Origin of the sequence: Syntrophomonas sp. UBA1041, assembly GCF_002316705.1 — a bacterium.
Classification (GTDB): Bacteria; Bacillota; Syntrophomonadia; order Syntrophomonadales; family Syntrophomonadaceae; genus DTU019.
On the sequence record NZ_DCEA01000017.1, the window covers coordinates 46033 to 103703 of the forward strand.

Genomic DNA, 57671 nt, shown 5'->3' on the forward strand with positions numbered 1-57671 from the left:
CGGCAGGCGGATTTACCACCGTGTGCTGTATGCCCAACACCAGTCCGGTGATTGACAACATGGCGGTAGCACGCTTTGTCAGAGAGCGGGCTCAGCGCAGTGGTGTGGTAAATGTCTTGCCGATCGGCAGCATTACCAAGAAGCAAGCCGGAGATGAATTGAGCGAGTATGCCGATTTACTAGCAGCGGGCTGTGTGGCCTTTTCAGATGACGGCAGACCGGTCAGCAAAGCCGGCGTGATGCGGAATGCCCTGGAATATACCAAGATGTTCGGAGTGCCCGTATTGTCCCATAGCGAAGACCTGAATCTGACCGCTGACGGACAGATGCACGAAGGCTACTACTCGACCTATTATGGATTGAAAGGCATACCGGCGGCAGCCGAAGAAGTGATGGTAGCCCGGGATATAGTTCTGGCCCGTCTCACCGGAGGGCAGTTACATATTTGTCATGCTTCTACAGCCGGTGCGATGGAGCTGATCCGCCAGGCTAAAGCGGAGGGCTTGAATGTTACCTGTGAGGTAACCCCGCATCACCTCACCTTAAGTGATGAGATAGTGGGCACTTACGATACCGATACCAAGGTAATGCCGCCATTGCGATCACAAGAACATATTGCGGCCTTGAGGGCCGCACTGTTAGAAGGCACCATAGACTGCATCGCCACTGACCATGCTCCCCATCATCTGGAGAGCAAGGATTGTGAATACAACCTGGCTGCAGTGGGGATTTCCGGACTGGAAACCGCCGTGGCGGTAATCATGGACCAGCTGGTCAGCCAGAATCTGCTCCCCCTGCCAGAAATGGTCAGGCTGTTTACTACCGGCCCGGCCAACGTCATGGGGCTGGCCAAAGGCCGGCTCAATGCCGGGGATACCGCGAATATTACCATCATTGATCCTGATTTGACCAAAACCGTTACTCCGCAGCAATTTTATTCCAAAGGAAAGAATACCCCATTTAAGGGCATGCAGCTTACCGGATGGCCCTGGGCCACCATTGTAGCCGGCAAGCTGGTTTATATCAACGGCAGGATAATAGAGGAGTGAAGATAAGGTGAAAGGCTACCTGGTGCTTGAAAACGGCAGGGTGTTTACCGGCAAACTGTTGAACGATTGCATGATGGCCGGGGGTGAAGTGGTATTCACCACCGCCATGATCAGTTATCAGGATATTATTACCGATCCGTCCTATTACGGTCAGATCGTAATTATGACCTATCCCCTGGTGGGCAACGTGGGCCTGGTTCAGAAAAGCTATGCCTCCAAAGGGGCTATGCTGCGCGGCCTGGTGCTGCGCGAGGCCACCGATTTCCCAAGCCATTATGAAATGGAAACCGATCTGATCAGCTTTCTTAACAAGAGTGAAATTGCGGTTTTAACCGAGGTGGATACCCGGGCGCTGACCCGGGTGATTCGCAATGAGGGCAGTATGGGGGGCATAATCACGGATTCGATCGAGAATCTGAGCTGGCTGGAAGATAAGGCCAGAAACGCCAGGAAGGAACTGGAAGGCGATCTGGTGCAGTATGTGACCCGCAAGAACATCATGAAGTTCGGGGCCGGAGACCTGAGAGTGGTAATGGTGGATCTGGGTACCAAGCGCGGTTATATCGACCTTTTGACCAAACGCGGCTGCGAGGTGGTGGCGGTGCCGGCCCGGACCACGGCCCGAGAAATACTCGAACTGAACCCGCAGGGGATCCTGATATCCGACGGGCCGGGAGATCCTGAGGCAATCGCCTATGTGACTGAAACCTGCCGCTCCCTCCTGGGTAAGAAGCCTATCTTTGGCATCGGCCTGGGTCACCAGGTACTGGCTATGGCCCTGGGCGCTAAAATCAAACGCTTGCCTTACGGCCATCGCGGCAGCAACCATCCGGTGAAAGACCTCAAAAATGGACGCGTTTATATTACCACACAAAACCACGGTTTTCATATAGACGAAGCATCCCTGTCCGGCCTGAATGTTCGAGTCACCCTGCGCAGCTTGAACGACGGCAGTGTGGAAGGCATCGCGCATTTAAGCCTGCCGGTTTACTCAGTGCAATTCGATCCCGAGGGCTTCCCGGGATACAGTGAAACCGGATTTTTCCTGGACGATTTTGTGGGCATGCTGAAACCATAGGTGTGCCTGAACTGGAGGATAGACTTATGCCACTGGACAAAAACCTGAAAAAGGTCCTGGTCATCGGATCAGGCCCGATTATTATCGGGCAGGCCGCGGAGTTTGACTATGCCGGCACCCAGGCCTGCAAGGCCATCAAAGAAGAAGGCATCGAAGTTGTATTGTTAAACAGTAATCCGGCTACCATAATGACCGATACCGACATTGCTGACCGGGTTTATATGGAGCCCATCACCGTTGAATCCGTGGTGAGGATTCTGGACCGGGAGAAACCGGACGGGATCATAGCCAATCTGGGCGGCCAGGTGGGGCTGAATATGGCTCTGTCTCTTGACAAAGCTGGCATCCTTGAAGAAAAAGGGGTGCCGGTGCTGGGAATGCCTTTAGAGGCAATTTACCGCGCCGAGGACCGGGAGATGTTCAAGACCACTATGGAGGAAATCGGAGAGCCCATACCCGAGAGCGACATTGTCCATAACGTAGACCAGGCCCTGCAGTTTGCGGCCGAGGTGGGCTACCCGCTGATAGTACGCCCGGCCTATACCCTGGGCGGCACCGGAGGCGGCACTGCGCACAACGACGACGAATTGATGGAAATCGCCACCCGCGGCTTGAAGAGCAGCGCCATTCACCAGGCTCTGATCGAGCGCAGCGTAGCCGGATACAAGGAGATCGAGTTCGAGGTGATGCGCGACCACAACGACAATTGCATCACCATCTGCAGCATGGAGAATGTCGATCCGGTAGGCATACACACTGGAGACAGCATAGTAGTCGCTCCGGCCCAAACCCTTACTGACGAAGAATATCAGATGCTGCGCTCAGCCTCGTTAAAAATTATCCGTTCCTTGAGGATCGCCGGGGGATGTAATATACAGTTTGCCCTGGATCCCTTGAGCAAGAAATATTTTGTCATCGAGGTGAATCCGCGGGTGAGCCGTTCCAGCGCCCTGGCTTCCAAAGCCACCGGGTATCCCATTGCCAAGGTGACCACCAAAATCGCCATCGGCTACAACCTGGACGAAATCCTCAATGCCATCACCGGGAAAACCACGGCCTGCTTTGAGCCGGCTATCGACTATGTAGTCCTCAAGGTGCCGCGCTGGCCATTTGACAAATTCGTGTTCGGTGATCGCCGCCTGGGGACGCAGATGAAGGCCACCGGTGAGGTCATGGCCATTGATCGCAGTTTTGAAGCCGCTTTTCTCAAATCTATCCGCTCCCTGGAAATCGGCATCAACGGGCTGCGTCTGCCGGAATTGACTGAATTGGGCGATGTAGAACTCAAAGCCCGCCTTAGCCATGCCGATGATGAGCGTATTTTTATAATCGCCGAGGCTTTCATGCGCGGGGCTTCTATAGATGAACTGCATGATATCACCGCAATTGACAAGTATTTTCTTAAAAAATTCAAAAATATCATCGATTTCTCACGGCGCTTGGAAAAGACCCCGTTGGGATTGGATATACTCAACGAGGCCAAAAAAATCGGAGTATCAGACAGTGAAATCGCTTATTTTAAGGGGATTAGCGAAGATGAAGTGCGCCAACTGCGGAAATCATACGGCATAATCCCCACCTACAAGCTGGTGGATACCTGTGCGGCCGAGTTTGATGCCGAAACCCCTTATTTCTATTCCTGCTACGAGGAGGAGAATGAAGCCATCCACCAGGACGGCGACCGCAAGGTTCTGGTCATCGGCTCCGGACCGATCCGGATCGGCCAGGGCGTGGAGTTCGACTACTGTTCGGTGCACTGCGTGTGGGCTTTGCGGGAGGCGGGCTTAAAGGCCATCATAGCCAACAACAACCCCGAAACCGTCAGCACCGATTTTGACACCTCAGACCGGCTGTATTTTGAGCCGCTGGTTTACGAAGATGTGATGAATATCATCGAGGAAGAGCGCCCTGAAGGCGTGATTGTGCAATTCGGCGGGCAGACTGCCATCAACCTGGCCGGGCCGTTGTCCAGGGCCGGGGTAAAAATATTTGGGACCAGCAATGAGAGCATCGACAGGGCTGAGGACCGCAACCGCTTCGATACCATGGTGGAGCAACTGGGCATTCCCCGCCCGCCGGGGAAAACGGTATTCCATCCCGATGAGGCCGTGAAGGTGGGCGCTGAAATCGGCTACCCGGTTCTGGTTCGGCCTTCTTATGTTCTCGGGGGCAGGGCCATGGAGATCGTATACAGTGAAGACGAACTGCGTGAATATATGCAGACTGCGGTCAAGGCCAGCCCGGAGCATCCGGTTCTGGTGGATAAATACCTGCTGGGCAGGGAGATCGAGGTGGATGCAGTCTGTGACGGCAGCGAGGTCCTGATCCCCGGTATAATGCAGCACATCGAGCGGGCCGGGGTGCATTCCGGCGACAGTATGGCGGTTTTCCCGGCTCACAGCCTAAGTGATTTTATCCGGGATAAGGTGGTGGATTACACGATTCGCCTGGCCCTGGAATTAAAGGTCAAAGGCCTTATCAATATTCAATTTGTTGAATATGAAGACGAGCTCTATGTTCTGGAGGTTAACCCGCGTTCCAGCCGCACCGTGCCTTTTGTCAGCAAAATCACCGGTATTCCAATGGTCAAGCTGGCCACGGAGATTATGCTGGGCAGAACCCTTGGCGACCTGGGCTACCCGGGGGGGCTTTATAAAACCCCCGCTTTCTACGCCGTAAAAGTGCCGGTGTTTTCTTTCAACAAACTGCATCAGGTGGACATCAACCTGGGACCGGAGATGAAATCCACCGGAGAAGTACTGGGAATCGCTCATAACCTGAACAGCGCGGTCTACAAGGGCCTGCAGGCAGCAGGAGTGGAAGTCAAAGGGGCCGGCGCCATGGTGGCCACCGTATCTGACAAAGATAAAACCGAGGCTATCCCGGTTATTGCCGAGTTCGCCAGGCTGGGGTTTAAGATCACCGCCACGGAAGGAACCGCCCAGGCCCTTGAAGAATACGGAGTGAAGGTGCAACGAGTTAAGAAGCTCAAAGAAGGTTCCCCCAATATCGTCGATCTGATTCGGGAAGGTCAGGTGGATGTGGTGGTAAACACGCTTACTCAGGGGCGCAGGCCGTTCAGCGACGGATTTCATATCCGCCGGGCTGCAGTGGAATTAAATGTGCCCTGTTTAACCTCTCTTGACACTTTGAAGGTGATTCTGGAAGTCTTAAAAGGGAATGAGGAGGCCAAGCCTCAGGAGGTGCAATCCTTGCAGGAATATGTGGCCGAATTCCGCCAGTAAAGATTTGATGGTATGATTAGACTCGGAGGTAAGATAATGCCTGCTGTGGAAAAAGGATTAGTTGCAGCCCATCAAAAAGTGGGCCACCACTTATATGAAATCGAGATTATAGCCCCGCAAGTCGCCCGGGAGGCACAACCGGGACAATTTGTGCATCTTCGCCCCGGTCAGACTCACGACCCCCTCTTGAGAAGGCCTTTAAGCCTCTATGATGTGGACAAGAAACTCGGCAGCATCACCCTGCTCTACAAAGTGGTGGGGCGGGGCACCGAGCTGCTGAAGAAGATCGGGAGCAGGGAGCATGTGGATATCATGGGGCCGTTGGGGAAAGGATTTACTCTCCCTGCAGCTGGAAAAAGCGCGCTGTTAGTAGGCGGAGGAGTGGGCATAGCCCCGCTCGTATATTTAGCCAGGGTCTTGCAGGAGAAGGGACACCCTGTTGAGGCCGCCTGCGGGGCGGCATCCCGTAGCGAGGCCGCTGCCTTTGAACGCAAGTTCAATGAACTGGGTATTCAAACCCGGCCGGCTACCATGGACGGCAGCCTGGGCTATAAAGGCACAGTGGTGGGACTACTGCAAGAACAGCCGCAATTTGCCGGGGTAGACATGATATATACCTGCGGTCCGGAAATGATGATGGAAGCCGTGACCGTTTTTGCCCGCCGGCACAGCATCAGGGGGGAAGTGTCGCTTGAAGAAGCCATGGCCTGCGGCGTAGGCGCCTGTTTGGGCTGTGCCCGCAAACTCAAACCCGAGGATGATGATTATGTGAAGGTTTGCAAAGACGGGCCGGTTTTTGACATGGATTTGCTGTTTCAGCATTAATGACCGGATAACCGGTCATTAATCTGTGAGGACTTAAAGGGGACGTATAGTTTTTGCCAACACCGTGATTATATTGTATTGCAACTATTTTAAGCTGTGGTTAGGCCTTTGTTAAATTTGGGTTAAAAAAACTTGATGGGAGGGCCGGCTTTGAAGAAGGATTTGGCCGTATCGGCGCCATCCCTGGATCTATCAGTCAACCTGGGGGGCCTGATGATGAAAAACCCTGTAGCGGTGGCATCGGGAACCTTTGGCTACGGCTTTGAATACCAGGATTATGTTGATCCCGCCTCGATCGGGGCGGTGATTGTAAAAGGAACTACCCTGGAGAAGCGCATTGGCAATCCTCCGCCGCGTATATGTGAGACTCCGGCCGGCATGCTCAATGCCATCGGGCTGGAAAACCCCGGGGTGGAGGCTTTTGTGTCTTTCCATCTGCCCAGGCTGCGGCAGGGAGGAGTGACGGTGGTAGCCAACATCGCCGGCAACACCGTGGAGGATTATGAACAAGCCGCCGCCATCATAGGCAGGCAGCCGGGAGTGGCCGCAATTGAACTGAATATTTCCTGCCCCAATGTCAAACAGGGCGGCTTGCAGTTCGGTACCGATCCCGCTATGGTGGAAGCGGTGGTAAGGGCAGTAAAAGCACAGACTGCGCTGCCGGTGATTCCCAAGCTGTCGCCCAACGTCACCGATATTGTGGCTATTGCCAGAGCTGCCGAGCGGGGCGGCGCTGATGCCCTGTCGATGATCAACACCCTGCTGGGCATGGCTGTGGATGTGAAGACTCGCCGGCCGGTTCTGGGCAATGTGTTTGGCGGTTTGTCCGGACCGGCCATCAAGCCGGTGGCATTAAGGATGATCTACCAGGTTTACCGGGAAGTGGCCTTGCCTATCCTGGGCGGCGGCGGTATTGTCAATACCAGTGATGCCCTGGAGTTTATCATGGTTGGGGCCCGGGCCGTGTCGGTAGGCACCGGGTTGTTCGTCAATCCGGCACTGCCGTTGGAGATCAGCGAAGGAATCAAGCAGTATTTGCTGGAACAAGGTCTGAACAGCATAGATGAACTGGTGGGAGCGGCCCATCGTATCTGACCTTCAGAACTGCGGGCGCCGCCCCTTTGTGCAGTAAAACGCAATTCCTGTGGATTACTGTGAAATGAGAAAAGCTTATAGGATTAAACAGGCTGGTTAAAACCGTAAGAGAGATTTTCTCAACATCTATCGAGCTGATTCATACTTAGATTAATGCAAGAGGAGGAAAAGCTTTGCAGGCTAAAGACCGCATTATTCTGGCCCTGGATGTGGATACCAGGCGCCAAGCCCTGACCCTGGTGAAAGAGTTGGCTCCGTATGTAGGAGTTTTTAAAGTGGGTATGCAGCTTTATAACAGCACCGGACCCTCCATTGTCTCAGAAATCAACGACTGCGGAGGTCAGGTTTTTGTAGATCTAAAGTTCCATGATATACCCAATACCGTAGCCGCCGCGGGGCGAGTCATGACCAGACTGAACTGTGCCATGTTCAATATTCATGCCGCCGGGGGGCGGGCCATGATGAGCGAACTGAGCCGTGAGGTTAAGCAGGAAGCAGCGCGGCTGGGGTTTCCGCTCCCATTAACACTGGCGGTGACGGTTTTGACCAGTATTGCCCAGCCAGATCTGGAAAGTGATATGCTTATCTCCGGTTTGACCGTGGAACAGGTGGTGGTTAAGTGGGCCCTGGCGGCCAGGGACTGCGGCATCGGAGGCGTAGTCTGCTCACCGCGGGAGATCGCCGCCATCCGTACCGCCTGCGGAGCGGATTTTAAGATTGTGACCCCGGGGATCAGACCGGCCTGGTCGGAGGCCAATGATCAGAAGCGCATCACCACACCGGCACAGGCGGTTGAGCTGGGAGCTGACTACATAGTCATCGGGCGGCCCATCACCGCAGCGGCGGATAAGGTGGCGGCAGCCCAGAAGATTATAGAGGAATTGGAGGCAGCAAAATGCTAGAAAAAACACAGGCTATAGAGATATTCAGCCAGGCCGGAGCCTTATTAGAAGGGCATTTCCGGCTCACCTCGGGACGGCACAGCAATCAATACATGCAGTGCGCCCAGGTCTTAAAATATCCGGCATTCACAGAACAACTGGCCCGGCACCTGGCCGAGGTCTTCAAAGATGACGGAGTGGAATTGGTAATTGGACCGGCTATGGGAGGCATCGTGGTAGCATATGAGGTGGCCCGCCAGTTAGGGGTTTTAGGCATGTTTACCGAAAGAGAGAATGGCCAGATGGCCTTGAGGCGCGGTTTTAGCATCGAGCCTGGTCAGCGCATTCTGGTTGTGGAAGATGTGGTGACTACCGGAGGTTCAGTTAAAGAGGCTATAGAAGTTGTCGAGAAACTGGGAGGACAGGTGGCAGGTGTCGGGGTTCTGGTGGACCGCAGCAATGGTTCGGTGGACTTCGGGGTGAAACAGGCCGCGGTCTTGTCTCTGGACATAACCTCCTGGGAGGCCGAGGACTGCCCGCTGTGCCGGGAAGGCAAACTGCCGCTAGTAAAGCCTGGCAGCCGGGCTTAGGCTGACATGCTGTAAGGTGGATAAAGATGAAGGTATATCTAAACGGAAACGAGATGCAGTATAAAGAAGGCGGCTATGAATACGTTTTCATGAAAACTTATCAGCGCAGCCAGACCGAAGTGGTGAAAAAGGATTACGGCCAGCTGACCCTGCAGCTGTATGACAACGGGGTGCAGATTCGCACCCTGGCCACCGCTAACGAGGTTTCCACCCTCGTCAATCGGGACGTGGCGGTCGATGAAGTCAAAAAAAAGATCTATATTCTGGAACCCGGCAATAAAGTAACTACCAATCCAGACGGCTCACTTAATATAGAATAATTTGGAAGGCGTGGATGACTGGAAAACACGGAGGAAAGTCTTCCAGGCGACCAGGAGCGGCCAGGTCTAGGTCACGGGTGTTTTGACTTCGGACTGAAGCAGCTTGGCCAGGCGGTTTTCCTGGGGATTGATGACTATGGTCCAGTAGTTGTCGTAGATGACCATACCCGGTTTGGCGCCGCCGGGCTTGCGCACCTGGGAACGAAAGGTGTAGTCCACCTCAACCTTTTCCGATTGGCGGGCTTTGCTAAAATAGGCGGCCAGGAGTGCGGCTTCCTCCAGGGTGGCGTCGGGCAGCTCCTGAATGGATTTTATTTTTCGGGGCAGGCGCACAATCACATGCGAACCGGGTATGTTTTTGGTATGCAGCCACAAATCGTGGGGATCGGATTGTTTCAAGGTCAGGTTGTCATTCTGGCGGTTATTGCGTCCTACCAGGATGTCCAGCCCGTCGCTGGAGAGATACCGGCGCGGCATGGTGCGCGGTCCGGACGACTTTCTTCCTTTTACTTTGTTCCTGCCGTTCTTATCCCTTTCCAGCTCTTCGCTGATCTCCTCCATATCATCTGTACTTTCAGCTTGCTGAATAGACAACAGGACTGATTCCAGATAATCTATCTCCAACTGATTGGCAGCCATGAGGCCTTCCAGGTGGGCGATAGTTTTGCGGCTCTTGTTGTACAGCTTAAAATAGCGCTGAGCATTCGTAATCGGGCTGAAGCGGGCATCCAAAGGAATCACTATTTTTTCACCGGAAGTATAATCCTCCAACACGGTTTCTGTCATGCCTTTCTCCAGTTGATAGGAATATGCGGTTATCAATTCACCCCAGATCTTGTATTGCTCCTGGTTGCGGGCCGCGGTCAGGTCGCCTTCCTGGTAAAAACGCTTCTTGCAAGCCTTATCCAGAATCAGTTTGATGTGGCGCGACAGGTTGGTCTTCCATGATTCCAGCCGCAATGCGTCTAATTTGGCGGTATAATATTGGTCGCAGGCAGTATTGATAGAATCAAAGGCCCGGGTGGGGGCGGCACTGATGGGATATGCGGCGAACTCAACCGGGTGGCCGTCCTGATATGAAAGAGTAGGCTGTGCCGCTCCGCTCCGCACCGTTTCCAGCAATACCTTCACCTGATGGTATAGTTTGCCCAGCTCATATTCTCCGCATTGCGCTGCCGGCAAAGTGGGGTTAATGCCTGTCATCAGGCAAATCTCGCGGGCCGTAAAAGGGCTCACCCCGGAAAACAGGCTGAACAAGGCCTGTGATACGGCGGTTTCATCCTGAGCCCAGATGCCGCGGCAAAAGCTCTCGTACTCTGTTTCCAGGGGATTGAGTTTGTTCTGGCCGGGAGGTGCTATATAGGGCTTTCCCGGCAGCACTTCCCGGTAAGAACTCACATCGCTGCCGAATTTCTTAATGGCGTCGATTATAATCCCGGTTTCGGGGTTAATGAGGATAATATTGGAGTGCCGGCCCATGAACTCGCAGATTAAACGCCTGATAGTCCATTCGCGGAAATCATCCAGAGCCTCGATATCGACCATCACCATGCGTTCAAAGCCCAGCTGTTTTACGGCTCTGATTTTCCCGCCCTCAAGATGTTTGCGCAGCAGCATGCAAAACGCGCTGGGACGGGGCGGATTGGCCTTGCGGCTGGCAGTCAGATGCATCCGTGCCCAGCGCGGATTGGCTGAAAGCAACAGCCGGTGGTTGCCCCCTTGCAGCATGCGGATGGAAAAAACCAGCTCGTCTTTTTCCGGCTGGTGGATTTTGTCAATACGGGCTCCGGCCAGGGCCAGGTTTAATTCTGCGGTTATGGCTGCGATGGTGAATCCGTCAAAAGGCATTTTAAAACCCTCACAATCTGTTTGGTAAATAACGGCAAAGCGGTTGATTGTCGATTTTCTCTGACCAGAATATTTAAATAATAAGAGGAATACCACAAGGAACAGAGAACTAAAAATATAACTAAATGGCCGGGAGGTGATCACTACGTCTCAGTTGGTAGTCAGTCTATACAACAATATTTTGGAACAGGTAATGCAACTGGAGAGTTCCAAAAAAGAAATCAGCACCGAGATACTGCTTGCGCGCGAAGAACGCAAGCGTCTGGCCTTGATATATAATTTTCTCAGTTATGACTTGAGCAAACATGAGCTTTTGGAACAAGCCGCGGTCATTGCACTCACCAACCGCGAGAAACTGGTACTAGACCACCTGAATCGGCTTTACTACACGGTTGAGGAACAGGAAACCGTAGAAAAGATCAGGCATGAGATTAAATGCACCCAACGCTTCATGAAAGTGGTCAACCGTGCCAAAGACGAAAAGGCTGCCCTGACTTTTTCCGAACGGCGCATGGTACAGGAAATCATAAAATTTGTAGTGGCCCAGGCCAGGCTTTATAATCAGGTCTAAAATACCATAGCCATACAATAATCAGCCCGGGAGCCTAGCCCGGGTTTTTTATTTTTTCGTGAAAATAGGCCGGCGCAACTGTCGATCGGGCCAGGGCGTCATCTCCTCATTCCTGCCGGGACGGGGAAGCAACCGGCCAGCCCCGTTGTTCATGTTGATATAGCAGATTATAACAAATCTTGACTGCGGTAACAAAATATATAAAACTAAATGCTAGGAAATAATGGGAGGTTGAAGTATGTCAACACCGATAAAGGTTATTATTGTCGGCGCTCTGGGCAAAATGGGGCGGGAAACCGTCAAAGCCCTGGAGAACAGACTCGACATGGCAATTGCGGGCCTGGTGGATGTAATGCATCCCGGGGTTTCTTTTGCCGAACTTACCGGCATAGACTGCGGTCTGGATCTGGAGAATGACCTGGAAGGCTTGATCGCAAAGGTTAAGCCCGATGTTATGATTGACTTTACCAACCCTCAGGCGGTTTTCAATAACACCCGCCGGGCTTTAGCCTGCGGGGTGAACTGTGTGGTAGGCACCACCGGTCTTAACGAAGCGGAACTTTCCCAATTGGAGCAATTGGCCCAGGCCAACGGAACCGGGGTGGCAGTAATCCCCAACTTCGCTATCGGGGCGGTCTTAATGATGAAATTCGCCCAGGAAGCAGCCCGCTACCTCCCCGATGTAGAGATTATAGAAACCCATCATGATCAAAAAATGGACGCCCCCTCGGGTACGGCCTTAAAGACTGCAGAGATGATCAATGCCAACCGGGGCATACAACCTCCCAGGAACTCCCGCGAATTTGAGAAAATACCCGGCAGTCGAGGCGGCAAGGCGGGAGATATCCGCATTCACAGCGTGCGTCTGCCCGGTTTTGTGGCTCACCAGGAAGTGATTTTTGGCGGGCCCGGACAGAGCTTGACCATTCGCCACGACTCCTACGACCGGGTTGGTTTCATGCCCGGGGTAGTGATGGCAGTGCAAAAAATCGTAGGGATAAAAGGACTGGTTTACGGCATGGACGCCCTGATGTAAGTATGAGTTGCTGGCATTTCTGGCTATATTTAAAAAATAAACCCACCATGTCGCTGGAATTGCACCAGCGACATTTTTTATCCAGCCAGCCTTAAACGGCTTTATTGCCTGCTTTAAGGCCATCCAGGGCCGGTTCCAGACAGGCACCAGTTCTGATAAGTACACATATAATGCTAATAATTGTAGCCACTACATCTATAAAGGAGGAAGACAGTGAGTTCAGTGTTGTCTGGAATAAAAATTGCCGTATTGGGCGGAGATGACCGGGAAGCGATTCTGGTGCACGAATTGGTGAAAATGGGGGCTACGGTTACAGTAGCCGGTTTTCCCCGCGATATGGTCTGCCATGGCGCCCTGCCGGTGAACACTGTCGAGGACGCATGTAAGGAAGCGGAAGTCGTTATCATGCCTCTTCCCGGAACCAACCCCGAGGGGGTCATCCGCGCGGTATATACCGAGGAGCCGCTGCTTTTAACCTATTCGGCTTTGCAGATGCTGCCTGCCCATGCCCTGGTCATTATTGGTTCCGCTCGTCCCTACCTCAAGGAATGGTGTGAGACCCTAAACCTCAGTCTTCTGGAAATCGCTGAAATAGATGAAATCGCCATACCCAACTCAATTCCCACTGCTGAAGGTGCTCTGCAGATAGCCATAATGGAGAGCCGCATAACCATTCATGGCAGTAAGTCTTGTGTCATAGGATTTGGACGCGTCGGCATCACCCTGGCCAGATGCTTAAAGGCGCTTGGCGCAGAAGTAACCGTAGTGGCGCGCAATCAGGGGCAGCTAGCCAGAGCCCAGGAGATGGGATGCCGCCGGGCTGAGTATGATCAGCTCAAGCAGATCATGAAGGACAGTGATCTGGTGTTTAATACGGTTCCGGCCCTTGTTCTCACTGCCGAATCTTTAAAACATGCCAACCCCAATATGGTTGTTATCGACCTGGCCACACAACCCGGCGGAACTGATTTTGAAGCCGCCAATAATTTTGGTCTTAAAGCCATTTTGGCTCCGGGGCTTCCCGGCAAGGTGGCTCCGGTCACCTCAGGCAAGATCCTGGCCGAGGTTGTACCTAGATTGATTGTGCAAGAAATGTCCAGGTTGGGCGAACCCCTGCTCCTGGATTGAACGGAGGTGAAAAATGTGAACACTGTACTGGAAAAGCGGCTGGACAATATCAGAATCGGAGTGGTTGTAACCGGGTCGCATTGCACCGTTGGGGAAATCATGCTCCAGCTCAAGAGACTACGGGAGGCAGGGGCAGAACTTTATACCATTTTTTCATATACCGCCGACCAAACCGACAACCGTTTTTACCGGGTGGATGATTTAAAACAGGAAATCCATGATATCACTGGACGCGGCGTTATTAACAGCATAGTCGGGGCAGAACCGATCGGACCCCAGAAGTTGCTGGATGTTGTCGCGGTTATGCCGGCTACCGGCAATAGTATTGCCAAATTTGCCAACGGTATTGTTGACACGCCCGCCTTAATGGCCATGAAAGCTCAGCTCAGGAATCAGCGTCCGGTAGTTATTGCCATCTCTACCAATGACGGCTTGGGGCTGAACGCTAAAAACATCGGCCTGTTGCTCAATACAAAAAATATTTATTTTGTACCCTTCAGACAGGATAATCCCATGGAAAAAAGCAATTCCCTGCAAGCTGATATGGACCTGGTCTACGATACTATCGTCTCTGCTTTAGAAGGCAAACAACTGCAGCCGGTCTTGCTCGGCCCCCGCTAATTCATTGAGTCGGTCAAAACGGTGTGCTATATTATATAAATAGTATTTTCTTAGTATTATTTGCAGGAGGTAACGAATCCGATGGCCGTAGGAATTAAGTTGGCAATAGTGGGTGCGACAGGCGCGGTAGGGCAGGAAATGCTCAAGGTCTTGGAAGAGAGGAATTTTCCGGTGCGGGAATTGATATGCTTGGCAGATCCCCGCGAAGCCGGAACCCGCTTGAAATTCAAGGGCGAAGAGTATACTGTGGCCGGAGCAAGCCCGGAAGCCTTTAAGCGTGCCGATATAGCGCTTTTAGCAGTCGGATCCGATGTCAGCAAAATGATGGCTCCGGGTATTGTAGCCCAGAACTGCGTGGTGATAGACAACAGCTATGCGTTTCGCATGGACCCCGAGGTGCCTCTGGTGGTTCCAGAGGTGAATGGCGACGATATTGCCATGCATAAAGGCATCATCGCCAATCCCAATTGCTCCACAATTATTATGGTGGTAGCCATTAATCCTTTGCATAAGGCAGCCGTTATCAAAAGGATCCTGGTTTCTACCTACCAGGCGGTGTCCGGTGCGGGCAAAGCCGGTTTGGATGAACTGGATCAGCACATCCAGGCCGCTATGCAGGGTATAGATCCGGAACTGAACGTATTTGTTCACCCCATAGCATTTAACGTGATTCCGCATATCGATGTTTTCGAAGATAACGCCTATACCAGAGAAGAAATGAAAATGGTCTTAGAGACCCAGAAGATAATGCACGCCCCTGAGTTGCGGATTGCGGCAACCGCGGTACGAATTCCGGTATACCGCAGTCATTCCGAATCGATATATATAGAAACCGAAAAAACCTTATCCCCCGATGAAGCCCGACAGATTTTGGCCGCTGCCCCCGGGGTGGTAGTGCAGGATAGCCCCGAGCAGAACATATATCCGATGCCGCTTTTTAGCTCCGACCGCGACGAGGTTTTTGTGGGCCGTATTCGCAGGGATCTGTCCTGTGAAAATGGTCTGGCTCTGTGGGTAGCTGCCGATCAGATCAGGAAAGGCGCGGCGACCAACGCGATTCAGATTGCTGAGATCGTCGCGGAGAAAAACCTCTATTAGGAAGGTGTTTAAACTGAGGATAGTTGTTCAGAAATATGGTGGTACCTCTCTGGCCACCTCGCAGGCCAGAGCCCAGGTTTGCCAAATTGTCAGCCAGACTCTAGCTGAAGGTTATAGAGTAGCGGTGGTGGTTTCGGCTATAGGCAGGACCGGAGATCCTTATGCTACCGACACCTTCATCAATATGATGCGGGCGGTAAATCCTTCACCCAACCCGCGGGAGCTGGATCTTTTGATGTCCTGTGGCGAAATGATCTCGGGCTTGATTTTATCATCGCATTTGAACGCCATGGGGATCGCGGCCCGCTTCTTTAACGGAGCCCAGGCCGGGTTGGTCACCGATGGAAACTACGGCAACGCACATATTCTATATGTCAATCCCAAGAATGTAATGGAATGTCTGGAACAGGGGATTGTTCCGGTTATTGCCGGTTTTCAGGGCACTGCCGAAGAGGGAGAATTAACCACTCTGGGACGGGGCGGCAGCGACACCACCGCCAGTGCTTTGGGTGTGGCTTTGAATGCTGAATTTATTGATATTTTTACCGATGTGGAAGGCATTATGACCGCTGATCCGCGCATTGTAACCAATGCCAGACTTTTAAACGCCATTACTTACAATGAAATCTGCCAGTTGGCCCGGGATGGAGCCAAGGTGATCCATCCCCGTGCGGTGGAAATTGCCATGCAGCGAGGGATACCGTTGCGGGTGCGTTCCACTTTTTCCAATTCAACCGGCACCCTGGTCACTCATCATTCCATGGGGTATGACGACATAAGCATCATCCGCGATGCGCTGATTACCGGAGTCACTTACACCTCGAATATAGCGCAGCTGAAGATAGGCATCACAGAGCCTGACCGGCAGAGGGATGTGCCTTTAAAAGTTTTTAAGTGCCTGGCTGAAGCTTCCATCAGTGTGGACTTCATCAGCGTGCAGCCCGAACTGATTCTGTTTACGGTAGGAGAAGACATGGCTGAGCAGGCCGAACAAACCTTGCGGGGTATCGGCTTTGAACCCGGAGTGGAAGTTAATTGTGCCAAAGTTGCCATAGTTGGCGCTGCCATGACCGGGATCCCCGGGGTGATGGCCCAGGTTGTGGAGGCTTTGACAGAATATGATATTCCCATTTTGCAATCAGGGGACTCATATACCAATATATGGTGCCTGGTGAATAGAGAACATATGGAACAGGCGGTCAGAGCGCTCCATGACAAGTTTGAACTGGGGAAAAATAATTAAATGGTGGTGATCGTAGGATGGCAGTACCCAGACTGATGACGGCGATGGTGACCCCTTATAACGAAGACTTGAGTGTGAATTACGCCAAAGCAGCTGAATTAGCCGAGTACCTCTGCAAGAACGGCAGCGAGGGACTGGTGGTTTGCGGCACAACCGGTGAGTCGCCGGTGTTGAATGACGAGGAGAAACTAAAACTTTACCAGACGGTACAGGATCAAGTAGGGGATCGTGTACCGGTGTGGGCAGGAACCGGTTGCAATGATACCGCAGCGGTGGTGGAACTGAGCCAGGCTGCGGTTAAAACGGGTGTGGCCGGCGTCATGGTGGTAACCCCTTATTATAATAAACCTACTCAAGAAGGCTTATACCAGCATTTTCGTAAAATCGCAGAGAGTGTGCCGGTGCCGGTGATGCTTTATAATGTACCGGGCCGCACCAGTTCTAATCTCTTGCCCGAGACCATAGCCCGCCTGGCTGAAGTGGAAAACATCACTGCGGTAAAAGAGGCCAGCGGCTCAATGGATCAGGTTTCTCAGCTCTTGACCATGATCCCGGAAAGAATCACGGTATATTCTGGTGACGACTCTCTGACCCTGCCTTTAATGGCTCTGGGGGCCCATGGCGTGGTCAGCATCGCCTCCCATGTGATCGGCAAACCTATTGCGGAAATGATTGCGGCCTTTGCGGCCGGAGAGGTGAACCGGGCCAGCCAGCTGCACCGGGAGTTGTTCGCCATGTTTAAGGGCCTGTTTATTACCACTAATCCCATTCCGGTGAAAACCGCTTTGAATATGCTCGGTCATGACATGGGCGGATTTCGTCTGCCCCTGACACCTCCGGGTGAAAACGAACAAGCATTTATAAAAGCCTTGCTGGCGCGATATCAGCTATTATAACCATTAGCTTCTAAAGGGGGCCTCACGGCTAGTCATTGTGTTAAGAAATGACTAACCGTGAGGCCCCCTTTTGGTCTGTTGGCTTAATTATAGGCAGGGTTTGCTTGGAGTTGTTAATACCCTTATTATCGGCTATAATAAGCCAAGTGGAAGTGTGCGGTGGTATCTTTCATTTTTAAAAAATTAAATAAGGAGGTGCTCAAGTGTCAGGACTTGATTCCCGCTTACAGATCATTCCCCTGGGCGGTTTGGGGGAAGTAGGGAAAAATATGGCGGCAATCAGATACGGTGACACCATTCTGGTTATTGACGCAGGGCTGATGTTCCCAGAGGACGAGTTGCTGGGCATAGATATAGTGTTGCCAGATATTACCTATTTGATCGAAAATAAGGACAAAGTGAAAGGCGTTTTGCTAACCCATGGCCATGAGGACCACGTAGGCGGGCTTCCCTATATGCTTAAGGAAGTTAACGCGCCGGTCTATGGCAGCAGGTTAACCATAGGGATCGCCGCCAACAAGCTGCGCGAGCACGACATCGACTATGCATCCTTGCAGGTGGTCAAACCCCGCGACAGCATCGATTTCGGCGATATGCAGGTGGAGTTTATTCGCGTCTGCCACAGTATTCCCGACTGTTTAGCTATCGCCATCCATACCCCCCTGGGAATAATTCTGCATACCGGGGATTTCAAACTGGATCAAACTCCGGTGGACGGGGAAACCGTTGATTTTCGCAAACTGGCGGAAATCGCAGAAAAAGGCGTTTTGGTAATGCTTTCAGACAGTACCAATGCTGAGCGCCCCGGGTTTACCATGTCGGAGAAAGTGGTGGGGAACACCTTTGACAGCCTCTTCGGCCAATGCGATGGCCGTATAATCGTCACTACTTTTGCCTCCAATGTACATCGCATTCAACAGGTGATCCGCACCGCTGAGAAATTTAACCGCAAGGTAGCCGTCTCAGGACGCAGCATGGTTAATAACGTACAGGTGTCCAGCGAGCTTGGTTATATAGATATCCCCCCCGGAATACTGGTGGATATCGAAGACATCAGCCAATACCCGCCCGAGCAAATGGTGATAGTGACTACCGGCTCGCAGGGCGAGCCGATGTCGGCCTTGACCCGTATGGCTACCGCCGATCATCGCTGGGTGGTGATTGAGCCCGGGGACACAGTTATTATATCGGCCACCCCCATCCCAGGGAATGAAAAACTGGTGGCCCGCACCGTGGACCTGCTCTATCGGCAGGGTGCAGAGGTTATTTACGAGAAGCGCATGGGGGTTCACGTTTCCGGTCATGCCTCCCAGGAAGAATTAAAGATATTGATAAACCTTATTAAGCCTAAATATTTCATGCCGGTGCATGGAGAGTACCGGCACCTGATGACTCATGCCAAATTGGCGGAGAGCCTCGGCTTGCCGCGTTCCTCCATTTTTGTGATGGAGAACGGTCAGGTCTTGGAAGTCGACAAGGAAAAAGCCCAGGTTTCGGGGAAAGTAGCTTCCGGCAAGATCCTGGTGGACGGCCTGGGGGTGGGGGACGTCGGCAATATCGTGCTGCGGGACCGCAGGCAGCTAGCCCAGGACGGTATAATAATAGTTGTGGTGACCATTGACAAAGAAATCATAGAAATTGTAGCCGGACCCGATCTGGTCAGCCGCGGCTTTGTCTATGTGCGCGAGTCGGAGGAATTGATGGAAGACGCCCGCGAAAAAGTACGGGAAGCCCTGGAAGTATGCATGAAGAAAGGACTGACCGAGTGGGCCATGATTAAAGCCCAGGTACGGGAGAAACTTAGCCGTCACCTCTACGAAAAAACCGGCCGCAAGCCGATGATTCTCCCTATCATCATGGAAATCTAGCAAGACAGCGTCTGATGCCAGAGGAGAAGGTGACAATTGGGGACGGCCCTTTTTGTCATTTTTCCCTCTGGCGTCAGAAAACATCTTGGTCAAACACTAGAAAAACGCCCCTTTGGGGACAGTTTCGTAATTTTTATTCCAAACGGCCGGTACTGGGATCCAGGCTCAGGATGTTGCCGGGCTGATAGCGCAAATCCAGGAAGTCCATGGGATCGGTGCTGCAGACCGAGACAATGCGAATACGGTTGCTTTCGGCACTTTCCGCCAGTATATGGCCGCCCGAAGCCAGGGGTATCTTTATGCTGTTGGGCGTCTCCCAGGAAACCAGGCTCATGGGATCAGGCGAGTACATTATCATTGCAAAAGCCCCTTCTGTTCTTTCAGTTGATTGATTTTGGCGATGGCATCGCGAATACCCCCAACTGCGTCGATCAAACCGCATCTTACCGCATCTTCGCCCACCAGAACCGTTCCGATGTCCCTGGCCAGGCTGCCGGTCCTAAACATCAGCTCACGAAAAGTCTCCTCGCTTATATGGGAATGCTCCACCACGAAACGCACCACCCGGTCCTGCATCTTATCCAGGTACTCGTAGGTCTGAGGAACCCCGATGACCAGGCCGGTAAGGCGTATAGGATGTATGGTCATGGTGGCTGTGGGCGCTATCAGAGAATAGTCGGAGCTTACCGCAATAGCGGCCCCGATAGAATGTCCTCCGCCCATTACGATAGAAACAGTCGGCTTGGATAGGGAGGCTATCATTTCAGATAAGGCTAAGCCTGCTTCAACATCCCCCCCCACCGTATTCATTACGATCAACAGCCCTTTGATGTTAGGATTTTCTTCCACAGCTACCAGCTGGGGAATAAAGTGTTCGTACTTGGTGGTTTTGTTTTGCGGCGGCAATACCATATGCCCCTCGATTTGACCGCTGATGGTCAGGCAATGGATGTCGCTCTTGAACCCGGGGACTTCGGGAGTACCCAGTTCTTTGATGGCACTGATTTTATCTTCTTGTTTCGGTTCTTCCTGATTGGGGAGGTTTGGCTCTGTCAACAAAATTACCCCTTCCTTGATGAATTCTTTAATTAGCATGCCCCGGGCCGATAAAACCTACACCATGAGATGCTGCGATTAAAGAGCGCTCATCGCCAGGAAATGGGTATGTTTTGCAGCAGCTGTGCTATAATTTACTAAGTAGTTTTCTGGGAGGTATATGATTTTGACAGTGATACAAGCCCTAATCCTGGGCGCAGTACAAGGATTGACCGAGTTTTTGCCGGTCAGCAGTTCCGGGCATCTGATTATTTTTCAACATCTCTTGGGCCTGCAGAATACCCCGCTGGCATTTGATGTTCTGGTGCATATTGGGACCCTGGTGGCGGTTTTTATTGCCTTTTGGAGCGATATCGCAGAACTGTTGAGAAAGCCCTGGAGCAAACTGACGCTTTTGATAGTAGTGGGCTGCATTCCGGCCGCACTGGCCGGGTTTTTACTGGAACCCATTTTCGAGCAGACCTTTAAATCACTACTGGTGGTCGGCATAGGTTTGCTGATAACCGGGGCAGTCTTGATGGTATCCGAGAAATGGGCCCTGGCCAAGCCTGGTTTGAAAGAAATCAGGGAGACCAGTTACAAAGATGTGCTTTGGGTCGGCCTTCTGCAGGCCATTGCCATAATACCGGGGATTTCCAGATCGGGCTCCACCATTTCGGCCGGGCTTTTGGTTGGAATGGAACGGCCTTTTGCGGCGCGTTTTTCCTTTCTGCTCTCCATTCCGGTTATTCTGGGAGCAGGTTTATTAGAATTAAAGGATTTAGGAACAGAGGCCATGGCCTCCATACCGGGATCAGCTATTGCCGCCGGTTTGTTTTCCGCAGCCTTTTTCGGCTATGTTGCCATTAAAGTGGTGCTGCGACTGGTGAATCAAGGCCGCTTATCGGTGTTTTCCTGGTATGTGTGGGCACTGGGAATAGTTACTCTGGTGATTTACTTTACATAATAAATATGTTGTGGGTTTGGCCTCTGGAGAGGCAGGAATTCACGTAATACAGGAGAAATTTACCATTAAATCCATCCGCCCATTCAGGCGGCAGTATGGGGAGGCCGTGATGGCAGCCAAGAAAAAGAGCACCCCCAGGACCCGGACGGTAAAGGTAACGGCGCCAGCTGAGCCTAAGTCGCCCGGTCCCATTGAACATCTAAAATATGATATTTTGTCACTGGTAGCCTTTACCCTGGCGGTCTTTGCCTATGTCAGTCTGCGCAAAGCCCAGGGCCTTCCCGATGACAGCCGTATCATCGGCTGGCTGGGGACCGGCATCAAGGCGGCTTTGGAATATGCCTTCGGGGATGGGGCTGTATTAGGGCCCTTGTTCATTCTGGGATGGTCGGCCCACCTGGGGATAAACAAGAAGACCTGGTCAACGCAAATGTGGGGCTTAAGCATGCTCGGGCTAGTTGGTATAACATTATTTGCGGTTTATAAAACCCCGTCGGGCATGAATGCCTGGGAAGCCGGGCAAGCCAGTCTGGGCGGCGGTTATCTGGGCGGCAGTATGGCTTACCTCTTGATCCAGCTGGTGGGAAATGTGGGATTGGGCATACTGGCATTATTCGGCACCTTGCTGGGGCTGCTCCTGCTCATCGACCAGCCGGCGGCGACAGTTTTTAAAAGACTGCAGCAGGGCGCCCTGCAGGCCAAATCCCGGCTTGATGAGGTCATGTTTTATCAGGCCGCAGCCGAAGAAAGCGGCTCTAAAACAGTCACTGCAGCCCCTTTGATTATTGACAGCGCCGAGGCATCGTCCCCCCGGGAAGAACGCCCCCCGGTTCCTATTGTGGACATACAGCAACCGTTGCCGGTGGCGGCCGCCCTGGCCGATATCGAACCGGTGCCGCCCCTGCAGCTGATCAAAACCCGGCCGCGTCAGGAAGAGCATTATTGTCTGCCCCCCCTGGAATTGTTAAACGATGTTAGCAATGAGCGTCTGATCGATAAGAAGAATATAAAAGAAAGCATCACCGTTTTGGAGGATACTTTTGCCAGCTTCGGGGTAGCGGTTAAGGTCAATCAGGTCAGCTGCGGCCCGGCTGTAACCCGCTATGAGCTGACCCCGGGGGCCGGGGTGAAAATCAGCCGCATCATCAGCCTGACCGATGACCTGCAATTAAACCTGGCCGCCCCCGGCATACGCATTGAAGCTCCTATACCGGGTAAGGCCGCCATAGGCATTGAAGTACCGAACCGCAAAATACTAAGTGTGGGCCTGCGCAGTTTGATTTCCGCCCCGGCCTTCAAGAAGTTGAAAAGCCCGCTGGCTTTCGCCCTGGGGGAAGATATCAGCGGCAATGCGGTAGTGGCCCGTTTGCATGATATGCCCCATCTATTAATCGCTGGCTCCACCGGCTCGGGCAAAAGTGTATGCTTGAACTGTATTATTATGAGCATGTTATATCACAGCACCCCCTCCGAGTTGAAAATGGTTTTCATCGACCCGAAAATGGTGGAACTGACGATTTATAACGGCATTCCGCACCTGATGACCCCGGTGGTCACTGATCCTAAAAAGGCCTCTTTAATCCTGCGCTGGATGGTTCGAGAGATGGAAAAGCGCTATCAGCTCTTTGCCAGCAGCGGGGCTCGGGATATTCAACGTTATAATCAGATAAGCACTGACAAACTGCCCTATATAGTTATTGTCATTGATGAGCTGGCAGATCTGATGATGGTGGCTCCGGTAGATGTGGAAGATGCTATCTGCCGGCTGGCTCAAATGGCCCGTGCCGCCGGAATGCATTTGATCGTAGCTACTCAGAGGCCTTCAGTAGACGTGGTCACTGGGATCATCAAAGCCAATATCCCTTCCCGGATAGCCTTCGCAGTCTCATCCCAGACCGATTCCCGCACCATATTGGACGCCGGTGGGGCAGAGAAACTGCTGGGTAAAGGGGATATGCTGTTCCTGCCGGTAGGAGCGGCGAAACCGTTCAGGATTCAGGGAGCTTTTGTCTCCGACCGGGATATTGAAAAAACCGTGGACTTTATTAAAGCACAGTTTAATCTTGATGAACCTGTTAATGAGATTGAAGAATTGGAGCTCGCCGACAACGAAGAGGCTGACGGAACCGATGACGAACTCTTCTGGGACGCTTTGAAAATTTTTGTGGACGGTAAAAAAGCCTCGGTTTCACTCTTGCAGCGGCGTTTACGGGTGGGTTATGCCCGAGCCGCCCGGCTGGTGGATATCATGGAAGAAAGAGGCCTGATATCCGAGCAGGACAGCAATAAACGGCGTGAAGTTTTGATCGATGAAGAGCAATTTGAAAAGCTATACGCCAGGAATAAACTATGTTAGTATGAAAATTAGAGATCAACGTTCAGTAAGGGGATTAGTATGCGGTTGACCTTCCGGGAAAAGGAAATCCTTGATTTACTCAAGAAGGAACCCCTTATTTCCCAGGAGGAAATAGCCCGAAGGTTTGGAATTACCCGCTCTTCGGTGGCGGTGCACATCTCCAACCTGATGAAAAAGGGAGTAATTCTTGGTAAAGGCTATGTGCTCAATGAGGTGGTTTCGGTTGTAGTCCTGGGAAACTGCCTGCTGGTAGTGGATGTCGAAGATGAGGGCGGAGTACCGTCAATTGATATCAGTTGGGGCGGATTTGCTTTTAAAGCCAGTCAGTCCCTGGCGGATTTTGGCTCAAATGTAAAAATAGTATCGGTTATCGGCAATGATGAACAGGGAGAACTGATTTTGAGTCAGTTAGCCCGAAAAAAAGTCGACATATCCAATATATACCGTCATAATAACAAGCGCACCACCCGTCAGGTAAGGTGTAATGGGGAAATACTATTTAAGGAAGGCTTTTTCCCCGATGATTATGAAAAGGCGTTAAATTTACGGGAATGGGTTATATTTAATTGCGAGTGGCTGGTGGTTGAACCGGTTTGGCAGGAATATGTGTACCGCAAGGCGATTCACAAGGACGGTGAAAAACTGCCCTGCCTGTGTACTTGTTTGAGCCTGGAAGCTGACCAGCTCATTCCCCGATATCTGGAAGGTTATCATCTGTTAGTACTTGGTTTGGCGGATATAGTACAGTTCGATTTTCATCGCAGCCGTATTCAGGAGTTGATTGAAGCGGGAATGGACCACTGTATCATCACAGACGGTCATTCCGCAGTGATGCATATGAACCATCGTGGTATTCAGGAATATCCCTTGTTACCCAATCAATCGTTTCATCATGCCCGGCAATTGTTGTACCTATTATGCGGCTTGGTTTATGGCCTTTCCAACAACTATCCCCTGCGGCAAGCCATCCGCATGGGTGTGGGTACTGCGTCTGTCGGGTCATGATTGGTAGTACAAGACATAGTTAATCATTGCCCTTCGGTGTGTGGGTATTGCGTCTGTTGGGTCATGATGCCAATAAAACCGTTTTATTGACCATTAGAAGGAGTTGAGAACATGCAATTTGGTCAAGTTTTTAAAGAGAAAAGAGAGAGTCTGGGACTGACTCTTGAACATATTGAAGAGGAAACTAAAATTCGCAAGCTGTACCTGGATGCGATTGAAAAAGAAAGATTTAATATCCTGCCACCAAAAGTGTATGCCACTGGATTTGTCAAAAAATACGCCCGCTATCTGCATCTGGACGATGAGGTATTGGTGGCCTTGTTCGTGGAAATGGCTTATGGCTATGAAGAAGAAGCCGAAATAACGCAGCCTCAACCCCAAAAGTCCGGGCCGGAATTCCAGTTTCTGGCCATGAACTGGCGCAATGTTGTGGTGGCTGGCGCCTTTCTGCTGGTGGCTTTATGGGTGGGGAACATGATTGTCGGCGCCATTTCCAACCACAGCCCCAATGTGGCCCAAAACCCAACCTCGCAGCAGCAAAACCCAACTGCCCCCGGGCCTGAGGAGCAGAATAATAATCCTGCCGGCGATCCTGCCCAAACCGATGAGCGGGATATGAGCGCAACGGTGCGCGTCGCGGCTCTGAGCGACTGCTGGGTGAAAGCCATAGTAGACGGGGAGACAGTGTTCTCGAGCACCCTGACTGCCGGACAGGAACAGGTTTTTGAAGGCCGGGAGGCGGTCTTATTGACAGTAGGCAACGCCGGGGGTATCGAGGTTTATTATAATGGCGACAAAATTGGTCCCCTGGGCGAAAGCGGCGAGGTTATCCACAAGGAATTCCGGGTGGCCCGCTTGAGTTCATAGTAAAGGATTTCTCCAGTGAATGTAGGCCTGATTAGTCTGGGATGTTCCAAAAACAGAGTTGATAGTGAAATAATACTATACCGGCTTAAAAAAGCCGGTTATAAATTGGTATCCCAGCCCGAAAAAGCGGATCTGATAATAATAAATACCTGTGCTTTCATTGAGGAGGCCCGTCAAGAAGCAATTGACCGGATCATTGAAACCGGTCTTTTAAAGAGCCGTGGAAGCCTTAAATACCTTGTGGTAGCAGGATGCATGGCGCAAAGATATGGATCATATTTGATGGAAGAGATGCCTGAGCTGGACGGTGTATTAGGCATCTCTCATTGCGATGAGATTGATAAAATTATAGAAGCGATTCAGTCTGGACAGCGGGTGACAGCTTGCGCGGAACCTGAAAGACAGTCACAGGCCTGGACGGGGCGAATACTTACTACTCCTCCGGGTATGGCTTATCTGCGCATTGCCGACGGCTGTGACAATCGCTGCAGCTATTGTGCCATACCCGGTATTAGAGGGGGGCTGCGCTCCCGGCCGCTTCAGGACCTGCTCGAGGAAGCCCGTCATTTGGTGACCCAACAACAGGTACGGGAACTGGTAGTGATAGCACAGGACACCGCAGCTTACGGAACCGACATATACGGGCGCAAATCCCTGCCGGATCTGTTGGACGGCCTGCAAAAGATCGAAGAATTGCAATGGATCAGGCTGATGTATCTTCATCCCGCGCATATGGACGACGCTATTCTCGATGCAATCGCCTCCAATAAAAGCGTCTTGCCATATCTGGATATTCCGGTGCAACATGCTTCTGACCGTACTCTGCGGGCTATGAACCGCAAGCATGACAGCACGCAACTAAAAGGTCTGTTGGCCGAGCTGCGGCGCAGAATCGAAGGATTGGTGCTGCGCACTACGGTGATGACCGGATTTCCCGGTGAGAGCGGAGATGACTTCCAACGCCTCTATGATTTCATCGCTGAATCAGCTTTTGACTGGCTGGGGGCTTTTCGCTACAATCCTGAAGAAGATACGGCAGCTAGCCTGATGCCCGATCAAGTGCCGCCGGAAATCAGCCAGGAGCGTTTGGATCTGATAATGAAGCTGCAGAACCGCATTACCCGCAGCAAGAATATTGCCAGGATTGGAAGCCAGGAACCGGTGTTGATTACGGAAAAGGTCTCCAACCACCTCTACATCGGCAGAGGTTATTATCAGGCGCCGGAAGTGGACGGCATCACCATGATCAAGAGCACCCGGGCCTTACCCAAAGGACAATTGATGCGGGTAGAGCTTAAAGCGGTCAGAAACTATGACATGATCGGAGAAGTTGCTGATGAACATCCCCAATAGTTTAACTCTTTTACGTATCATATTAATCCCGCTCTTCGTTATCATCATCTCCGTGAAGGTTCCCAACGGCGATTATATAGCCGCGGCTATCTTTATAGTGGCTGCCTTGACCGACAGCCTGGATGGTTACCTGGCCCGCAAGATGAAACAGGTCACCAAATTAGGGGTCATACTCGACCCGTTGGCCGATAAATTGCTGATTACAGCCGCTTTAATCAGCCTGGTGGAGTTGGGGCGTATTCCTGGATGGATCGCAATTGTCATTCTGGGGCGTGAATTTGCCGTATCCGGTTTACGCATAATCAAAGCAGAGGAAGGGGTTATCATTCCCGCTAGTATATGGGGTAAGCTGAAGACTATCAGCCAGATTATAGCCGTGGTGGTAGTAATACTGCAAAATGATTTTTATGCCATAACCACCCTGGTCCTGGGGCCGGTGATGCTGTACCTGGCGCTCATCATCACAGTCTATTCGGGGTTGGAGTATTTTTATCGATATATCAGCATGCGTGAGGTGAAGTGAATCTATCTAGGACCCTATTCCCAGGCAAAATAAACTACTAAAGTTATGATAAAGGCCGCTGCTTATAGCGGTCTTAATTTATTGTACAGCTGGTTGTGCTGCCATATATTGTCCAAAGTTAGGGACTATGGTCTATGTTATAATAACTTGGAAAGGGGCTGGCTCACATGAAAAAGAGCGATTTTAAAACTGCCATTTCCCTGGCTGTCTTCGTTATCTCCCTGGCGATACTGATGGGCGGCTATCAGCTATATATGAAGTATATGATAATCAATCCGGTAATCCAGCAACTGGAGGCCCGGCCTGCCATAGCCAACGTGGAACTGTCAAGGGTTGAAGGACAGTTTGAGGTCGCAGTGCAGCTGCAAGAGGTGTACAACCTGCAGCAGGAGTACCAGGCCATACAGGAGGCCCTGGATAATACTTTAAAAAAAGGCGCTTACAAGCTGATCATCACCGATCCCCAGGATGAAATGCTGCAGCAAGCATATTTACACCTGCAGCCAGCCATTTATGAAGCGGCGGCCAATCACAGCTTTGTATGGCTGGATCAGACCTTGGGCCAATACGCGGTCGAGAAAGGGATCTCTTATCACCTTTACGTCGACGACCGCTATTTATACCTGCATCTGGCTGATGGAGAGAATAGTATGTACCGTGTTATTGAACTGAAAAGCAGCCAGAACATTACCTAGTGAGGAGAATTGGACATGAAAGAATACCTGATCGGGATTGGAACAGCCTTTCTGGTTTTTCTGGCCTTAATCGGCTATAATATACTGCCTGTGGCGCTTTTCGGCGGATTGGCGGTAGTCTGTTATATGTTCTTGCATATGCAGGGGGCAATCCGATTTAATAATCTGGGTGCAGAGAATGGTAAAAAACGCCAAAAAAATATTTCCTTTGACGACATCGGAGGACAGGACTCGGCCATCAACGAACTGGGCGAAGCCCTGGAATTTTTGCGCAGCCCCGATTTGATAAGCAAAATGGGCATACGGCCGTTAAAAGGGGTTCTTTTGGTCGGCCCTCCGGGAACCGGCAAAACCTTGATGGCCAAGGCCGCAGCCAACTACACCAGTTCGGTTTTTATCGCCGCTTCAGGCAGTGAATTTATAGAAATGTATGCCGGAGTAGGGGCTAAACGGGTCAGGCAGTTGTTCAATGACTCCCGCAAAAAGGCCCTGAAGCAAAACAGCCACAGTGCTATTATCTTCATCGATGAATTGGAGATCTTAGGAGCCAAGCGCGGCAAGAACACCAGCCACATGGAATACGATCAGACTTTGAATCAATTGCTGGTGGAAATGGACGGCATCAATCCCGACGATTCAGTGCGCATACTTCTGATCGGGGCCACCAATCGCGCCGATATGCTGGATCCGGCTTTATTAAGACCGGGACGATTTGACCGTCAGGTACAGGTTAATCTCCCCGATAAAACCGGCCGCAAGAAAATTCTGGAGATTCATACCCGCAACAAGCCTCTGGACGACTGCGGGGACCTGGACCAGATCGCTGCCGCCACTTTCGGATTTTCCGGTGCTCACCTCGAAAGCCTGGCCAACGAAGCTGCCATACTGGCTATGCGGGAAAAAAGCTCAAAGGTCTTAAGCCGCCACTTCAATGAAGCCATTGACAAGGTGATTTTGGGCGAGAAATTGGATCGCAAGCCTTCATTGGAAGAAGTGGAACGGGTAAGTGTACATGAGAGCGGTCATGCTCTATTGAGTGAAACCCTGATGCCGGGATCGGTGTCCTCGGTCACCATCGTCCCCCGCGGGCAGGCTTTGGGCTTCATGCGCAAGAATCCGCCCGATGACCAATACTTGTATACCCGGGAACAACTGGAAAGTGAGATCATGATAGCGCTGGGTGGAGCTGCAGCCGAGGAGATCAAATACGGCAACCGCAGCACCGGAGCCAGAGGAGACTTCAAAGCCTGCTGGAATACCGCCAGGCAGATTGTAGAGGCCGGGTTGTCCTCTTTAGGCATTGTGCATGCTGAAGATCTGCCCCAGGAGAGCCTTTTTGAAGAATGCAAGAACATCATCGTGGACCTTGAGCAGAAGACCATAAAGCTCCTGCAGGATAAGAAGGATGCCCTTTTTACCCTGGCAGCGAGCATACAGCAGGAAGAGACAATAGACCGGCAGCGATTTGTAGAAATCATCCATTAAAGATACAGGCGCGGACGGTTCTTGAAGGGGCCAGATATTAAGTTTCCTGAATATCAGGGCCAAAAGCTTAAAGCAATATTATTAATGGTTTTAGACGTTGGTAAGAAATTTGATAAATAAGCTGGTTTCGGGCAAAGGGTCCTCGGGGTTTTCTGGTGGATCGAATCCAGGATTAATAGCACTCTGCTCCTACGCATCCTCAGCCCTATAAGGCAGCGCCTGAATTTTCCCCGATCCATTAAGCCATCCTGCTATTAGTGCGGTAAATGGTATGCAGGCAATTAAACCTATGCTCCCTACAAGTGCTCTCACTATTTCAGTAGTAATCATTTCCCAATTAAGAAAACTGATTGGTTCCATTTTGTACGCCATAAACAAAAGCATCAATGGAAGAGCACTGCCCGTATAAGCCAGGATTAGCGTATTGGCCATGGTTCCCATAATGTCCCGTCCGACATTCATACCTGCTCCCATTAACTGATAAGCCTTCATACTGGGATCAGCTTTTTTAACCTCACTTATCGTTGAAGCCACAGACATGGCCACATCCATGATGGCGCCTAGAGCTCCAATAAGGATGCCTGAAAACAATAATCCCCTGATGTCGATGGTTATATTGTTGACGTATAAAAGCATGCGTTCTTCCTCGGTACTAAGCCCGCTCAACTGAGCTAAACCGCCAAAAAGATAAGCTAACAGTCCTGCTGCAATCAGTCCACCAACAGTTCCTAGAGTGGCAGCTATGGCTTTTCGACTGAAGCCGGCTATAAAAACCATGGTGATTAGAGTAGCTCCCACCAGCACCATAATAGTTAAAGGCAAGGCGGGTTTACCTGCCAGCAAGCCGGGAAGTAATATCTTATAAATTCCTAAAGCTGTAACACCCAGTCCCAAAAGAGCCTTTAATCCCTGATAACGTCCTATTATAAGTATCAATGCAGTAAAGATAAGCGTCAGCCATAGCAAGGCAGGGCTCCGCAACCGATCAGCTACATAGACATTCTGCAGTACTGCACGTCCGTCGCTGTCAATCTCTGCAGTCATATAGAGTACTATTTTATCTCCGGGTTCAACAATGATATCTATGCCTGGCGATCCAGTTAAGTTATTAGTAACCAGCAAATCCTGTCCTTTATAAGTACCGCTTAACATGCGCACCTTTACCGTTTGTTCGGTAATCCTGTTTTGTGCGGTCTCGGAGGGGTCACGATCTATACTGTTTACCTCCAGTACTATAGCCTTTTCATAAAACTCTTGCTGCTGTCTTTCTGGTTCTAAGAGATATTCTCCAGGGATCTCCCCATCAGCCGGGTCAACTGCAGTGGCGCTCGTCGCTAATTGGGTGGTTGGAGAATTAGCTTGAGCAGCTGCAACCTGTTCAAGATGAATGAAAAGACCTGCAGCAAAAAAAGAAAGGAATAAAGCTAATGATATCATTAGCTTCGAAAGCCGGGTAATCCTACGCATGATAATAATACCTCCGGAAGTCAGGGATACCTAATTATATAAGATTAAGTTTGATTTCTGAAGATTATTTGTCTCTTTTGTTCATTAAATCTTACATTTCGCACCTTTGCCCTGTTTTGGTTTGGTGGCTTAAACAATACCACAGAAAGTGCTTTCCTTTTCGCTTTTTCCGAAAGTTTCTTATATAGTTTTTTCTAAAACCACCGCGGCAGCGATTTCGTTCTTTTTCCGTTCCTGCCTTGGCAGGAACGGAAAACCGTACCCTTGTTCATGGATTTTACAGTTCTATGCGGCGGTTATAGATCCATACCGTACCGGCGTATATCAATGTGCTGACCCCCAGCAAGGCCGCGATGAACAGCAGCAAGAACTGGTTAAAAGCGTCAATAGTCCATTGAATCGAAAAGTCTATGCCGAGAAATGAAACCAGCTCATTCCCCACCAGCAATCCCAGGTCTTGTATGGTGAACAACAATGCCAAGAAAACCAGCAGGGTCACCAAACCTGAATAGCCGCGCACCAGTTTACCCACAATCTGACTGCCGAAGCTAATACTGACCAGATATATCAATCCCGCTATACTGAGCAGATAGAATAAGAGTCCTGTTCCCAGGAGCTGTCCATAGCTTACTCCTGGTGTGAGGTGGATGGTTTGCAGCGCCCGTTGTATCTCTTCTCCAACCAAAGCCAGACTCACTATGAAGCCGCTGACCAGGACCGCCAGGGTTCCTGCTATATAATTTGTTACCAGGGCGGCCATTTTTGCGCCCAGAACCAATGCTCCTTTTACCGGCAGGGATAAGAGCATATAGATGGTATTGCTTTTCCATTCCCGGTATATAAGCTTAAATGATGAGATAAAGGGCAGAAAAGCGGCCAGCCCCAGCAGCATCAGATTAGGCAGCACCAGAATATGCGCATACGGAGTATGATTCAGTTTAAAGAACAAAAAAAGGTTGACTACGACCGCAAGTCCTGCCACGATAATGGTTTCAGCAGCTAAATCCCGCATCTCTTTAGCATATAGGGCAGTAAACATTTTTAAACGCTTAGCCTGCATGACGGAAAGCCTCCTTCATAATTTCAACCAGGGACATAGCCCGTTCCTGGCGAAGATCTTCAGCATTGCCTATAAGCTTGATCCGGCCGTTGTCAATGAAAACTACCTCATCGATTATATTTTCGATCTCGGCAATTTCATGGGTAGATATGATGATGGTCTGTTCTCCCTCACGAAAGCCCCTGATCAAAGTGCTGATAATCTCCTCACGGGTAAGCACATCGATGCCCGAAAGCGGTTCATCCATCAAAACATAAGGGGCTTTGCGGGAAAGGGTCAAGAGCAATTTTACCTTGGCCCGCTGCCCTTTGGATATGGAAGCGACTTTCATGTCTTCATTTAAATCCAGGTACTCCAGCAGTCCTTGAAAACGGCTCTGGTCCCAGTCGGTATAAAAAGAGCGCAAAAAGGCAGCGGCTTGCTTAACCGTCATCCAGTTGTAGAGGTGGTCGATTTCGGGAAGAAAGGCCACCTTTTCTTTAACTTGCTGCGGCGGCTGGCCGTCAACCAGCACCTGACCGCGGTCGGGGCGATTCAGGCCGGCTATCATCTTGAGTGTGGTTGATTTGCCGGCGCCATTAGGCCCGAATAGCCCGGTGATTTTTCCGGGATGAAATTGATGGGAAAAATCGTTTAAAGCTATGGCCTTGCCAAATGCTTTGCTAACATGTTGAAATTCAATCACGTGGTTTGCCTCCCTCTGCAGTAATCTCACTGACCAACCGGCTTATAATTTCCTGGTCATCGAAGCCCAGTTCGCGCATTTCCAACAGGTAGTGCCGCACGTATTCGCGGGCCATTTCGGTTTTGCTCCGTTCCAGGCTTTGATCGGATATCTTCACAAAAGTCCCTTGACCGCGCACCGTTTCTACAATATCCTGCTGCTCCATCTCTCGATAGGCGCGTTGTACGGTATTGGGATTGACCTTGGCTATTTCAGCGTATTCCCGTTGTGAAGGAATCTTGTCACCCCTCCGCAAATCGCCGCGAATCATCTTTTTCAAATATCCGCTGATAATCTGGCGGTATATCGGGCGTGAAGGATCGAATGCCAACCGGCTCACCTCCCACTAGTGTACTATAACACTAGTGTACTAATGAATAGTGCAATTGGCAAGCAAATTTTTTCAACATAGCAGAAAGCCCGGAAAGAAATTGATGACCGCCCACAGTTCTGGTGTCCTATCCGCAGAAAATGCTTATAATAATAGGGATGGATTGAAGGAGTTGAAACGGAGCTATGAAAAAGGCCTATATAATATCAACCGGAACTGAACTGCTGCTGGGGACTACGGTGGACACCAATTCCATGTTTCTAGCGCGGAAATTGGCCGAATTGGGCCTCAAAGTGATGGGAAAAAGCATTGTTGGGGATAACCGCGATACTATCGCGGCTGCTTTCAAGACCGGGTTAGAAATGGCCGACCTGGTGGTAGCCTCGGGAGGTTTGGGACCTACTCGGGATGACCTGACCAAAGAGGTGGTCTGTGAACTTTTGGGATGTGAACTGCAGGTAGTGGAAGAAGAGCTTGAGGCTATAAAGGCATTTTTCTCCAAGCGCAACCGCAAAATGGCGGAGAGCAATCGCAAACAGGCCATGTTTCCACCTGAGGCTAAAATCTTGAAGAACCGTTTGGGGACTGCTCCGGGAATGTACCTGGCCAAGGACGGGAAGATAGTAATCTTGTTGCCCGGTCCGCCGCGGGAAATGCAGGATATGTACCTTGCGGCAGCAGAACCCCTGTTAGGCCAGGAAGAAGGCCTCATGGGAAGCAGCGGGCAAACCCGGATAATGAGGGTTCTGGGGCCTGGTGAGTCACAGGTGGAAGATTTACTGGGGGAAATCCTCGATAAACAGCAGGATTATGGAATCGCCCTTCTGGCCCAGGAAGGCGAAGTGATAATAAAGATCACTGTAGACGGTCCCGATCCGGTAGAAGCGGGTCGGCGCCTGGAAGAACTATGCCGGAGCATCGAAGCCGCTCTGGGATCAAATGTGGTTTGTGTGGGTGAGGATACGCTGGCCGGAGTAGTTGCCAAACTGCTGACCCGGCAGGGATTGTTCATGGCTGCGGTTGAATCCTGCAGCGGAGGATTGCTCAGCAAAATGATCACCGATCTGCCGGGTAGCTCCAATTTTTTCTGGGGTTCAGTGGTTTCTTACAGCAATCAGGCCAAACAGGTTTTAGTAGGCGTAAAGGAGGATACTTTGCAGGCCTATGGAGCAGTGAGCAGGGAAACCGCTGCCGAGATGGTTGTGGGCATTAAAAACCTCTCCGGTGTCGATGTAGCAGTATCCATAACCGGAATTGCCGGTCCGGACGGGGGCAGTGATGAAAAACCGGTGGGTCTGGTGTATATCGGTCTGGCCCTTAAAGGAACAGTTGAAGTGAAAGAAATGCGATTTGTAGGTGACCGCAGCGGTATTCGCACCCTGGCAGCGAAAAGCGCCCTGGATCTGGTGCGCCGCCGGCTATTAACCGAGGAGGGTGCCAAATGAGGGCTTTTATTGCCATTCCCGCACCCGAGGCGGTAAAAGACCAGGCCGAGCAGATCAGAAGACAACTGGCCCGGACAAATCCCGATGTGAAGTGGGTGGAATATGTAAACTACCACCTCACCCTGAAATTCCTGGGTGATATCGATGATCATCAGCTCCAGAAGATTCGAGATCGCTTGTATCAGGTGGGAGAATACTGTCCGCCCTTCTACCTCAAAGTAAACGGGTTGAGCTTTTTCCCCAATAAACGCAAGCCCCGGGTGGTGTGGATGGGACTGGATGGGGATACTGAAAAGGCCGAGTTTCTGGCGGAACGCATTGATGTTTACGTTCAGGATCTAGGGTTTGAACCAGAAAAAATTCACCGCTTCCACATTACTCTGGGCAGGATCCGCTCGGAGCGAAATGTTGAGGAGTTGTTGAAAAAAGCTCACCAACTGGAATCTGCCACCAGGTCCAGTCTATTTCCGGTGCAGGCCTTTTATCTCATGGAAAGCCGCCTTACCAAGGATGGGCCTCAATATCGGGTAGAGCAAGCTTTCGCCCTACGCGGATAACAATTACCATAATATAACAGATTTTGCATTGACAACAGTAAAAACATTTGTCTATAATCAGGTTAAGCGAACATATGTTTGAGGGGGAGAGTTTGTGGACAAAGCGGAAAGTAATCAAGGCAAGGCTGAGGCTATAAACAGCACGATAAAGAATATCGAAAAACAGTTTGGCAAAGGGGCTATCATGCGTCTGGGCGAAAATGCCGCCATGAACGTGGAAGTGATCTCCACTGGATGCATGTCTATCGATATGGCTCTGGGAGTAGGGGGTCTGCCCCGGGGCCGGGTCGTGGAAATATTTGGCCCCGAATCCTCCGGAAAAACCACCGTGGCTTTGCATGCCATCGCTGAGGCACAAGCCCAGGGCGGGATGGCGGCCTTTATTGATGCTGAACATGCCTTGGATCCTTTGTATGCCAAGCGGCTCGGGGTTGATATCAACAACCTTCTTGTCGCGCAGCCCGACAGCGGCGAACAAGCTCTGGAAATAGCCGAGGCCCTGGTCAGAAGCGGGGCCATAGATGTGATCGTTGTCGACTCGGTGGCAGCCCTGGTTCCCAGAGCGGAACTGGATGGAGAAATGGGCGATGTACACGTGGGATTGCAGGCCCGCTTAATGTCACAGGCCTTGAGGAAGCTGACTGCCCACATCAGCAAGTCGAGAGCCACTTGCATTTTTATAAATCAAATCCGTGAAAAGGTGGGGATTGTTTACGGCAATCCTGAAACAACTACCGGGGGCCGGGCTTTGAAGTTTTATTCTTCTGTGCGCATGGAGGTCCGTAAAGCTGAGGCCATTAAACAGGGTACGGAATTGATCGGCAACCGCACCAAAGTGAAGATCGTAAAGAACAAGGTGGCGCCACCTTTCAAGACCTCGGAGTTCGATATCATGTACGGAAGCGGGATATCCCGGGAAGGTGATCTTTTGGATATCGCCACCAATATGGAAATAATTCAGAAAAGCGGTTCATGGTTTTCCTATCAAGGGGAGCGTTTGGGACAGGGCCGGGAAAACGCCAAAGAATACCTGAAAAACAACCCTGAGTTTGTAAAAAATATCCAGAATTTGATTCGGGAAAAACTGGCCGGGCGTTATCCCCAAGCTCCAACGGAACTGGAATCTTGACACTGTAGTTGAAAGTAAATAGAATTTAGATAGGACTCTGGTAGAAGTATCCTGTCTAATGAATAACCTTGACCAAAAAGACGGCCAGATTTATATATATTTACTCTGATGAAGAGCAATAAGCAGGCAGACAAGTTTGGGGAATGAGCCTGACATTTAAATATATCTAAAAGATGTCTTGTAGGTTGAGCAAGCTTGCTATAACGGTTTTTGATGTTGTGATGGAATTCTGGGAGAGAGGATTCTCCATCCGCCCCTGCCGTTATCGTTAGCGAAAACAAGATGAGATACTTCAAAAAGCCAGGTGTGCAGCCTGGTTTTTTAATTTGTCCGCAATTTACTGCTGTGTATATTTGAATAAATTTAAGGAGGTGAAGACGAATCAATACTTTATTGCAGTTTATTGTTATAACCCTTTCTTTGGCCATTGGTTTGATTGCCGGTTATTATGGCCGACGCTTAATAGCTGAAAGCCGGCTCGGTGCAGCAGAAGAAGAAGCTTTACGCATCGTAGACGAGGCCAGCAAAGCGGCCGAAGCCCGCAAAAAGGAAATCTTGCTGGAAGGCAAGGAGGAACTGCACCGCAACCGCCAGGAAGCTGAGAAGGAGATCCGGGAGAGACGACGTGAACTGGACCGGCTGGAGAGGCGCTTGATCCAAAAAGAAGAGCAACTGGACAGAAAGAACGAGAATGTGGAGAAAAAGGAAAGCCAGTTGCAGGAAAAGATCAGAGATGCGGAAAAGACCAACCAGGATTTGCAAACCGTGATGTCGCAGCAACTCAAGGAATTAGAAAGGCTATCCGGGTTGACTTCCGAAGAGGCCAAAGATTTACTCTTATATAATGTTGAACAACAAATTCGCCAGGAAACGGCTAGCGTAATCAAAAACCTGGAAGCAGAGGCCCGCGAAGAGGGTAATAAACGGGCCAAGAATATTGTCTCGCTGGCGATTCAAAAATGTGCTGCGGATGTAGTATCTGAAACTACTGTGTCCGTGGTGGCCCTCCCCAATGATGAAATGAAAGGCCGTATTATCGGGAGGGAAGGACGAAACATCAGAACCTTTGAAACCCAGACCGGGGTGGATCTGATTATAGACGATACCCCGGAAGCGGTCATTCTCTCTTCGTTTGACCCCATACGCCGTGAAATAGCTCGAAAAGCCCTTTCTAATCTGGTTTCCGACGGCCGAATTCACCCTGCCCGCATAGAGGAAATGGTGGAAAAGGCCCAGAAAGAGCTGGAGCAAGAGCTTCGTGAAACCGGAGAAGGAGCCGCCTTTGAGGTGGGGGTGCACAATCTGCATCCGGAGCTGATCAAGCTGTTAGGCAGACTCAAATATCGGACCAGCTATGGCCAAAATGTGTTGAAGCATTCAGTGGAGGTTGCGCATCTGGCAGGCGTAATGGCTGCGGAATTAGAGGTCGATGTATCCCTGGCCAAACGCGCCGGTTTGCTGCATGACATCGGCAAGGCGGTTGACCACGAGATAGCCGGGCCTCATGTTGAGATCGGGGTAGAACTGGCCAAAAAATACCGGGAGAACAAAGAGGTAATTCATGGTATCGCCGCACATCACAGCGATATTGAACCTGAGAGCATTGAGGCTATCCTGGTTCAGGCTGCCGATGCCATATCGGCATCCCGCCCCGGGGCCCGCCGCGAGACCCTGGAAGCCTATATCAAACGCCTGGAAAAACTGGAGAACCTGGCCGATTCCTTTGAAGGCGTTGATAAATCTTTTGCCATTCAGGCCGGACGCGAAGTGCGTATCATTGTCAAGCCGGATCAGATTGACGACTTGCACGCCATCAATATGGCCCGTGATATCGCCCGCAAGGTGGAACAGGATCTGGATTATCCCGGACAGATCAAGGTGATCGTTATCCGGGAAACCCGATCGGTGGAATATGCCAAATAAGTTTTCCTCTAAACCAAAAAAATGGAAACAGGGCTTGACAAAGCCCTGTTTTCTATATTTTACATATTTCTAGCAGCAGGATTTCTCCCCCCATTGCAGAATTCGTTTATATTACGCAGTTTAAGGAGAAAATACATATGTATCAGGATTCCGGTCTGGATGTCTTTATAAGTGCCAGCCTGAATTATCCGGAGCTAAGTGCTGTGAGATATGAAGCCGATCAGGAACAGTTGATCTTTGAGGCCGCACTGCAAGGAGAATTGAGTCCAGAAAAACAAGCCGAATTTGAGCAGCAGGTTGTTGCTGCTGTGAAATTGTTTCATAGTATTAAAGGAACCGAGCCCCGGTGGATTAGCTTGGAATATCGACATTATGCGCCCGGGCTCATTTTATTGCGCTACCATCGGGACAGCTACAGCATTTGCGAAGAGGAAACCGAGCTGTTCATCGGACTCCTGGCAGATGCCTTCAAGAATCAGATCTACCGCGACAGCACCAATATGGAGGTAGAAGAATCGGTTAAGCGGAAGGTAAAAAGGAACTTAATACAGAAGATAAGCAGAGAAGATGCTGAGACCAATCGTTTTCTCTCCTATCGTGAAGGGGGGAGGGTATTGGTCTTTAATAAGTGAGGGTTGGATTTTGAACATTTTAGTCATTGGAGACATTGTGGGAAGGCCTGGACGGCGCGCTGTCAAGGCTCTGCTGCCTGCCGTGCAGCAGCAGTACCAGATTGATTTTGTGATTGCCAATGCGGAGAATGCCTCCGGAGGCCGGGGCTTAACCGGAGATGTCATGGAAGAACTGCTTTTTATGGGAATCGATGTACTTACGATGGGCAATCATGTATGGGATAACAAAGATATCCTGCGATTTATCGACGATGAGCCCCGTTTGGTAAGGCCGTTGAATTATCCCGGCCCCTGCCCCGGTCAAGGATACCACGTCTACACTGCGGGTTTTAATACCAGAATAGCAGTGATCAACGCCTCGGGCCGGGTGTTCCTGCCTCCGCTCGATTGCCCATTTATTGCTGTTGATGATGCATTGGCTGATATTAAGGACCAGGCTGATATCATAATCGTGGATTTTCATGCCGAAGCCACCTCGGAGAAGGTAGCCTTCGGTTATTATTTTGATGGCCGGGTTCAGGCGGTTTTGGGGACCCATACCCATATTCAGACCAGCGATGAGCGCATCCTGCCCCAGGGAACCGCATACATAACCGATTTAGGCATGACCGGCCCCTATGAATCCGTTCTGGGTATGAAAAAAGAACAGGTTTTGCAGAAATTTCTTACCGGGAGACCGGTTCGTTTGGAAGTAGCCGGCGGGAAGGTGCAGTTGGAAGGGGTGGTCCTGACGCTGGATGATGATTCCCACCAGGTCGGCAAAATCATGAGAATCTCGAAGATACTGAGCGAATAAATGTGAAAATTTATCCAACACATTTATTGCCAAAAGGAGGAATTGATACTTCCATTTAGAATATAGATGTAGGAGAGCAACGCGTCTATATATAAAGATATGAGGAGGAGGTTATTAGATGGAAGTATTAAAAGTCTCAGCTAAATCCAGTCCAAATTCTGTGGCAGGAGCACTCGCAGGCGTTCTTAGAGAAAAAGGAGCTGCAGAAATACAAGCCATTGGAGCGGGTGCAATTAACCAGGCAATTAAGGCAATAGCAATAGCGCGAGGATTCGTTGCTCCCAGCGGTATGGATCTGATATGCATACCGGCCTTTACTGATATTATGATAGACGGCGAGGAGAGAACTGCGATAAAGCTCATAATCGAGCCCAGATAAATGGTTCAGTCAAGCTTGTTCCAAAGAAACTAGAGATATCAAACTATTAACCTGCTCTTAGCAGGTTTTTGTTTTTGAAGATCAAACCCATGGCCCGCCATGGAGCAACGGGAGGTAGTGTATTGATTGATTTGCATTGCGACACTTTATCAAAGCTGGTCAATAGCGGTTATTCGCTGCGGCGCAATCCATTTCACTTTGATGTTGACAGGGCTTTAGAGGCCGGGGTGACAGCGCAATTCCTGGCCCTATTCAGCCATAACCAGGACGATAATGCGGTTTTAAGGGCGATTTTGCAGCAGATCGCTTGTTTCCGGGCCAATCTGAGCGGGCCGGTAAAGGCCCGGGCGATTGCAGGATATGAGGATCTGGCCAGAGCCCGGGCCGGAGATGAAATGGCCCTTATCCTGCATCTGGAAGGAGCGGATGCGCTGGGCCAAGACCCCGGCCTTTGGCCGTTGTTTCATCATATGGGGGTGCGCAGTCTGGGATTAACCTGGAATTATAACAATGCTTTTGCCGGCGGGGTTTTAGATCCTGATCCTGCCGGTTTGACTTCCGCTGGCCAGCGTCTGCTCAATGAGATGGAGGCTGTGGGAAGTATTTTAGACCTGGCCCATGTGGGGGAGACCAGTTATTATCAAGCCCTGGAACGATATAGTCCGGCGGTAATGGTCTCACATGCCAATGCGCGCTCCATATGCGACCATCCCCGCAACTTGAGCGATCATCAGATCATGACCCTGGCCGAGCATGGGGGTATCATCGGTGTAAACTTGGTCCCGGACTTTGTTGATACCAATAATCCCAATCTGAACCGTCTGCTGGATCATATCGATTATATTTCGTCTTTGGTCGGGGTTGAACATGTCGCTCTGGGTTCTGATTTCGACGGGGCTGACGAATTGCTATTAAGCGGTGTTGAAGATTATGCGCTATTGGCAGCGGGGCTTAACGGGCGCGGTTTTACTCATCAGGAAGTAGAGGCCATCCTGCACGACAATGCTGCGGTTTTCCTGAGTAAGGTATTCGCTGCATGAGCAGGCCATGTATTATATAATCTATTAAACAGGTTAAAAACAATCTGACCCCAAGCTAATTATTTAAGAGGTAAACGTATGTTTTATGATATGCATGTTCACACCAGTGCTTCAGATGGCGTGTTGCCGGTAGCCGAAGTGCTTCGTCAGGCGTGTCGGATGGGTTTGCCGGGAATCGCCATAACCGACCATGATACTGTAGAAGGCCTGCCGGCTGCCTGGTCTTGCCTGGAAACTGAACAGCTTGATCTGGAATTGATTTCTGGCATTGAACTGAACACGGAAGTTGAAGATGGAGAAATACATATTCTGGGGTATTTTGTGGATTTTCAATGCCGGCAGCTGCTTAAAGATCTTGAACTGATCAAAGCGGCCCGCTTCGAACGGGCTCAACGCATGGTAGCTCGCTTGCGGGATATGGGTTATGCCATAACTTTTGAACAGGTGCAGAAGCTGGCCCAGAAAGATCTGATTGCCCGGCCTCATGTAGCCATGGCCTTGATGGAAAAAGGCTATGTTTTCTCGATTCGAGAGGCCTTCAACAAGTATATCGGCAGGGGCCGCCCGGCTTATGTGCCGCGCTACAGATTTACTCCGGAAAAGGCTATAGATTTGATCCATGCCGCCGGGGGTATAAGCGTTCTGGCTCATCCCGGACTGTTGCGGCAACCCAAATTAGTAGCCCAGATACTGGATATGGGAGTGGAAGGCCTGGAGGTTTTTTATCCCGAGCACACTGTTCAGGAAACCGGATATTTTATCGCCCTGGCAGAACAAAGGGGCATATTGGTGACCGGGGGTTCCGATTTCCATGGCAACCCCGGTGAAACCTGGCGAAACCGCCTGGGATATTGCGGCGTCAACCCCGACTACATGGCGAAAATCAGGACTTATTATAGCGAATTAAATCTAAAAAGACAATAAAATCTCCTTCCCTGCAGGAAGATTTCCTTGCCCTGTAGAATATACTACATTATTGGTAATATTCTGGAAAGGGTAGGACATCTTGAGAAAAATTGTAGCAATTTCACTAAGCGCTTTATTATGGGTTGGTTCCTCCGTGGCCCTGACCAATGCTCAACCATTGACCTATACAGTGCAATCTGGTGATTCGTTATGGAAAATTGCCAATCAAAATGGTGTGACAGTTGAATATCTTAAAACATTAAATAAGCTGCAAAGCGACAATCTTCAAATCGGTGATGTATTAAAGCTCAGCAGCTCCAGCAGTTCGACTAGTGCCATTGCTCCGGCCGTTTCAGGAAATGCGGCATATGTGATCCAACCCGGTGACTGTCTGGGCAGTATTGCCCTTAAGTTTGGCATGACGGTGGACGAACTCAAGGCCATGAACGGGTTGCAGAACGATTTAATACAGGTCGGCAAAACCCTTCTGGTCAAAAAAGCCCCGTCCCAAGCTTCTCCTACGACTGTTGTTCCCGAAACCACCCCTCCCGCTGCGGCTCAAACGACTTCTCCATCGGAACAACAGTATGTGCTTCAACCCGGAGACAGCCTAGCCAAGGTAGCTGCACAGTTTGGCATATCGGTTCCCTACCTGATGCAAATAAATAATCTTCAAAGTGACATCCTAGATGCAGGGGTTACTTTGCGCATTCTTCCTGAACCGGTTGCAGTATCTCGTTCCGGAGCACCCAGTGATGCAATGCGTATACTCAAAACAGCTGCGCAATACCTGGGCACCCCGTATAAATATGGCGGCAGCGGCCCCGGAGGTTTTGATTGTTCCGGTTTCGCACAGTATGTATACAAACAGAATGGATACAACCTGCCGCGTACTGCTGCAGCCCAATATGGATTAGGTTCAGCTGTGGCTAAAAGCAACCTGCAGCCTGGAGATTTAGTCTTCTTTAAATGCTATAACTCCAGTATCGACCATGTGGGGATATATACCGGCAGCGGGCAGTTCATCCACTCCAGTTCGCCGAGCAGTGGTGGAGTGATTTATTCATCGTTGTCAGAGGGCTTCTATGCCAGAACCTATTACGGTGCCAAACGCATAATTCCATAAATGGGGGAATACAATTTGCCAGACGAGACCGAATCCATATTTTTCTTGCCGCAAACCATTTTTGGCAGCCTGGAATGGAAAGCCATGGAAGAACGCGAGTATAACAAAGGACCGGATGCTTTGCTTGATGAATTATTACAGCAAAAGTCCTGGTCTAATGTGGAAATCCTCTGGGTTATAAAGAGGATGATATCTTTTTATGGCAGAAAAGAAGACATATTGAAGAAGGCTCCTGCCAGGCGCCTGATGATGAATATGAATGATGTTCTGCGTGTGTTTTACCTGATCATGGACAAGATTGATCCTGAATTGGATGATAACCTGCGCAGCTACATAACCAATAAATTGTCAGACGCGACCTGGGGCATAAACCAGCGTACCAGAGAATACCTCTATAAAATAGACTGAGACCACTTCCCGAGTAGAACGACCCTAATTAGTAATAGATAGAAGAGAAGATCCAGGGGCGGGGAGGATTAATATTGGCTAATGGGCTGAGGGAAGAGAATATTCGCCGTATAATCGCTTTAGAGGATAGAATTTGTGACTGCAGACGCTGCCCTGAACAACTGCATTGTGTGCGTCGGCCGGCTATGGGTAAGGGGGAGTTGTCTCCCGATATAATGATTGTATTCGAAGGCGAAAACCAGTATACCAGCGATTTGGAACAGATCATAGAACTGCGCAGGCTGCTTAAAAACTGCCTGGGTGTTAAAAAGATTTATCACACCTTCATGACGCGCTGCACCCCCAAGGCTTGCTCAACCCGGCATAGTGTATGCTGTTATACTCCAAGCAAACTCCTGGATAAAGACTACAACTGCATACTGACCAAACAGCCCTGCAACGGAGTGCCGGTTACACCCGACACCACACAGATATTGCACTGCTTGGCCTATTTAATCGAAGAAATCGATATATTGAATCCGCATTTTGTCCTGCTCATGGGCGAGCGGGTCAGTGAATTTGTGCTCAAGAGTTACGGTATCTTTGATTTACCTGAGCCAGGCCGGTCTTATCTCTCCAACCAGCGCTATTTTATTACTGCCGTGAATGAACAGTATTTTGGCGAAGGCGAGTGCCAACAACTGGCTGCAGCGTTTTCCGCTTAAAATACGGCTTTTATTTACCGGTTTGGAACAACCCTTAGGCCTTGCCAGGCCGGTCTCTCCTGCTTGTACATCTACAAGATAAAAAGCCCTTGACAAGGATTCACATCTGCAGACGGCTGATCTGGCAAGAGTTGTCAAGAATCCTCCAGCATGTCTCCCGTTCTTACGCCCCGATTGCTTGAATAACTATTCTAAAAAAGCAAACGGGGGCCTATCATGAGTCAAACACTGTGGCACCAAACCTCTGTCCAACAAACTGTATCAAAACTTCACACTGGACTTGAAAGCGGGCTCTCTGCGCAGCAAGTTCGAAACCTGCAGAAAATCTATCCCAATATCCTGGAGCAAGGACATAAACAAAACCCCCTGGCCATATTGCTGAGCCAGTTTACCGACACCATGGTTTTGGTGTTGCTAGGCGCAACGGTCATTTCCGGACTGGTTGGCAATATGGCGGATGCCATTACCATCATGGCAATTGTGATCTTAAATGCCCTCCTGGGTTTTGTCCAGGAATATCGCGCTGAACGTTCCCTGGACGAAATAAAGAAAATGGCTTCACCTTATGCCATGGCCTTGAGGGAGGGTCAGCGCTGTAAAATACCAGCCGCTGAATTGGTTCCAGGAGATGTGGTTTTCTTGGAAACGGGAGACAAGGTTCCGGCTGATCTGCGTCTGGCCGCAACCAGTAATCTGGAGATCGATGAAGCCCCGTTAACCGGCGAATCCATCCCGGTTGGCAAACAGGCCCATCAAATTCTGCCGGCCTCAACTCCTATGGCGGATCAGGTTAACATGGCCTTTATGGGCACTGCAGTTACCCGCGGACGGGGCACTGCCATAGTAGTTGACACCGGTATGCGCACTGTAATGGGACAGATTGCGCAGATGATTGCAGAAACCAAGCCAGCCCCCACCCCGCTGCAGATAAAACTCGATCAGCTGGGCAAAATGCTGATCATCATCTGCCTCCTGGTGTGCTGCGCAGTAGCTGTGCTGGGAATATACAGAGGCGAAGATCTGATCACCATGCTCTTGACCGGAATCAGTCTGGCAGTGGCCGCTATTCCCGAAGGCTTGCCGGCCATTGTCACAGTCGTCTTAGCCCTGGGAGTACAGCGCATGGCTAAAAACCACGCCATTGTAAGACGCCTTTCCGCGGTCGAAACCCTGGGCTGCACCACTGTAATCTGTTCTGACAAAACCGGAACCCTGACGCAGAATAAGATGACGGTCAAAAAAGTAGCGACTCTGGAAAGGCTGGTCGAGGTGAAAGGCGAAGGCTACTCCCCTAGAGGTGAGTTCTTATGGAATGGGCAGCCTTTTCTGCCCACAGCCGATCAAACTTTAAAACAGTTGCTGCAGGCAGCCTATTATTGCAACAATGCTTATACAGATAAGCTTTATGGTGAAGATATCATACAAGGAGACCCCACTGAAGGAGCCTTAAAGGTTTTAGCCATAAAAGCCGGGCTTAGCGAAAGGGAGCGCACCCGGGTCAGGGAGTATCCCTTCGACTCGGAACGCAAGATGATGAGTGTGGTCACTGTAGGCGAGGGCAACCCGCAGGTGCTGACCAAAGGCGCTTTGGACGCACTTTTGCCCCAGTGTACGATGGTGATGGCAAAGGGTCATGCCATCCCCATCAGGCCTGAAAACCGGGAAGAGCTGCGGCTGCTGCAGGATGAGTGGGCAAATGAGGCCATGCGGGTTCTGGGTTTTGCCTTTCGCGAGGTAAGTCTGAAGGAAACCGAAACCATAAGTGACAACGATTTGGAATCAAATTTAATTCTGCTCGGTATCTGCGGGATTGTGGATCCGCCCCGGCCGGGAGTAGTCCACTCTGTACAGCAGTGTACACAGGCCGGAGTCATCCCGGTGATGATCACCGGTGACCATCCCCTTACTGCCCGGGCCATCGCTGCACAGGTAGGTATTGGCGGCGGGGCGGTTATTACCGGACCTCAAATCGATAACATGGGAGACCAGGAGCTTTATGCCGGTGCGGTAGGATCACGGGTTTTTGCCCGGGTTTCGCCGCAGCATAAACATCGCATCGTAAAAGTCTTGCAAACCCGGCAGCATGTGGTAGCAATGACCGGTGACGGCGTTAATGACGCTCCGGCATTGAAGGCGGCTGATATCGGCGTCGCCATGGGAATCACCGGTACTGATGTAACCAAAGAAGCCGCGGCAATGATTCTGACCGACGATGATTTTTCCACCATTGTTAAAGCGGTGCACGAAGGGCGGGCCATTTACGATAACATCCGCAAATTCATCCGCTATCTGTTGGGCTGCAATATCGGTGAAGTTCTGGTGATGTTTCTGGCCTCCCTATTGGCTATGCCCATGCCTATGCTGCCTATTCAAATCCTGTGGGTAAACCTGGTAACCGATGGTTTGCCGGCGATGGCTTTGGGCCTGGAGCCGCCCGAACCGGGTATTATGAACCAGCGGCCCCGCCCGCGCAATGAAAATATCTTTGCCCGGAGGTTGGGATGGATCATCGTTGGCCGGGGCTCCTATATTGCAGCAGTCACCCTCCTGGCCTTTGTTGTGGGCATGGCCGCAGCCTCCTGGCTCAATCTTGCCGAGCCGCTCATTCTGGCCCGCAGCATGGCTTTAACCACACTGGTTTTCGCGCAGTTGTCTTATGTATTCGAGTGCCGCTCTGAACGCTACTCACCATTCGAGCTGGGCTTTTTCGGCAACCGCTTTTTAGTCATGGCGGTAGGTGTTTCCATATCCATGCATCTTTCAGTCTTATATGTGCCGGCTTTGCAGAGCATTTTCTCCACCTGCGCCCTCAATGGCTGGCAATGGCTTTTCATTCTCACCTTAACCGGCAGCAAGCTATTGTGGCGTTATTTAAACTATCTGTGGAAGCAGGTCTTGAGCCCGCGCTGGCTAGCCGCGTGACTAATATAGTCAATTCGTGGGCATACCTTTTCTTAATAGTGTATAATAATAGGCATTCGGTGGGATAATTTGCCGAATCTCATTTACTATCAATAGAAGGGTTGTGCAGCATGGTACGAAGTATGACCGGCTTTGGTCGCAGCCAGATCCGCGGTCAAGGTTATGTAGTCAGCTGTGAGATGCGCGGTGTCAACCACCGTTTTCTGGATGTTCATATACGAACCTCGCGGCGCTACAGCATCCTGGAGGAAAAGGTCAAGGAAGAGATAAAAAATCAGCTCACCCGGGGGCGTATCGAAATCAGCTTGACCATTGAAAAAACCGATGATTCGCGGCGGGCTATTAAGGTTGACAAAGGATTGGCTTTAGCTTATTATAACTATTTGAAGGAATTAGCAGAAAATCTAAATATTTCACCGGAAATAAGCGTAATTGACGTATTTAGGCTACCTGAGGTTTTCAGCCTGGAGGATGAGGAAGAAAACCTGGAGATGGTGTGGCAGGTGGTAAAAGAGGCTATAGGCCAAGCGTTGACGAGCCTGATCGAAATGCGCACCCGCGAAGGCATCAACCTGACCCGGGACATTCTGGCGCGTAATGAGGGGATTTTACGGGCCGTTGAGAATTTGGAAGCCCGCTCCCCGCTAGTTGTGCAGGAATACCAGACCAAGCTGAAAAGCCGTATCACCGAAATGCTTGCCAATGAAGCCGTCGATGAACAGCGTATACTGCAGGAAGCCGCATTATTCGCCGATCGAATCAATGTTACTGAAGAATTGGTTCGGCTTAAAAGCCATGTTATGCATTTGGAAGAATTAATGAATTCGAACGAATCGGTAGGACGTAAATGCGATTTCCTGGTACAGGAGATGTTCCGTGAGATCAATACGGTTTCTTCTAAGGCCAATGACCTGGAGATGAATCGTGTAGTGGTTGAAGTCAAAGCAGAACTGGAGAAGATTCGCGAACAAATGCAAAATATTGAATAACTAGGAGGTGAACCGGTTTATCCGGGTAATATGGATATCAAATTAGTTAATATCGGATTCGGCAATATAGTTGCTGCCAATCGTATCGTTGCGATAGTCAGCCCTGAATCAGCGCCGATCAAAAGGATTATTCAGGAAGCCAGAGAAAAGGGCATCCTCATTGATGCCACTTACGGCCGCAGAACCAGGGCGGTTATCATAGCTGACAGCGCACACGTGATCCTTTCAGCCGTTCAGCCGGAAACGGTTGCCAATCGTCTGACTTCCAAGGATATCAATGAAGAAGTCTAACCTTATTAGGAAGTGTTTGTAATTGATCACCAGAAAGGGCATCCTCTTTGTAATATCCGGGCCGTCCGGAGTAGGCAAAGGCACAGTAAGGAGCGCGGTTTTGCCGCAAGTTGATGATATGCAGATTTCCATTTCTGCGACGACCCGTCCGCCGCGGGAGGGCGAAATCGATGGCCAGGATTATTTCTTCACCACCCCGGCCCGTTTTCAACAGATGATAGACAATGGTGAACTGTTGGAATGGGCTTCGGTTTATGGCAACCTCTACGGTACGCCCCAAGATTTTGTGACCGCCATGCTGTCACAGGGAAATGACGTGTTATTGGAGATCGACATTCAAGGGGCTTTGCAGGTCAAGAAAAAAATGCCCGCAGGGGTATTTATTTTTATTTCCCCGCCCACGGTTGAAGAGCTTTCCAGGCGCTTGTGCGGCCGGGGCAACGACTCCGAGCAGAGTATTCAAATCCGGCTAGGAGCCTGCCAAGAGGAAATGTCCCATATGAAATACTATGATTATGTGGTAGTAAACGACCGCATCGAGGACGCGGTTGAAAAAGTTCGTTCAATTATTACTGCGGAACGTTGTAAAAGGAAAAACTTGAATCTGGAGTGATTGCTCATGATACCTCCTTCTACCAAAGATATTATGCAGATTGCGTCCAGCAAATACGCGGTCGTGGTGGCGGTAGCCAAGCGCGCCCGGGTGTTGGCAGAACAAAACAAGAGCAATGAGAACAACCGTTTATCCACCATGGTCACAGAAGCGCTGGAAGAGATCAGCCAGGGCAAGATAAGTGTGGAACTACTGCCGGATGCTACGCTCAAGGAGGCCTGACATGCCAAAGACAGTAGGAATAGGTATAACCGGAAGCATTGCGGCTTATAAAATTGCAGACCTGATCAGCAAATTAAAAAAGGATGACCAGGGTATTGATGTCATTGTCATCATGACGGAAGGGGCCACACAGTTTATCACCCCTTTGACGATGAAGACCATGTCAGGGCGAGAGGTATTGACTGATATGTGGGCACAGTCACAGGAATGGAAGGTGCAGCATATCGGAGTGGCGGAGCAATTAGATCTATTGGTGATTGCACCCGCTACCGCCAATTTTATCGCCAAGATGGCTCACGGCTGGGGGGATGATCTGCTCTCCACCATAGTTCTGGCCAACACCGCGCCGGTTCTGGTGGTTCCCGCCATGAACACCAATATGTACAGGAATACCATGGTGCAGGAGAACATTAAAAAGCTCATTAATGCGGGCGTTCATTTTATGGATCCCGGAACCGGACTGCTGGCCTGCGGGGTTACGGGTGAAGGCCGGCTCCCCGAGGTCGATCTTATATATCAACAGATCAAACACTTGTTGTATCCGCGAACTGATCTAATGGGAAAAAGAGTTCTGGTAAATGCCGGGACAACCTGTGAAAACATTGACCCGGTGCGTTTTATTTCTAACCGCGGCACCGGTAAAATGGGATATGCCATTGCCGAAGAAGCGGTTATGCGCGGAGCTGACGTGATACTGGTCAGCGGACGGACTCATTTAAGCCCGCCGGAAGGGGTTAAGCTGGTTTCAGTCTGGGGAGCCGAGGAGATGTGTGAAACTATGGTTAAATACCAGCCGGCCTGCGATATAATAATCGGCGCAGCGGCAGTAGGAGATTTCACTGTAGCCCGGGCGGCGGATCAGAAGATAAAGAAAACTGGCGATAAAGGTCAAACCCTGGTACTCGAACTGGTAGGGACTCCCGATATCCTTAAAACCCTGGGGGCCAACAAGCAACCCGGCCAGATAATGGTAGGCTTTGCCGCTGAAACCGAAAATGTATTGGATAATGCCCGCAAGAAGCTGGCTGCCAAAAATCTGGATTTTATTGTAGCCAATGACATCACCATGGAGGGCGCTGGATTTGCCATTGACACCAACATAGTGACCATGATTGACTGCAATGGCGAGATCGAAGCTTTGCCCAAGATGAGTAAGAGAGATGTGGCCGCTGCCATTATCGATAAAGTGATCGATCTGATGTAAACCATTATTAAGGAGATGAGCCAGGGTGACCAAGACTTTATTTACATCCGAATCTGTGACTGAAGGGCATCCCGATAAAATTGCGGACCAGATTTCCGACACCATACTGGATGCCATTCTGGCCCAGGATCCCTATGGCCGGGTGGCGGCGGAAACCCTTGTAACCACCGGGTTGGTCATGGTTTCAGGGGAAATTACCACTGACTGCTATGTGGATATTCCCAAGCTGGTAAGGCAAACCGTTCGGGGTATCGGTTATACTCGTGCTAAATTTGGCTTCGATTCGGAGACCTGTGCTGTAATTACCTCTTTAGACGAACAATCTGGCGACATAGCCCTGGGGGTAGACCGGTCTTGGGAAGCCAAAGCCGGTGATATTAAGGATAATGATCAGGAAAACCTGGGCGCAGGCGACCAGGGGATGATGTTCGGATATGCCAGCAATGAGACTGAAGAGTTGATGCCCATGCCGATATCACTGGCCCATAAGCTGGCACAGCGGCTCTCTTTGGTGCGCAATCAACAGATCATCAAATACCTGCGCCCCGACGGGAAGACACAGGTTACCGTGGAGTATGTCGACAACCAGCCGGTGCGCATCGACACCGTCGTGGTTTCCTGCCAGCACCATCCGGAAGTGGATCATGCCACAATTGAGAAGGATGTTTTGGAGCATGTCATAAAGCCGGTTGTACCCTCAGCCATGTTGGATGAGAATACCCGTTATTATATCAACCCGACCGGCCGTTTTGTGATAGGCGGTCCGCAGGGAGACTGCGGGCTGACCGGACGCAAGATCATCGTTGATACTTATGGCGGTATGGCCCGCCATGGAGGCGGGGCCTTTTCCGGAAAGGACCCCACCAAAGTAGACCGTTCGGCTGCGTATGCGGCCCGTTATGTTGCCAAGAACATCGTTGCAGCCGGAATAGCCGATCGCTGCGAGATTCAGCTGGCTTACGCCATCGGGGTGGCCCGCCCGGTATCGGTAAGGGTTGAGACTTTCGGCACCGGCAAGATTTCCGATGAGAAAATAATTGAGTTGATAGAGAATAATTTTGATCTCCGCCCCGGGGCCATCATAAAGGATCTACAGTTAAGAAGGCCGATTTATAAAAAGACTGCGGCTTACGGCCACTTTGGCCGCAATGATCCCGATTTCACCTGGGAGCATATCGACAAAGCCGAGGCGTTAAGACAGCAGGCCGGATTATAGATATAGTCTTAAATGAAGACTGTGCCGCAGGTTCATGACGACGTCAACAGCCCCCGGGGCTGGGTCGCATCCATCTGCGGTCTCGTTTTTTGCCACCCATCAACGGAAAAGGATCTGAGAAATGCGTTGTGTGCAAGTTCTCATTAATCTGCCCAGTTCCCGAATGGACAATTATCTGACCTACCGGGTGCCTGATCATATAACCGAGCAGGAGCTGTTTGGCAGGCGCGTTCTGGTTAAACTGGGGGCCCATGTGGCTGAAGGCTATGTAGTGGCCGATGGCGCCCCGGATATAGGGCAGGCCATGAAGCCGGTCTTGCAGGTACTCGATCAACAGGCCGTCATCAACGCCAAGATGCTGGACCTGGCTCAATGGATGGCTGCCGACTATTTATGCCCGCTTTCAGTAGCCTTAGGCGCCATGCTGCCCAGACCCCTGCACCGCAAGCGAGGGCAGGTGGTAGTGCCCTTGGTAGAGCCTGATGAGAGGCATGACAGCCGGGAAATCAGCTCCTCCGCCAGGGAGCTCATGGAGCAGCTGTGGTGTTTCGGGCCTTTGGGATATCAACAGGCTTTAACCCTTTTAGGCCAGGATGAGCTGCAGTTTTTGGCGGAACAAGGCTGGATCACACTATCCAGTTATTATAAAATGCAGACGCCGCTGCCGGAGCGATATTACGCGCTTGGCGACTTTGACCCGGAAAAGGATGAAGCTTTATTATCCAAAAAAGCCCCCCGGCAGGCTGAAGCTTTGCATATCTGCCGGCAAAAGGGTTTAGTCGAGGCCCGGGCTCTGGAAAAAATAGTGCCCAAATCCAGCCTGGAGGCTTTGCTGAAAAAAGGCTGGCTGCGCCTGACCGCCCCCGCAGCTGTTGCTGCAGCCGGGAAACAAATTTTGACCGCAGAACAGCAGGCAGTTATGACTGCGCTTGAGCCCAGTCTGGAAAAAAGCCGGTTTACCGCCTGGCTTTTACACGGGGTTACAGCCAGCGGGAAAACCGAGGTCTATCTTCAAGCTATTCAAAAAGTGATAGACTGCGGCCGGCAAGCTATCATGCTGGTCCCCGAAATAGCATTGACCAGGCATCTGGAACAGGTTTATCGCCTTCGCTTTCCGGACTTGGTGGTGCTGCACAGTCAAATGCCGGACCGCGAGCGTTATCGGGCCTGGCTGCAGATTCAAGACGGGCGCGCCCAGGTGGTTTTGGGCACCCGCTCAGCGCTCTTTGCTCCGCTGACCCGGCTGGGCCTGATTATACTGGATGAAGAGCACGAATCCACATACAAACAGGAAGAAACCCCGCGTTACCATGCGCGGGAGGTTGCTCTGGCCCGGGCCCGGCTGGAGCAGGCGACAGTGATAATGGGCAGTGCCACCCCGGCACTGGAAAGCTATTATAAAGCTCTAAAGGGCGAGTACAGGCTATTGACTATGTCAGGCCGCATCGCCCCCGCCCGTTTGCCGCGGGTGACGATTATAGATATGCGCCGGCATTATCGTCAGGGGCGGCATAGTGCGATATCGGCTGAACTCAGGGAGGCTATATCCGCACGATTGGAGCAAGGCCAACAGACCATACTGTTCTTGAACCGGCGTGGTTATTCACCGGTAACTATATGCCGTATGTGCGGCCAAAGTCTTATGTGCCCGCACTGTGCAGTGTCATTGAGCTATCATCAGGACAGCAATGGTTATTTATGCCATTACTGCGATTACCAACAGGAGGTAATTGAGGTCTGCCCTGCCTGCGGCCTGCCGGCTCTTAGCCCTCTGGGTTATGGCACACAAAAAGTGGAAGCAGAAGCAGCCGCCTTATTTCCCGACGCTCGAGTCGGACGCCTGGATATGGATAGCAGTCGCAAGTCCGGGGCTCAAAAAAGCATATTAAATAGTATGAAAACGCGCCAGATAGATATCTTGATCGGCACCCAGATGGTAGCCAAAGGATTGGATTATCCCGGAGTAAGCCTGGTCGGTATCGTGGATGCCGATATTACCCTTAACCTGCCCGATTTTCGTGCCTACGAACGCACCCTGCAGCTGGTGGTACAGGCATCCGGACGGGCCGGACGCGGGCAAGACCCGGGAGAGGTTTTGATACAGACCTACAATCCCGAGCATGCAGTGATCCAGATGGCTGCCGCCCAGGACTACGAAAGTTTTTATCGCACCGAGATTGAGTCGCGGAGGGTTTTGCAATACCCGCCCTTTACCCATATCATGCGTATAGTGGTTTGGGATGGACAGGAAAAACGGGCCCAGCAAACAGCCGCAGACATTTTTTCATGGATTTATGAGATAATAGATGCCAAAGAAGATCAGATCATGGTTCTCGGGCCGGCACCCTGCCCCATTTCCCGTCTGCGCGGGAAATACCGGCAACAGATAATGATAAAAGCTCAAAACCGTTCTTTATTAAGCAGTATTGGGCTCTCCCTCAAGCGGTTGAAATATCCGCCGGGTGTGCGCATAGAGATAGATATAGACCCGATGTCAACCTTATAGACTAAAAAGGGGCAATAAAACTAACCGTTGTTATGTAAGGAGAGTGTTTAATGGCTGTATACCAAGTGTTGAAACTGCCCAATGAAACCTTGCGGACCCGTTCCGCGGCTGTCGCCAAAATCAATGACGGCATACTACGGGTTCTGGATAATATGCGCGACACCCTCTATGCTGAAGAGGGCCTGGGGTTGGCAGCCCCGCAGATTGGGGTCTTAAAACGCCTGATCGTGATTGATACCGGGGAACAGTTTATTGAGTTGATCAACCCCGAAATAATCGAGCGGGAAGGTGAGAAGACCGGCACTGAAGGCTGCTTGAGTGTACCCGGCATAATAGGGCGGGTGTCACGCTCCCTGTATGTCAAAGTACGGGGTTTAAACCGCCAGGGTGAAGAAGTCGAGATTGAGGGCAGTGATTTATTGGCCAAGGCCTTGCAGCATGAGATTGATCATTTAGACGGCATTCTGTTCATTGACAAGGCCATTGAAACCAGGAGAGAACGATGAGGATTTCGAATTGAAGATTGTATTTATGGGAACAGCACAATTTGCGGTGCCAGCCTTGCAAGCCTTGCTCGAATCCGGGCAGGAAATAGCGGGGGTTATAACCCAGCCCGATAAACCACGGGGGCGGGGGCATAAACTAGCTTTTAGCCCCGTAAAGGAGTATGCCGTCAAGCAAAACCTGGAGGTGTTTCAGCCCGCCAGGATTGACTCCGAGCCGGCCTTGCTCAAAATCAGCGAATGGCAGCCGGAAATGATTGTAGTGGTGGCTTACGGGCAGATCATACCGGCGCGTATCCTGTCGCTGCCCGTACATGGATGCATCAATGTACATGGTTCCTTACTTCCCCGTTACCGGGGGGCGGCCCCCATACAACGCGCCCTGATGGCCGGGGAAGCCGTGACCGGGGTGACCACCATGTACATGGACCAGGGTCTGGATACCGGGGACATGATAAAAAAAGCCACAGTGCCCATTGACGGTGATATCGATTATGGGGAACTGCACGACAGGTTGGCTGAGGTGGGGGCTGATTTATTGCTGGAGACAATCGCAGCCGTCGCTGACGGTACTGCGGCTCGAGAAAAACAGGACTCCAGTCAGGCTACCTACGCACCGGTGTTGAGAAGCAATGATGAACTGATCTGCTGGCAGATGACAGCCCAGCAAATTCATAATCAGATTCGGGCCTTGAGTCCGCTGCCCGGCGCTTATACCTCCATAGAGGGAAACAAGCTCAAGGTTTATAAGAGCCGGGTGACCAGCCTTAGCGACGAAGGTACGCCGGGTCTGGTAAAGACTACCGGCAGCGGTTTCCTGGTGCAAACCGGGCAGGGGCTGGTGGAATTGTTGGAAGTGCAAAAAGAAGGCCGCAAGCGCATGCCGGCCCGCGATTTCGCGGCGGGTCAGCGCATACCAGCAGGCCTCATCCTGGGAAGCTGAGGGCTGGGTGATGCAAGCCAAAAAACGTCTTTATATCGGTCTGCTGAGTGTCAGCCTGATCATGGTGATCGGGATAGCCGCTCTGGTCTGGTACCTATTCGCCAACCGTGAAGCGCTGGTCAACCAGGTGGTACTTTTGAGCCTGGCGCTTATAGCAGCGGTGATATTTGCCATTTTGGGAATCGGCATTCTGGGTATCGTGATCATGATTATTCGCTCTAAAACTGTGCCCTCGCTGGAGAACTTAACCCAATGGGCCAATGAAATGCTGTTTCCTCTGGCTTTGTTGACCGGCAAATTTTTTGGCATAGAAAAAGAAAAAATCCTCAAATCATATATTTCGGTGAATAACTATTTGGTAGGGAATAAAAAACTGGCTTTAAGAACTCAGGATATAATGATCTTGCTGCCCCACTGCCTGCAGAATTCGGAATGCAAGTTCAAGATCACGGTAGATGTCAACAACTGCAAGAATTGCGGGAAGTGCAAAATCAGCGATTTAAGAGAATTAGCCGAGCGGTACCGTGTCAAACTGCGAGTCGCTACCGGCGGCACCCTGGCCAGAAAATGGATTAGAGAAAACCACCCCAAGGCGGTAATCGCCATAGCCTGCGAACGAGATTTGTCCTCCGGAATTCAGGACACCGGTGAACTTCCAGTCCTGGGGGTGCTCAACTGCAGACCCAATGGTCCTTGTGTGAATACTGATGTTGACGTGGCAGAGATAGAAAAAGCTCTGCTGACAATTAGCAAAGGAGGCTTCTGATGACTTATTTGCTTTTTATTTTACCGGCCCTGGCTTTATCACTTTATGCGCAGTTTAAGATCAAATCCACCTTCGAAAAATATTCGCAGGTGAGATCCCAAAGGGGCATCACCGGCCGGGAAGCCGCAGCGACCATACTGCGCCGCAATCAGATGGGCAGCATCGCCATTGAAGCTGTAGCCGGCTCATTGTCAGACCATTATGATCCGCAGGCTCATGCGGTGCGCCTTTCCGAAACGGTCTACGGCAGCAATTCCTTGGCGGCTATAGGTGTGGCCGCCCATGAAAGCGGGCATGCTATTCAGCACCACCAGCGTTACGGACTTCTGGAACTGCGCCACAGTATAGTGCCGGTAAGCAATTTCGCGTCCTCGGCATCCTTTCCCATACTGTTTCTGGGTTTCATCTTGCGAAGCCCCAGCTTGATCCTGGGAGGAATCATCTTGTTCAGCCTGGTGGTGCTTTTCCATGTGGTTACTTTGCCGGTGGAAATAAACGCCTCGCAGCGGGCGGTAGCCGAACTGAGCTCGGCCGGTTTGGTGAGCAACGATGAAATCCCCATGATAAAACAAGTCCTGGGAGCGGCGGCTTTAACCTATTTAGCAGCCACCATTTCCGCAGTATCCAACCTGTTGTATTATTTATTGATTTTTACAGGGGGAAATGACGATTAAAAAGTCTTCAACCCGTGACGGGAACCAATCAACCCCGGCAGCTTCAGGTAAACAGGCGCGTTTGACCGCCTTGCAGATCGTATACGAGGTATTCGAGAAAGGCCAGTATGCCAATCTGGCCTTGGAACGCACTTTGCGCAAGAGCACCTTGGCCTGGGTAGACCGCCACCTGGTTACCGAGATAGTGAATGGAAGCGTACGTATGGTCAGGCACCTGGATTGGGTGCTTGACTTGTTTTTGGCCAAACCGGTCGCCAAACAGCAGCCCTGGGTGCGCAATATACTGCGCATTTCACTATACCAGCTGCTGTTTATGGATCGCATTCCTGATTATGCCTGCGTAGACGACGCAGTGAAAATGGCCAACCTAAAAGCCGGAAAAAGGCTGGGTGCGGTGGTAAACGGGGTATTGCGCAATTATTTGCGCAGCCGGGAGAAGATTCAAATCCCGGCTGAAGATGAATTGCAGTATCTGGCGGTCAAATACTCCTATCCGGACTGGCTGGTGCGGGAATTC

Annotated in this window: 56 protein-coding genes (1 of these 56 running past the window's edge); 49 read left to right on the forward strand and 7 right to left on the reverse strand. The window is 50.8% G+C overall.

Features of this window, described 5'->3' with window-relative positions:
• The 8 genes from B2633_RS03750 to B2633_RS03785 form a co-directional block, all read left to right on the forward strand.
• Nucleotides 1-1049: dihydroorotase (locus tag B2633_RS03750; protein WP_483169234.1), on the forward strand; the 1049-nt coding region annotated here is incomplete at its 5' end.
• A gap of 7 nt (nt 1050-1056) precedes the next feature.
• Nucleotides 1057-2127 carry a carbamoyl phosphate synthase small subunit gene (locus tag B2633_RS03755; RefSeq protein WP_481038443.1) on the forward strand — a complete coding sequence of 357 codons (1071 nt, stop codon included), beginning with the start codon at nt 1057-1059 and terminating at the stop codon, nt 2125-2127.
• Nucleotides 2128-2153: 26 nt separating this feature from the next.
• Nucleotides 2154-5372 carry a carbamoyl-phosphate synthase large subunit gene (carB, locus tag B2633_RS03760; protein ID WP_483169236.1) on the forward strand — a complete coding sequence of 1073 codons (3219 nt, stop codon included), beginning with the start codon at nt 2154-2156 and terminating at the stop codon, nt 5370-5372.
• Between the two features lie 36 nt (nt 5373-5408).
• Nucleotides 5409-6197: a dihydroorotate dehydrogenase electron transfer subunit gene (locus tag B2633_RS03765; protein WP_483169238.1), complete on the forward strand. Its 789-nt coding sequence runs from the start codon at nt 5409-5411 to the stop codon at nt 6195-6197.
• 150 nt (nt 6198-6347) lie between these two features.
• Nucleotides 6348-7292: a dihydroorotate dehydrogenase gene (locus B2633_RS03770; protein ID WP_483169240.1), complete on the forward strand. Its 945-nt coding sequence runs from the start codon at nt 6348-6350 to the stop codon at nt 7290-7292.
• Between the two features lie 173 nt (nt 7293-7465).
• On the forward strand, nt 7466-8194 hold the full coding sequence (pyrF, locus tag B2633_RS03775) for an orotidine-5'-phosphate decarboxylase (protein ID WP_483169241.1): 729 nt from the start codon (nt 7466-7468) through the stop codon (nt 8192-8194).
• Complete coding sequence (gene pyrE, locus B2633_RS03780) at nt 8188-8763, forward strand: orotate phosphoribosyltransferase (RefSeq protein ID WP_481038448.1); 576 nt, start codon at nt 8188-8190, stop codon at nt 8761-8763. The genes pyrF and pyrE overlap by 7 nt, the downstream gene beginning before the upstream one ends.
• Before the next feature lie 26 nt (nt 8764-8789).
• Entirely contained in the window at nt 8790-9083 is a 294-nt protein-coding gene (locus tag B2633_RS03785) for a hypothetical protein (RefSeq protein WP_483169242.1), read from the forward strand.
• A gap of 66 nt (nt 9084-9149) precedes the next feature.
• Here the strand turns inward: B2633_RS03785 and B2633_RS03790 are convergent, their stop codons facing one another.
• Entirely contained in the window at nt 9150-10931 is a 1782-nt protein-coding gene (locus B2633_RS03790) for an Rqc2 family fibronectin-binding protein (protein WP_483169243.1), read from the reverse strand.
• A 181-nt stretch (nt 10932-11112) separates the two neighbouring features.
• Here B2633_RS03790 and B2633_RS03795 point away from each other — a divergent pair, with 181 nt between their 5' ends.
• From B2633_RS03795 to B2633_RS03830, 8 genes are all read left to right on the forward strand, one after another.
• On the forward strand, nt 11113-11502 hold the full coding sequence (locus B2633_RS03795; protein WP_481038451.1) for a hypothetical protein: 390 nt from the start codon (nt 11113-11115) through the stop codon (nt 11500-11502).
• Nucleotides 11503-11740: 238 nt separating this feature from the next.
• Entirely contained in the window at nt 11741-12538 is a 798-nt protein-coding gene (gene dapB / locus B2633_RS03800; protein ID WP_483169244.1) for a 4-hydroxy-tetrahydrodipicolinate reductase, read from the forward strand.
• Nucleotides 12539-12751: 213 nt separating this feature from the next.
• Nucleotides 12752-13666: a dipicolinate synthase subunit DpsA gene (gene dpsA, locus B2633_RS03805; RefSeq protein WP_483169246.1), complete on the forward strand. Its 915-nt coding sequence runs from the start codon at nt 12752-12754 to the stop codon at nt 13664-13666.
• A 15-nt stretch (nt 13667-13681) separates the two neighbouring features.
• Nucleotides 13682-14287: a dipicolinate synthase subunit B gene (locus B2633_RS03810; RefSeq protein ID WP_483169247.1), complete on the forward strand. Its 606-nt coding sequence runs from the start codon at nt 13682-13684 to the stop codon at nt 14285-14287.
• An 81-nt stretch (nt 14288-14368) separates the two neighbouring features.
• Nucleotides 14369-15385, forward strand: coding sequence for an aspartate-semialdehyde dehydrogenase (locus tag B2633_RS03815; protein WP_481038455.1), 1017 nt, complete (start codon nt 14369-14371; stop codon nt 15383-15385).
• A 4-nt stretch (nt 15386-15389) separates the two neighbouring features.
• Nucleotides 15390-16628 (forward strand): aspartate kinase, encoded by a 1239-nt coding sequence (gene dapG, locus B2633_RS03820; protein WP_483169249.1) that lies wholly within the window; start codon nt 15390-15392, stop codon nt 16626-16628.
• A 17-nt stretch (nt 16629-16645) separates the two neighbouring features.
• Entirely contained in the window at nt 16646-17524 is an 879-nt protein-coding gene (dapA, locus tag B2633_RS03825) for a 4-hydroxy-tetrahydrodipicolinate synthase (protein ID WP_483169250.1), read from the forward strand.
• 203 nt (nt 17525-17727) lie between these two features.
• Complete coding sequence (locus B2633_RS03830; RefSeq protein ID WP_483169252.1) at nt 17728-19392, forward strand: ribonuclease J; 1665 nt, start codon at nt 17728-17730, stop codon at nt 19390-19392.
• Nucleotides 19393-19525: 133 nt separating this feature from the next.
• Here B2633_RS03830 and B2633_RS03835 read toward each other — a convergent pair whose 3' ends face one another.
• Complete coding sequence (locus B2633_RS03835) at nt 19526-19750, reverse strand: YlzJ-like family protein (RefSeq protein WP_483169254.1); 225 nt, start codon at nt 19748-19750, stop codon at nt 19526-19528.
• Complete coding sequence (locus B2633_RS03840) at nt 19747-20448, reverse strand: ClpP family protease (RefSeq protein ID WP_481043146.1); 702 nt, start codon at nt 20446-20448, stop codon at nt 19747-19749. Before B2633_RS03840 ends, B2633_RS03835 begins: the two co-directional genes overlap by 4 nt.
• Nucleotides 20449-20620: 172 nt before the next feature.
• Here B2633_RS03840 and B2633_RS03845 point away from each other — a divergent pair, with 172 nt between their 5' ends.
• The 8 genes from B2633_RS03845 to B2633_RS03880 all read left to right on the forward strand — a co-directional run bounded on the left by B2633_RS03845 (nt 20621) and on the right by B2633_RS03880 (nt 29678).
• Nucleotides 20621-21394 carry an undecaprenyl-diphosphate phosphatase gene (locus B2633_RS03845; protein ID WP_483169394.1) on the forward strand — a complete coding sequence of 258 codons (774 nt, stop codon included), beginning with the start codon at nt 20621-20623 and terminating at the stop codon, nt 21392-21394.
• A 109-nt stretch (nt 21395-21503) separates the two neighbouring features.
• On the forward strand, nt 21504-23750 hold the full coding sequence (locus tag B2633_RS03850; protein WP_483169255.1) for an FtsK/SpoIIIE family DNA translocase: 2247 nt from the start codon (nt 21504-21506) through the stop codon (nt 23748-23750).
• 39 nt (nt 23751-23789) lie between these two features.
• Nucleotides 23790-24755: a PfkB family carbohydrate kinase gene (locus B2633_RS03855; RefSeq protein ID WP_483169256.1), complete on the forward strand. Its 966-nt coding sequence runs from the start codon at nt 23790-23792 to the stop codon at nt 24753-24755.
• 111 nt (nt 24756-24866) lie between these two features.
• Complete coding sequence (locus B2633_RS03860) at nt 24867-25622, forward strand: helix-turn-helix domain-containing protein (protein ID WP_483169257.1); 756 nt, start codon at nt 24867-24869, stop codon at nt 25620-25622.
• A 15-nt stretch (nt 25623-25637) separates the two neighbouring features.
• Nucleotides 25638-26975 carry a 30S ribosomal protein S12 methylthiotransferase RimO gene (gene rimO / locus B2633_RS03865; protein ID WP_483169258.1) on the forward strand — a complete coding sequence of 446 codons (1338 nt, stop codon included), beginning with the start codon at nt 25638-25640 and terminating at the stop codon, nt 26973-26975.
• On the forward strand, nt 26959-27498 hold the full coding sequence (gene pgsA, locus B2633_RS03870; RefSeq protein ID WP_481038464.1) for a CDP-diacylglycerol--glycerol-3-phosphate 3-phosphatidyltransferase: 540 nt from the start codon (nt 26959-26961) through the stop codon (nt 27496-27498). Before rimO ends, pgsA begins: the two co-directional genes overlap by 17 nt.
• A 167-nt stretch (nt 27499-27665) precedes the next feature.
• A complete protein-coding gene (locus B2633_RS03875) occupies nt 27666-28193 on the forward strand; it encodes a hypothetical protein (RefSeq protein ID WP_483169260.1) in 528 nt (175 codons plus the stop codon).
• A 15-nt stretch (nt 28194-28208) separates the two neighbouring features.
• The gene (locus B2633_RS03880; RefSeq protein WP_481038466.1) at nt 28209-29678 is read left to right on the forward strand and encodes an AAA family ATPase; all 1470 of its coding nucleotides are present in this window, start codon (nt 28209-28211) and stop codon (nt 29676-29678) included.
• A 189-nt stretch (nt 29679-29867) separates the two neighbouring features.
• Here the strand turns inward: B2633_RS03880 and B2633_RS03885 are convergent, their stop codons facing one another.
• From B2633_RS03885 to B2633_RS03900, 4 genes are all read right to left on the reverse strand, one after another.
• Nucleotides 29868-31145, reverse strand: coding sequence for a YibE/F family protein (locus B2633_RS03885; protein WP_483169261.1), 1278 nt, complete (start codon nt 31143-31145; stop codon nt 29868-29870).
• Nucleotides 31146-31422: 277 nt separating this feature from the next.
• A complete protein-coding gene (locus B2633_RS03890) occupies nt 31423-32205 on the reverse strand; it encodes a hypothetical protein (RefSeq protein ID WP_483169263.1) in 783 nt (260 codons plus the stop codon).
• Entirely contained in the window at nt 32195-32890 is a 696-nt protein-coding gene (locus B2633_RS03895) for an ABC transporter ATP-binding protein (RefSeq protein ID WP_483169265.1), read from the reverse strand. Before B2633_RS03895 ends, B2633_RS03890 begins: the two co-directional genes overlap by 11 nt.
• Nucleotides 32883-33260 carry a GntR family transcriptional regulator gene (locus B2633_RS03900; protein ID WP_483169267.1) on the reverse strand — a complete coding sequence of 126 codons (378 nt, stop codon included), beginning with the start codon at nt 33258-33260 and terminating at the stop codon, nt 32883-32885. Before B2633_RS03900 ends, B2633_RS03895 begins: the two co-directional genes overlap by 8 nt.
• Nucleotides 33261-33445: 185 nt before the next feature.
• On the opposite strand from B2633_RS03900, the gene B2633_RS03905 reads away from it, so the two are divergent.
• From B2633_RS03905 to rsmB, 25 genes are all read left to right on the forward strand, one after another.
• On the forward strand, nt 33446-34705 hold the full coding sequence (locus B2633_RS03905) for a competence/damage-inducible protein A (protein WP_483169269.1): 1260 nt from the start codon (nt 33446-33448) through the stop codon (nt 34703-34705).
• A complete protein-coding gene (gene thpR / locus B2633_RS03910) occupies nt 34702-35262 on the forward strand; it encodes an RNA 2',3'-cyclic phosphodiesterase (protein WP_483169271.1) in 561 nt (186 codons plus the stop codon). The genes B2633_RS03905 and thpR overlap by 4 nt, the downstream gene beginning before the upstream one ends.
• A gap of 94 nt (nt 35263-35356) precedes the next feature.
• A complete protein-coding gene (gene recA, locus B2633_RS03915; RefSeq protein WP_483169273.1) occupies nt 35357-36391 on the forward strand; it encodes a recombinase RecA in 1035 nt (344 codons plus the stop codon).
• Between the two features lie 393 nt (nt 36392-36784).
• Nucleotides 36785-38314, forward strand: a complete 1530-nt coding sequence (gene rny / locus B2633_RS03920) for a ribonuclease Y (RefSeq protein ID WP_483169275.1) — start codon at nt 36785-36787, stop codon at nt 38312-38314.
• Between the two features lie 137 nt (nt 38315-38451).
• On the forward strand, nt 38452-38946 hold the full coding sequence (locus B2633_RS03925; protein ID WP_481038474.1) for a hypothetical protein: 495 nt from the start codon (nt 38452-38454) through the stop codon (nt 38944-38946).
• Nucleotides 38947-38956: 10 nt separating this feature from the next.
• The gene (locus tag B2633_RS03930) at nt 38957-39742 is read left to right on the forward strand and encodes a TIGR00282 family metallophosphoesterase (protein ID WP_483169277.1); all 786 of its coding nucleotides are present in this window, start codon (nt 38957-38959) and stop codon (nt 39740-39742) included.
• A gap of 118 nt (nt 39743-39860) precedes the next feature.
• Entirely contained in the window at nt 39861-40121 is a 261-nt protein-coding gene (locus tag B2633_RS03935) for a stage V sporulation protein S (protein ID WP_054694695.1), read from the forward strand.
• A 74-nt stretch (nt 40122-40195) separates the two neighbouring features.
• Nucleotides 40196-41161, forward strand: coding sequence for a dipeptidase (locus tag B2633_RS03940; RefSeq protein WP_483169279.1), 966 nt, complete (start codon nt 40196-40198; stop codon nt 41159-41161).
• Between the two features lie 78 nt (nt 41162-41239).
• Complete coding sequence (locus B2633_RS03945; RefSeq protein ID WP_483169281.1) at nt 41240-42085, forward strand: PHP domain-containing protein; 846 nt, start codon at nt 41240-41242, stop codon at nt 42083-42085.
• An 82-nt stretch (nt 42086-42167) separates the two neighbouring features.
• Complete coding sequence (locus B2633_RS03950) at nt 42168-43193, forward strand: C40 family peptidase (RefSeq protein WP_483169283.1); 1026 nt, start codon at nt 42168-42170, stop codon at nt 43191-43193.
• A 15-nt stretch (nt 43194-43208) separates the two neighbouring features.
• Nucleotides 43209-43601 carry a hypothetical protein gene (locus B2633_RS03955; RefSeq protein WP_483169285.1) on the forward strand — a complete coding sequence of 131 codons (393 nt, stop codon included), beginning with the start codon at nt 43209-43211 and terminating at the stop codon, nt 43599-43601.
• Between the two features lie 74 nt (nt 43602-43675).
• The gene (locus B2633_RS03960) at nt 43676-44305 is read left to right on the forward strand and encodes a hypothetical protein (protein ID WP_483169287.1); all 630 of its coding nucleotides are present in this window, start codon (nt 43676-43678) and stop codon (nt 44303-44305) included.
• Nucleotides 44306-44521: 216 nt separating this feature from the next.
• Nucleotides 44522-47227, forward strand: a complete 2706-nt coding sequence (locus B2633_RS03965; protein ID WP_483169289.1) for a cation-translocating P-type ATPase — start codon at nt 44522-44524, stop codon at nt 47225-47227.
• A gap of 110 nt (nt 47228-47337) precedes the next feature.
• On the forward strand, nt 47338-48216 hold the full coding sequence (locus B2633_RS03970; RefSeq protein WP_483169291.1) for a YicC/YloC family endoribonuclease: 879 nt from the start codon (nt 47338-47340) through the stop codon (nt 48214-48216).
• A gap of 30 nt (nt 48217-48246) precedes the next feature.
• Complete coding sequence (gene remA / locus B2633_RS03975) at nt 48247-48507, forward strand: extracellular matrix/biofilm regulator RemA (RefSeq protein ID WP_481038483.1); 261 nt, start codon at nt 48247-48249, stop codon at nt 48505-48507.
• A gap of 25 nt (nt 48508-48532) precedes the next feature.
• A complete protein-coding gene (gene gmk / locus B2633_RS03980; protein ID WP_481043150.1) occupies nt 48533-49120 on the forward strand; it encodes a guanylate kinase in 588 nt (195 codons plus the stop codon).
• 6 nt (nt 49121-49126) lie between these two features.
• Nucleotides 49127-49342 carry a DNA-directed RNA polymerase subunit omega gene (gene rpoZ / locus B2633_RS03985; protein ID WP_481038484.1) on the forward strand — a complete coding sequence of 72 codons (216 nt, stop codon included), beginning with the start codon at nt 49127-49129 and terminating at the stop codon, nt 49340-49342.
• Nucleotide 49343: 1 nt separating this feature from the next.
• Nucleotides 49344-50546, forward strand: a complete 1203-nt coding sequence (coaBC, locus tag B2633_RS03990) for a bifunctional phosphopantothenoylcysteine decarboxylase/phosphopantothenate--cysteine ligase CoaBC (RefSeq protein ID WP_483169293.1) — start codon at nt 49344-49346, stop codon at nt 50544-50546.
• A 25-nt stretch (nt 50547-50571) separates the two neighbouring features.
• Nucleotides 50572-51762 (forward strand): methionine adenosyltransferase, encoded by a 1191-nt coding sequence (gene metK, locus B2633_RS03995; RefSeq protein WP_483169295.1) that lies wholly within the window; start codon nt 50572-50574, stop codon nt 51760-51762.
• A 121-nt stretch (nt 51763-51883) separates the two neighbouring features.
• On the forward strand, nt 51884-54268 hold the full coding sequence (priA, locus tag B2633_RS04000) for a replication restart helicase PriA (protein ID WP_483169297.1): 2385 nt from the start codon (nt 51884-51886) through the stop codon (nt 54266-54268).
• Nucleotides 54269-54318: 50 nt separating this feature from the next.
• Nucleotides 54319-54774 carry a peptide deformylase gene (gene def / locus B2633_RS04005; protein WP_483169299.1) on the forward strand — a complete coding sequence of 152 codons (456 nt, stop codon included), beginning with the start codon at nt 54319-54321 and terminating at the stop codon, nt 54772-54774.
• 10 nt (nt 54775-54784) lie between these two features.
• Entirely contained in the window at nt 54785-55714 is a 930-nt protein-coding gene (gene fmt / locus B2633_RS04010) for a methionyl-tRNA formyltransferase (RefSeq protein ID WP_483169301.1), read from the forward strand.
• A gap of 10 nt (nt 55715-55724) precedes the next feature.
• On the forward strand, nt 55725-56480 hold the full coding sequence (locus B2633_RS04015; protein ID WP_483169303.1) for a DUF116 domain-containing protein: 756 nt from the start codon (nt 55725-55727) through the stop codon (nt 56478-56480).
• Entirely contained in the window at nt 56480-57154 is a 675-nt protein-coding gene (locus tag B2633_RS04020) for a zinc metallopeptidase (RefSeq protein ID WP_483169305.1), read from the forward strand. The genes B2633_RS04015 and B2633_RS04020 overlap by 1 nt, the downstream gene beginning before the upstream one ends.
• Nucleotides 57144-57671, forward strand: partial view of a 16S rRNA (cytosine(967)-C(5))-methyltransferase RsmB gene (rsmB, locus tag B2633_RS04025; RefSeq protein ID WP_483169307.1) — the start only. The gene runs 885 nt beyond the window's last position; 528 of the gene's 1413 nt are visible here — the first part of the coding sequence; it begins with the start codon at nt 57144-57146; its stop codon lies off the right edge, out of view. The genes B2633_RS04020 and rsmB overlap by 11 nt, the downstream gene beginning before the upstream one ends.

Bases quoted from the DNA above. Each gene is read 5' to 3' on its own strand.
- carB (WP_483169236.1), top strand. From the start codon at position 2,154: ATGCCACTGGACAAAAACCTGAAAAAGGTCCTGGTCATCGGATCAGGC.
- B2633_RS03765 (WP_483169238.1), top strand. From the start codon at position 5,409: ATGCCTGCTGTGGAAAAAGGATTAGTTGCAGCCCATCAAAAAGTGGGC.
- pyrE (WP_481038448.1), top strand. From the start codon at position 8,188: ATGCTAGAAAAAACACAGGCTATAGAGATATTCAGCCAGGCCGGAGCC.
- B2633_RS03785 (WP_483169242.1), top strand. From the start codon at position 8,790: ATGAAGGTATATCTAAACGGAAACGAGATGCAGTATAAAGAAGGCGGC.
- B2633_RS03790 (WP_483169243.1), bottom strand. From the start codon at position 10,931: ATGCCTTTTGACGGATTCACCATCGCAGCCATAACCGCAGAATTAAAC.
- dapB (WP_483169244.1), top strand. From the start codon at position 11,741: ATGTCAACACCGATAAAGGTTATTATTGTCGGCGCTCTGGGCAAAATG.
- B2633_RS03815 (WP_481038455.1), top strand. From the start codon at position 14,369: ATGGCCGTAGGAATTAAGTTGGCAATAGTGGGTGCGACAGGCGCGGTA.
- dapA (WP_483169250.1), top strand. From the start codon at position 16,646: ATGGCAGTACCCAGACTGATGACGGCGATGGTGACCCCTTATAACGAA.
- B2633_RS03835 (WP_483169254.1), bottom strand. From the start codon at position 19,750: ATGATAATGTACTCGCCTGATCCCATGAGCCTGGTTTCCTGGGAGACG.
- B2633_RS03850 (WP_483169255.1), top strand. From the start codon at position 21,504: ATGGCAGCCAAGAAAAAGAGCACCCCCAGGACCCGGACGGTAAAGGTA.
- B2633_RS03855 (WP_483169256.1), top strand. From the start codon at position 23,790: ATGCGGTTGACCTTCCGGGAAAAGGAAATCCTTGATTTACTCAAGAAG.
- B2633_RS03860 (WP_483169257.1), top strand. From the start codon at position 24,867: ATGCAATTTGGTCAAGTTTTTAAAGAGAAAAGAGAGAGTCTGGGACTG.
- pgsA (WP_481038464.1), top strand. From the start codon at position 26,959: ATGAACATCCCCAATAGTTTAACTCTTTTACGTATCATATTAATCCCG.
- B2633_RS03875 (WP_483169260.1), top strand. From the start codon at position 27,666: ATGAAAAAGAGCGATTTTAAAACTGCCATTTCCCTGGCTGTCTTCGTT.
- B2633_RS03880 (WP_481038466.1), top strand. From the start codon at position 28,209: ATGAAAGAATACCTGATCGGGATTGGAACAGCCTTTCTGGTTTTTCTG.
- B2633_RS03885 (WP_483169261.1), bottom strand. From the start codon at position 31,145: ATGCGTAGGATTACCCGGCTTTCGAAGCTAATGATATCATTAGCTTTA.
- B2633_RS03890 (WP_483169263.1), bottom strand. From the start codon at position 32,205: ATGCAGGCTAAGCGTTTAAAAATGTTTACTGCCCTATATGCTAAAGAG.
- B2633_RS03905 (WP_483169269.1), top strand. From the start codon at position 33,446: ATGAAAAAGGCCTATATAATATCAACCGGAACTGAACTGCTGCTGGGG.
- thpR (WP_483169271.1), top strand. From the start codon at position 34,702: ATGAGGGCTTTTATTGCCATTCCCGCACCCGAGGCGGTAAAAGACCAG.
- B2633_RS03925 (WP_481038474.1), top strand. From the start codon at position 38,452: ATGTATCAGGATTCCGGTCTGGATGTCTTTATAAGTGCCAGCCTGAAT.
- B2633_RS03935 (WP_054694695.1), top strand. From the start codon at position 39,861: ATGGAAGTATTAAAAGTCTCAGCTAAATCCAGTCCAAATTCTGTGGCA.
- B2633_RS03945 (WP_483169281.1), top strand. From the start codon at position 41,240: ATGTTTTATGATATGCATGTTCACACCAGTGCTTCAGATGGCGTGTTG.
- B2633_RS03965 (WP_483169289.1), top strand. From the start codon at position 44,522: ATGAGTCAAACACTGTGGCACCAAACCTCTGTCCAACAAACTGTATCA.
- B2633_RS03970 (WP_483169291.1), top strand. From the start codon at position 47,338: ATGGTACGAAGTATGACCGGCTTTGGTCGCAGCCAGATCCGCGGTCAA.
- remA (WP_481038483.1), top strand. From the start codon at position 48,247: ATGGATATCAAATTAGTTAATATCGGATTCGGCAATATAGTTGCTGCC.
- rpoZ (WP_481038484.1), top strand. From the start codon at position 49,127: ATGATACCTCCTTCTACCAAAGATATTATGCAGATTGCGTCCAGCAAA.
- coaBC (WP_483169293.1), top strand. From the start codon at position 49,344: ATGCCAAAGACAGTAGGAATAGGTATAACCGGAAGCATTGCGGCTTAT.
- priA (WP_483169297.1), top strand. From the start codon at position 51,884: ATGCGTTGTGTGCAAGTTCTCATTAATCTGCCCAGTTCCCGAATGGAC.
- def (WP_483169299.1), top strand. From the start codon at position 54,319: ATGGCTGTATACCAAGTGTTGAAACTGCCCAATGAAACCTTGCGGACC.
- B2633_RS04015 (WP_483169303.1), top strand. From the start codon at position 55,725: ATGCAAGCCAAAAAACGTCTTTATATCGGTCTGCTGAGTGTCAGCCTG.
- B2633_RS04020 (WP_483169305.1), top strand. From the start codon at position 56,480: ATGACTTATTTGCTTTTTATTTTACCGGCCCTGGCTTTATCACTTTAT.